Annotated in this window: 52 protein-coding genes and 1 tRNA gene (1 of these 53 only partly in view); 16 read left to right on the top strand and 37 right to left on the bottom strand. The window is 61.2% G+C overall.

The window, feature by feature from the left end:
* Window positions 1-163: 163 nt before the first annotated feature.
* The 17 genes from MUN80_RS20995 to MUN80_RS20915 form a co-directional block, all read right to left on the bottom strand.
* Window positions 164-637: a nuclear transport factor 2 family protein gene (locus tag MUN80_RS20995; protein ID WP_244715992.1), complete on the bottom strand. Its 474-nt coding sequence runs from the start codon at window positions 635-637 to the stop codon at window positions 164-166.
* Window positions 638-976: 339 nt separating this feature from the next.
* Window positions 977-2,620 (bottom strand): T9SS type A sorting domain-containing protein, encoded by a 1,644-nt coding sequence (locus tag MUN80_RS20990; RefSeq protein WP_244715990.1) that lies wholly within the window; start codon window positions 2,618-2,620, stop codon window positions 977-979.
* Window positions 2,621-2,752: 132 nt separating this feature from the next.
* On the bottom strand, window positions 2,753-4,426 hold the full coding sequence (locus MUN80_RS20985) for an SBBP repeat-containing protein (protein WP_244715989.1): 1,674 nt from the start codon (window positions 4,424-4,426) through the stop codon (window positions 2,753-2,755).
* A 107-nt stretch (window positions 4,427-4,533) separates the two neighbouring features.
* Window positions 4,534-5,262: a sterol desaturase family protein gene (locus MUN80_RS20980; RefSeq protein ID WP_244715988.1), complete on the bottom strand. Its 729-nt coding sequence runs from the start codon at window positions 5,260-5,262 to the stop codon at window positions 4,534-4,536.
* A gap of 395 nt (window positions 5,263-5,657) precedes the next feature.
* Window positions 5,658-7,352 carry a T9SS type A sorting domain-containing protein gene (locus MUN80_RS20975; RefSeq protein ID WP_244715987.1) on the bottom strand — a complete coding sequence of 565 codons (1,695 nt, stop codon included), beginning with the start codon at window positions 7,350-7,352 and terminating at the stop codon, window positions 5,658-5,660.
* Between the two features lie 130 nt (window positions 7,353-7,482).
* Entirely contained in the window at window positions 7,483-9,162 is a 1,680-nt protein-coding gene (locus MUN80_RS20970) for a T9SS type A sorting domain-containing protein (protein WP_244715986.1), read from the bottom strand.
* A 553-nt stretch (window positions 9,163-9,715) separates the two neighbouring features.
* Window positions 9,716-11,137, bottom strand: coding sequence for a D-alanyl-D-alanine carboxypeptidase (locus MUN80_RS20965; RefSeq protein ID WP_244715985.1), 1,422 nt, complete (start codon window positions 11,135-11,137; stop codon window positions 9,716-9,718).
* A 53-nt stretch (window positions 11,138-11,190) separates the two neighbouring features.
* Window positions 11,191-11,637, bottom strand: a complete 447-nt coding sequence (locus tag MUN80_RS20960) for a VOC family protein (RefSeq protein ID WP_244715984.1) — start codon at window positions 11,635-11,637, stop codon at window positions 11,191-11,193.
* A gap of 86 nt (window positions 11,638-11,723) precedes the next feature.
* Window positions 11,724-12,461 carry an SDR family oxidoreductase gene (locus MUN80_RS20955; RefSeq protein ID WP_244715983.1) on the bottom strand — a complete coding sequence of 246 codons (738 nt, stop codon included), beginning with the start codon at window positions 12,459-12,461 and terminating at the stop codon, window positions 11,724-11,726.
* An 80-nt stretch (window positions 12,462-12,541) separates the two neighbouring features.
* The gene (locus MUN80_RS20950; RefSeq protein ID WP_244715982.1) at window positions 12,542-13,441 is read right to left on the bottom strand and encodes a helix-turn-helix domain-containing protein; all 900 of its coding nucleotides are present in this window, start codon (window positions 13,439-13,441) and stop codon (window positions 12,542-12,544) included.
* 195 nt (window positions 13,442-13,636) lie between these two features.
* Window positions 13,637-14,677 (bottom strand): NAD(P)-dependent alcohol dehydrogenase, encoded by a 1,041-nt coding sequence (locus MUN80_RS20945; RefSeq protein WP_244715981.1) that lies wholly within the window; start codon window positions 14,675-14,677, stop codon window positions 13,637-13,639.
* Between the two features lie 99 nt (window positions 14,678-14,776).
* Window positions 14,777-15,478, bottom strand: a complete 702-nt coding sequence (locus MUN80_RS20940) for a dihydrofolate reductase family protein (RefSeq protein ID WP_244715980.1) — start codon at window positions 15,476-15,478, stop codon at window positions 14,777-14,779.
* 7 nt (window positions 15,479-15,485) lie between these two features.
* Window positions 15,486-16,448 (bottom strand): helix-turn-helix domain-containing protein, encoded by a 963-nt coding sequence (locus MUN80_RS20935; protein ID WP_244715979.1) that lies wholly within the window; start codon window positions 16,446-16,448, stop codon window positions 15,486-15,488.
* A gap of 74 nt (window positions 16,449-16,522) precedes the next feature.
* The gene (locus tag MUN80_RS20930) at window positions 16,523-17,017 is read right to left on the bottom strand and encodes a (R)-mandelonitrile lyase (RefSeq protein WP_244715978.1); all 495 of its coding nucleotides are present in this window, start codon (window positions 17,015-17,017) and stop codon (window positions 16,523-16,525) included.
* A gap of 56 nt (window positions 17,018-17,073) precedes the next feature.
* On the bottom strand, window positions 17,074-17,646 hold the full coding sequence (locus MUN80_RS20925) for a sugar O-acetyltransferase (protein ID WP_244715977.1): 573 nt from the start codon (window positions 17,644-17,646) through the stop codon (window positions 17,074-17,076).
* Between the two features lie 77 nt (window positions 17,647-17,723).
* Window positions 17,724-18,137: a putative quinol monooxygenase gene (locus tag MUN80_RS20920; protein ID WP_244715976.1), complete on the bottom strand. Its 414-nt coding sequence runs from the start codon at window positions 18,135-18,137 to the stop codon at window positions 17,724-17,726.
* 114 nt (window positions 18,138-18,251) lie between these two features.
* Window positions 18,252-18,665, bottom strand: coding sequence for a cupin domain-containing protein (locus MUN80_RS20915; protein ID WP_244715975.1), 414 nt, complete (start codon window positions 18,663-18,665; stop codon window positions 18,252-18,254).
* A gap of 216 nt (window positions 18,666-18,881) precedes the next feature.
* Here MUN80_RS20915 and MUN80_RS20910 point away from each other — a divergent pair, with 216 nt between their 5' ends.
* Both MUN80_RS20910 and MUN80_RS20905 read left to right on the top strand, forming a co-directional pair.
* A complete protein-coding gene (locus tag MUN80_RS20910; RefSeq protein ID WP_244715974.1) occupies window positions 18,882-19,652 on the top strand; it encodes a DUF2490 domain-containing protein in 771 nt (256 codons plus the stop codon).
* A 180-nt stretch (window positions 19,653-19,832) separates the two neighbouring features.
* A complete protein-coding gene (locus MUN80_RS20905; protein ID WP_244715973.1) occupies window positions 19,833-20,675 on the top strand; it encodes a sulfurtransferase in 843 nt (280 codons plus the stop codon).
* Window positions 20,676-20,751: 76 nt separating this feature from the next.
* Here the strand turns inward: MUN80_RS20905 and MUN80_RS20900 are convergent, their stop codons facing one another.
* Both MUN80_RS20900 and MUN80_RS20895 read right to left on the bottom strand, forming a co-directional pair.
* The gene (locus tag MUN80_RS20900; protein WP_244715972.1) at window positions 20,752-21,357 is read right to left on the bottom strand and encodes a TetR/AcrR family transcriptional regulator; all 606 of its coding nucleotides are present in this window, start codon (window positions 21,355-21,357) and stop codon (window positions 20,752-20,754) included.
* Between the two features lie 129 nt (window positions 21,358-21,486).
* Window positions 21,487-22,023 carry an MOSC domain-containing protein gene (locus MUN80_RS20895; RefSeq protein ID WP_244715971.1) on the bottom strand — a complete coding sequence of 179 codons (537 nt, stop codon included), beginning with the start codon at window positions 22,021-22,023 and terminating at the stop codon, window positions 21,487-21,489.
* A gap of 198 nt (window positions 22,024-22,221) precedes the next feature.
* Between MUN80_RS20895 and MUN80_RS20890 the strand changes: the two genes are divergently transcribed.
* Window positions 22,222-23,802: a hypothetical protein gene (locus MUN80_RS20890; protein ID WP_244715970.1), complete on the top strand. Its 1,581-nt coding sequence runs from the start codon at window positions 22,222-22,224 to the stop codon at window positions 23,800-23,802.
* A 97-nt stretch (window positions 23,803-23,899) separates the two neighbouring features.
* Here the strand turns inward: MUN80_RS20890 and MUN80_RS20885 are convergent, their stop codons facing one another.
* Window positions 23,900-24,616 (bottom strand): VIT1/CCC1 transporter family protein, encoded by a 717-nt coding sequence (locus MUN80_RS20885; protein ID WP_244715969.1) that lies wholly within the window; start codon window positions 24,614-24,616, stop codon window positions 23,900-23,902.
* A gap of 173 nt (window positions 24,617-24,789) precedes the next feature.
* On the opposite strand from MUN80_RS20885, the gene MUN80_RS20880 reads away from it, so the two are divergent.
* Together MUN80_RS20880 and MUN80_RS20875 are read left to right on the top strand one after the other, a co-directional pair.
* Entirely contained in the window at window positions 24,790-25,479 is a 690-nt protein-coding gene (locus MUN80_RS20880) for a Dps family protein (protein WP_244715968.1), read from the top strand.
* A gap of 317 nt (window positions 25,480-25,796) precedes the next feature.
* Window positions 25,797-25,878 (top strand) — tRNA-Leu (locus MUN80_RS20875).
* A 90-nt stretch (window positions 25,879-25,968) separates the two neighbouring features.
* Here MUN80_RS20875 and MUN80_RS20870 read toward each other — a convergent pair.
* The gene (locus tag MUN80_RS20870; RefSeq protein ID WP_244715967.1) at window positions 25,969-27,516 is read right to left on the bottom strand and encodes an NFACT RNA binding domain-containing protein; all 1,548 of its coding nucleotides are present in this window, start codon (window positions 27,514-27,516) and stop codon (window positions 25,969-25,971) included.
* A 147-nt stretch (window positions 27,517-27,663) separates the two neighbouring features.
* Between MUN80_RS20870 and MUN80_RS20865 the strand changes: the two genes are divergently transcribed.
* Entirely contained in the window at window positions 27,664-28,143 is a 480-nt protein-coding gene (locus MUN80_RS20865; protein WP_244715966.1) for a hypothetical protein, read from the top strand.
* A 126-nt stretch (window positions 28,144-28,269) separates the two neighbouring features.
* Here MUN80_RS20865 and MUN80_RS20860 read toward each other — a convergent pair whose 3' ends face one another.
* From MUN80_RS20860 to MUN80_RS20850, 3 genes are all read right to left on the bottom strand, one after another.
* Window positions 28,270-29,037 (bottom strand): MBL fold metallo-hydrolase, encoded by a 768-nt coding sequence (locus MUN80_RS20860; RefSeq protein ID WP_244715965.1) that lies wholly within the window; start codon window positions 29,035-29,037, stop codon window positions 28,270-28,272.
* A gap of 107 nt (window positions 29,038-29,144) precedes the next feature.
* Window positions 29,145-29,522, bottom strand: a complete 378-nt coding sequence (locus tag MUN80_RS20855) for a response regulator (protein WP_244715964.1) — start codon at window positions 29,520-29,522, stop codon at window positions 29,145-29,147.
* 60 nt (window positions 29,523-29,582) lie between these two features.
* Window positions 29,583-33,686, bottom strand: coding sequence for a PAS domain S-box protein (locus MUN80_RS20850; RefSeq protein ID WP_244715962.1), 4,104 nt, complete (start codon window positions 33,684-33,686; stop codon window positions 29,583-29,585).
* 146 nt (window positions 33,687-33,832) lie between these two features.
* On the opposite strand from MUN80_RS20850, the gene MUN80_RS20845 reads away from it, so the two are divergent.
* Window positions 33,833-34,966, top strand: coding sequence for a glycosyltransferase (locus MUN80_RS20845; protein WP_244715960.1), 1,134 nt, complete (start codon window positions 33,833-33,835; stop codon window positions 34,964-34,966).
* Window positions 34,963-35,865, top strand: a complete 903-nt coding sequence (miaA, locus tag MUN80_RS20840; protein ID WP_244715958.1) for a tRNA (adenosine(37)-N6)-dimethylallyltransferase MiaA — start codon at window positions 34,963-34,965, stop codon at window positions 35,863-35,865. Before MUN80_RS20845 ends, miaA begins: the two co-directional genes overlap by 4 nt.
* Before the next feature lie 249 nt (window positions 35,866-36,114).
* Here miaA and pfkA read toward each other — a convergent pair whose 3' ends face one another.
* Window positions 36,115-37,086: a 6-phosphofructokinase gene (gene pfkA / locus MUN80_RS20835; RefSeq protein ID WP_244715956.1), complete on the bottom strand. Its 972-nt coding sequence runs from the start codon at window positions 37,084-37,086 to the stop codon at window positions 36,115-36,117.
* A 251-nt stretch (window positions 37,087-37,337) separates the two neighbouring features.
* Here pfkA and MUN80_RS20830 point away from each other — a divergent pair, with 251 nt between their 5' ends.
* Window positions 37,338-37,796: a tellurite resistance TerB family protein gene (locus MUN80_RS20830; RefSeq protein ID WP_244715954.1), complete on the top strand. Its 459-nt coding sequence runs from the start codon at window positions 37,338-37,340 to the stop codon at window positions 37,794-37,796.
* 54 nt (window positions 37,797-37,850) lie between these two features.
* On the opposite strand, the gene MUN80_RS20825 is transcribed toward MUN80_RS20830, so the two are convergent.
* The 4 genes from MUN80_RS20825 to MUN80_RS20810 all read right to left on the bottom strand — a co-directional run bounded on the left by MUN80_RS20825 (window position 37,851) and on the right by MUN80_RS20810 (window position 40,781).
* Window positions 37,851-39,041 (bottom strand): aspartate aminotransferase family protein, encoded by a 1,191-nt coding sequence (locus MUN80_RS20825; protein ID WP_244715952.1) that lies wholly within the window; start codon window positions 39,039-39,041, stop codon window positions 37,851-37,853.
* 154 nt (window positions 39,042-39,195) lie between these two features.
* Complete coding sequence (locus tag MUN80_RS20820; RefSeq protein ID WP_244715950.1) at window positions 39,196-39,699, bottom strand: Spy/CpxP family protein refolding chaperone; 504 nt, start codon at window positions 39,697-39,699, stop codon at window positions 39,196-39,198.
* Between the two features lie 35 nt (window positions 39,700-39,734).
* Window positions 39,735-40,199: a hypothetical protein gene (locus tag MUN80_RS20815; protein ID WP_244715948.1), complete on the bottom strand. Its 465-nt coding sequence runs from the start codon at window positions 40,197-40,199 to the stop codon at window positions 39,735-39,737.
* Between the two features lie 30 nt (window positions 40,200-40,229).
* The gene (locus MUN80_RS20810) at window positions 40,230-40,781 is read right to left on the bottom strand and encodes an RNA polymerase sigma factor (protein WP_244715946.1); all 552 of its coding nucleotides are present in this window, start codon (window positions 40,779-40,781) and stop codon (window positions 40,230-40,232) included.
* Window positions 40,782-40,949: 168 nt separating this feature from the next.
* On the opposite strand from MUN80_RS20810, the gene MUN80_RS20805 reads away from it, so the two are divergent.
* From MUN80_RS20805 to MUN80_RS20795, 3 genes are all read left to right on the top strand, one after another.
* A complete protein-coding gene (locus MUN80_RS20805; protein ID WP_244715944.1) occupies window positions 40,950-41,456 on the top strand; it encodes a pirin family protein in 507 nt (168 codons plus the stop codon).
* An 8-nt stretch (window positions 41,457-41,464) separates the two neighbouring features.
* The gene (locus MUN80_RS20800; RefSeq protein WP_244715942.1) at window positions 41,465-41,812 is read left to right on the top strand and encodes a pirin-like C-terminal cupin domain-containing protein; all 348 of its coding nucleotides are present in this window, start codon (window positions 41,465-41,467) and stop codon (window positions 41,810-41,812) included.
* Between the two features lie 68 nt (window positions 41,813-41,880).
* Entirely contained in the window at window positions 41,881-42,573 is a 693-nt protein-coding gene (locus tag MUN80_RS20795) for a hypothetical protein (RefSeq protein WP_244715940.1), read from the top strand.
* A gap of 24 nt (window positions 42,574-42,597) precedes the next feature.
* Here MUN80_RS20795 and MUN80_RS20790 read toward each other — a convergent pair whose 3' ends face one another.
* Window positions 42,598-43,443: a DUF481 domain-containing protein gene (locus MUN80_RS20790; protein ID WP_244715939.1), complete on the bottom strand. Its 846-nt coding sequence runs from the start codon at window positions 43,441-43,443 to the stop codon at window positions 42,598-42,600.
* Between the two features lie 110 nt (window positions 43,444-43,553).
* Between MUN80_RS20790 and MUN80_RS20785 the strand changes: the two genes are divergently transcribed.
* The 4 genes from MUN80_RS20785 to MUN80_RS20770 all read left to right on the top strand — a co-directional run bounded on the left by MUN80_RS20785 (window position 43,554) and on the right by MUN80_RS20770 (window position 48,577).
* Window positions 43,554-44,162 carry a hypothetical protein gene (locus MUN80_RS20785; RefSeq protein WP_244715937.1) on the top strand — a complete coding sequence of 203 codons (609 nt, stop codon included), beginning with the start codon at window positions 43,554-43,556 and terminating at the stop codon, window positions 44,160-44,162.
* Window positions 44,163-44,292: 130 nt separating this feature from the next.
* Window positions 44,293-44,895: a hypothetical protein gene (locus MUN80_RS20780; RefSeq protein ID WP_244715936.1), complete on the top strand. Its 603-nt coding sequence runs from the start codon at window positions 44,293-44,295 to the stop codon at window positions 44,893-44,895.
* A 557-nt stretch (window positions 44,896-45,452) separates the two neighbouring features.
* The gene (locus tag MUN80_RS20775; RefSeq protein WP_244715934.1) at window positions 45,453-46,040 is read left to right on the top strand and encodes a hypothetical protein; all 588 of its coding nucleotides are present in this window, start codon (window positions 45,453-45,455) and stop codon (window positions 46,038-46,040) included.
* A gap of 128 nt (window positions 46,041-46,168) precedes the next feature.
* Window positions 46,169-48,577, top strand: coding sequence for an eCIS core domain-containing protein (locus MUN80_RS20770; protein WP_244715932.1), 2,409 nt, complete (start codon window positions 46,169-46,171; stop codon window positions 48,575-48,577).
* Window positions 48,578-48,720: 143 nt separating this feature from the next.
* Here MUN80_RS20770 and MUN80_RS20765 read toward each other — a convergent pair whose 3' ends face one another.
* From MUN80_RS20765 to MUN80_RS20735, 7 genes are all read right to left on the bottom strand, one after another.
* Window positions 48,721-49,680: a transketolase family protein gene (locus tag MUN80_RS20765; protein ID WP_244715930.1), complete on the bottom strand. Its 960-nt coding sequence runs from the start codon at window positions 49,678-49,680 to the stop codon at window positions 48,721-48,723.
* Between the two features lie 30 nt (window positions 49,681-49,710).
* Window positions 49,711-51,114, bottom strand: coding sequence for a vWA domain-containing protein (locus MUN80_RS20760; RefSeq protein WP_244715928.1), 1,404 nt, complete (start codon window positions 51,112-51,114; stop codon window positions 49,711-49,713).
* Between the two features lie 68 nt (window positions 51,115-51,182).
* Window positions 51,183-52,064: a transketolase gene (locus MUN80_RS20755; protein WP_244715927.1), complete on the bottom strand. Its 882-nt coding sequence runs from the start codon at window positions 52,062-52,064 to the stop codon at window positions 51,183-51,185.
* Between the two features lie 374 nt (window positions 52,065-52,438).
* The gene (gene bcp / locus MUN80_RS20750) at window positions 52,439-52,885 is read right to left on the bottom strand and encodes a thioredoxin-dependent thiol peroxidase (protein WP_244715925.1); all 447 of its coding nucleotides are present in this window, start codon (window positions 52,883-52,885) and stop codon (window positions 52,439-52,441) included.
* 20 nt (window positions 52,886-52,905) lie between these two features.
* A complete protein-coding gene (locus tag MUN80_RS20745; protein WP_244715923.1) occupies window positions 52,906-53,481 on the bottom strand; it encodes a lipocalin family protein in 576 nt (191 codons plus the stop codon).
* A gap of 119 nt (window positions 53,482-53,600) precedes the next feature.
* Window positions 53,601-55,595, bottom strand: coding sequence for a M23 family metallopeptidase (locus MUN80_RS20740; protein ID WP_244715921.1), 1,995 nt, complete (start codon window positions 55,593-55,595; stop codon window positions 53,601-53,603).
* Between the two features lie 6 nt (window positions 55,596-55,601).
* Window positions 55,602-55,969, bottom strand: partial view of a fumarylacetoacetate hydrolase family protein gene (locus tag MUN80_RS20735; protein WP_244715919.1) — the 3' portion only. Its footprint extends 247 nt past the window's final position; the window shows 368 of its 615 coding nt (coding positions 248-615); the start codon falls outside the window, past its right edge — the gene reads right to left on this strand; it ends in the stop codon at window positions 55,602-55,604.

The following is a 55,969-nucleotide window of genomic DNA, read 5'->3' as shown; positions in this document are numbered from 1 at the left end:
AGAGATGCTTCGGCAAGCTCAGCATGACGTTCTTTTTTATAAGGTTCCGCTTACACGGCGTAGCCTTCCTCGGTGTGACGGATGAGGCTCAGGGCGGCAGGGTAGCCGGCAGGCGCACCCGGTCGGAAGCCGGGTTGATTAGCTCCAGATTATAAGAGGGTAATTACGCCCCTGCTGCACCATTTTTCACTTGTTCAGCCGCCAGGCCGGGCAGTGTCAGATTACCGTCCTGGTATTTGAGCGTAAACTTTAGTTGGTCGACTTGCCACTCCGTGCCTAGGCGTAGCAGGTGGGCGGTGTATGTGCCCACTACGGTCCAGATATTTCCGCCACTGGGTTGCGGCAGGTAGTGAGTAGCCGTGCCGTAGCAGAAAGCAGTGGCTTCCTGCGCACTCAGCTCCTGCACCTCGAAGTTGCCGAGTTGGTGGTGGGTGTGCACGAAGCCGGGCAGCACGCCTTGCCACGCGGCCAGAATTTGGTCGGGCGTGAGCATCGTGGGCTGCCCCCCGGCCAGGGAAGTATAGTCGAGCAGCACCTGGCTGGCAAAGCTGCGCTTCACCCGGGCCCAGTCGCGTTCATCGGCGCCAACAAAAATATCCGTAACCGCTTTGGTAATTGTAAGATTGTTTTCCGTCATAAGTAAGAGGGTTGAGGGAATGTAAGGGCAACACAGAGGATGCCCAGCATAAGCTCCAGAGGAAGCTGCTTCCCCTGTGGCAAAGGCCACAATTATCCCTTTGATGGATTGAAAATAGTATTCACCGCGAATATTTACACAAAAGTGGCGATGTGCCAGCGCTTTGGCTGCCGCTTATTTAGGTAGGAGAGTAAGCGCCATCAGTACCTAGCGCAATGCGCCTTGTATTGGGTAAATTCGGTGTAGTGCGCCTGCTGTTGTGATATTAGGAGAATGCACAAAGGCCACTACCGGCAAGCAGTGGCCTTTATGCATTGGTGCTGCCGTGGCTCCTGGGTTTTACTCTACCACCACTTTACCCGCTACCTGCCGCCCCTTGGCATCGGTAGCGCGCAGGGTGTAGAGGCCTGGGGTAAGGCCCTGGACTGAAATCCGGGACGTGGCCGAAACTACTGTGGTACGAGCCACGCGGCCCAGCGCATCAGTAAGTTGCACCGGGGTGCCGGCGGGCAGGGCGGGCAGGGCGGGCAGGTGGAGCTGGTCGTGGGCCGGCGAGGGATAGAAGGCCAGGGACTGCCGGGCCGCGGTGGCGGAGCGGGTGACCAGCACGTTGCTGAGGCGGGCGATGAACGTGGCGTCGGTTGAACTGGTAACGACGAGGGGCTCGTTGCTCCAGGTGCTGAGGCCGTTGGCCCGGCCGAGCAGGTGCAGGCCGTTGTTGGCGTCGAGGCCGAGGTGCCAGCCGACGGTGCGGCCGTTGCCCTGGGGCGTCTCGGCCCAGCGGACGGTGCCGCTGGGGTCAAAGGCCACGACCATAGCTGTGTAGTCGTTGAGGGAGCCGCTGAGAACGAAGGAGCCGAAGCGGGCGGTGCGGTAGAACGCGCCGGTTAGATAGGCGTTGCCGTCCGCGTCGACGGTCAGGCCCCAGGTGTCGTCGTTGGAGGAGCTGCCACCGGACCCGGACCACAGGGTCTGGCCGGTCGGGGAGTACTTAACCAGGTAGGAGTCGCTGACGCCGCGGGTGGTGATGGTGGTTGCGCCGAACCGCATGGTCTGGGCGAAGGAGCCGCAGAGGTAGAGGTTGCCGGCCGCGTCGACGGCGGTACGGCTCATAGTCTCGTTGCCGGTGCTGCCGTACTGCCGCACCCATTGGGGCGTACCCTGGGCCGAATAGCGGATAGCGTAGCCATCGGCACGTCCGATGCTGGGGTAGGTGGTGCCGGCTACGCCCAGCGGCACATCGGAGGCCACGCAGAGGTAGGTTTCGCCGCCCACGCCCACGGCCAGCTGGGGCGCGTAGGTGGCGGTGAAGCCCGCAGGCACGTAGGTAAAGGCCGGCTGCAGCCACTGCACCGCCCCGGCAGAAGAGAGCCGCAGCAGGTAGGCCGAGTCGTCGAAGGCGGTGACCGTGGCGCTGCCCACGGTGAGGGTGCCCCGGTAGAGGCCGGTGACGTAGACCTGGCCGGCGCCGTCGACGCCAATGCTGCTGGCCGAGATGGTGGCGCTGCCTGCCACCTGGCAGCCCACCACCCAGGTGGCGGTGCCCTGCGGGGAATAGCGGGCTACGAAACCTTGGGTAAGGCCATTAACGGGCAGTACGACGCCGTTGCCGAAGTCGAGGGTGCCGCGGGTGGCGCCCACTACGTAGACATTGCCGGCCGCGTCGACAGCCACGTCCACGGCCCCGTCCTCGCTGGTAGAGCCTATCTGCCGCACCCAGGCCAGGGTGCCCGCCGGGGTATACTTGGCCAGGTACCCGTCGCCGCCGCCCCGGGAGGTAAGCGTCACGCCGTCGACCACGGTGGAGGCGTTAAAGTAGCCTGCTTCGTAGAAGTTGCCGGCCGCATCGACCACGGCGTGGGTCATGAACTGCGTGCCGCGGCCCAGGGCGCGCACGTCGGTCCAGGTGCGGGTGTTCTGGGCGTGAGCCGGTGCGGCAGCGGCGCTCAGCAGCAGAAGTAGGGAGGAATAAAGAAGCTTCATTGGTAGGAATGAATGGGATAAATGTCAGGCGGCGCACCAGGCTCAGGGCGGCTAAGGTAGCCAGCAGGGGCTCCACCTTCCCGGGCTTTACAGTGCTTGACGCAAGCGGCTATTCGGGCAGCGGTCTGGAGGCTACTCGACCATCACCTTACCGGTCAGCTGCTGACCCTGGGCAGTACTAGCGCGCAGGGTGTAGAGGCCGGGCTTCAGGCCTTGTACCGATACCTGGGCGGCGGCCGAGACGGTAGTAGTGCGGGCGACGCGGCCCAGGGCGTCAAGCAGCTGCACCGGGGTGCCCGCGGGCAGGGCGGGGAAGGAAAGGGTGTTCGTAGCCGGGTTAGGAGAGAAGCTCAGCGTTTGAAAACGGGCGGGCTGTGTGCTCAGAACCGAGCTGCTCAGGCGGGCAAAGATTCCTTCGCCACCCGGGGCCGTAGCTACGGCAATAGGGCCGAAGGAAGCCGTGCCCGTGGAGGAGGCGAAGACGAATACGTCGCCGCCGGCACTGAGACCCAGGTAAATGCCGCTTTCACTGGCGGGCCCACCGGCCTGCTGCACCCAGCGCACCTGGCCTTGGGGCGTGTACGAAGCCAGAACCAGGTCCTGCAAACCGGTACTGGTGAGGGTGGCCGTAGCGGCGGTATTAAAGGTGGCCGTGTTACTGAAATAGCCCGCCACATAAGCATTGCCGGCCGCATCCAGAGCTAGGCCACCAAAGGCGTCGGCTCCGGTTCCCCCGCCACGCTGGGCCCATTCCACGACGCCCTGGGGCGAGTACTTCGTCAGGGCCCCATCGGAGCCACCGGCGCTTACGAGCTGGGTGGTGTTAAACCGGGTAGTTCCCGAAAAGAGGGTAGTCAGATAGACGCTGCCCGTGGCATCCACGGCCAGCGCACTGCCAAAGTCATCGGCTGTGCCGCCTGCCTGTCGGGTCCAGAGCAGCTGGCCCTGCCGGTCGTATTTGGCTAGCAGCACATCCCGGCCGCCGCGGGTCGTGAAGGTCGTGCCACCCAGCACGGGGCTCTGGTAGAAGGTATTCAGCAGGTAGGTTTCGCCGGTGGGAGCTACGGCGATGCGCGGCGCGTAAAAGGCTCCCATAGCGTTGGGGTTGAAGGCGTAGCGAAAGGCCTCGGTCAGGGACTGCAGGGTGCCGGTAGCCCCGTTGAGCCGGGCCAGGAAAGCACCTCCCTCGGGGTCGGAAATAGTGACGCTGGTGGTGCCGATGGTGATTCCCCCGCTGATGGTTCCGGTTACGTACACGTTGCCGGCCGCATCCGTCGCGATACCGCTGCCATCGAGCAGGGAGGCGTTGGCGGGGGTACTTTGGGTGGCCCATTCGGGAGTGCCCTGGGGCGAGTAGCGCACCACAAACAGCCGTTTGCCGGCCGTGGTCGTGCTGGTCAGGCTGAGGTTGTTGCCCAGGGCGATGCTACTGGTAAAGCCGCCTGTGACGTAGGCGTTACCGGCCGCATCCAAGGCCACATCGAAGGCGTTGTCGCGCCCGGCGGCCCCAATCTGCCGCACCCAGGCCAGCGTGCCGGTGGGCGTGTACTTAGCCAGGTAGGCATCATAGTCTCCTTGGCTGGTAAGCGTCGTGCCGGCCACGGTCGTGGTACCCGAGAAAGTGCCGGCCTCATAGGTATTGCCGGCCGCATCCACGGCGGCGCCGCCCTGAAAGGCCGAGCCAACCCCCACGGCGCGGGCGCTAAGCCAAGCGGGAGGAGTGGTTTGGGAGTAAGCGCTACCAGTAACACACAAGCAAGCCAGCAGACTCAGGGACTGGCGAATGAAGGGGGTAGAAAGTGGCATAGAAAAACAAAAGAATTAGCCCGGGAGCGTAGGATGCGGAAGGGGGGTGAAAAATGGGGGCGAAAGGTAGAAGAACTCACCTCCCGTCAGAACGAGACGCACCCCCTTTACTTCGGGTCCGGCCCGGGGGCATAGGTGCCAAACAGCCGGTCCCAGAGCGACGTGTAGAAGCCGAAGTTGTGGGTGTCGTCCTGGTGGTGCTGAAAATGGAAGCCGGAGGAGCCCAGGTGGCGGAGCAGGGGATGGCGGGCCCAGGTGGCCGGAAACGGCTCCACGCCGCAGTGGCCCAGCGCCCCAAACAGCACGTTCACCACCAAATAGGCTATAATGGCCGTCAGGCTGGCCGGGTACACCGCCATGAGCAGCAGCCACAGCCCACCGAAGCCCAGGGTTTCGAGGGGGTGGAGCACAAACAGGTCGATAGGCTGGGGAGCGGTATAGTGGTGGTGCAGGCCGTGCACCCAGCGGTAGAGCACCGAGTGGTGAATGAGGTAGTGGAACACGTACATCAGCAGGTCCATACCGAGGAAGAGCACCAGAAAGTCGAGCAGCACGCGCCAGGAAACGTCTTCCCGAATCCGGATATAGCCGTATTGCCAAAGCAGAAAGCCCAGGAAGGTAATGCCGGTGTTCAGGAGCAGGGTGTAGGCGGCAAACCGGATTTCCTGGGAGCTGATCGGCTGGTATAAGGGGGCCAGCGACCGGGCCCGGCCAAACCCGGCCTGGAGCAGGTACCCAAAGCCCACGGCCAGGAGCAGCACCAACAGGTTTTCGACCAGGAAAAGCGGCAGCGCCACCTGCCAGCTCAGGGTTTTACAGAAATCAAGCAAGGACATAGGGTAGAGCAAAAAGAAAGCAACGGCACCGGCGAAAGTTACCGATTCTTACGCCTCTGCGGACCACAATCGTGCTGCTTGCCCCGTGGGGCAGCCTGGCCTGAGCTACAGGCGGGGCTGGTAAGCCAGCGGGCCGGTTATTCCACTAGTACGCGGCCCCTGTACTGCTGGCCTTTCGCATCGGTAGCGCGCAGCGTGTAAAGGCCGGGCGCGAGGCCCCGCACCGATACCAGGGCCGGGGCCGAAACGGTGATAGCGCAGGCGACGCGGCCCGGCAGGTAAGGTGAGGAGGTGAACCTTCGGGCCGCTGAGCCAAGATTCTCCAAATAGCAACGGCCGCCCCGGAATCCGGAGCGGCCGTTGGGATATACCAGGGTAGCCGAAACGTCTGGGCTTTACTCTACCACTACTTTGCCGGCAAACTGCTGGCCCTGAGCATCGATGGCGCGCAAGGTGTAGAGGCCCGGGGCGAGGCCGCGCACCGATACCTGGGCCGCGGCTGTAAGCGTCGTGGCGCGGGCGACGCGGCCCAGGGCGTCGAGCAGCTGCACCGGGGTGCCGGAGGGCATCCCCAACAGGCTTATCTGGCTATTAGCAGGGTTGGGAAAAGCGAGTAGGGATACTGTCTTTGCCGAGGAACGTATTGCCAGGGGAGAGCTGCTTAGCTGGGCCATAAATAGTTCGGGCGTTGTAGCAGCAGTGGTGAGCGAGGTAGTTCCGAAGGCACAGGTGCCGGTATAACGGCCTAGAACGCGCAGCGTACCGCTCCGGTCGATGCCGATGCCATACGCTCTATCATCTCCGGAGCCACCAGCTTGCTGTACCCACCGCAGTTGGCCCTGGGCCGAGTAGGAGGCTACTATAATGTCGCGGTTGCCGGCGCTGGTGATACTGGCGGTTCCCAACTGGGCTGTGCCGCTGAAGTTGCCAGTGACATATACGTTGCCGGCCGCGTCGAGGGTGGGGCTGCTGAAGGAGTCGGAGCCGGCGCCACCGATGCTGTGTAGCCACTGCAGCGCACCCTGTGGCGAGTACTTGAGCACAAAGCCATCAACGCTACCGGCACCGGGCAGGGTGGTGGTGCCGAACTGAGCCGGCCCAGTGAAGTAGCCACTCAAGTACAGATTGCCCTGGGCGTCGGTGGTACCGGATGAGGGAGTGTCATCACCGGCCCCTCCTAATTGCTGGACCCACTCAAAAGCGCTTTGGGGCGAGTAGTGAGCCACAAATATGTCATCACGGCCGCGGCTGGCAAAGGTGGTGCCACCGAACAGCAGCGGTTGGCTAAGTGACGAGATGAGCAGGTAAACCGCCCCACCTGGCTCTACGGCCATCTGGGGATAAGTAGAGGACACAGCGTTGTCCACAGAGAGCCTGTCGAAGGCTTTGACTACGCCCAAGGGCGTACCAGTAGCCCGGTCGAAGCGCACCAGGAAGGTAGCTGCGCCTATGATATTGTCGACTGCGGCAATGGAGTAAGAGCCAAACGTAATGCTCCTGGTGAAGTTTCCGGTCACGTACACCGTGCCCGCCGTGTCGAGGCCAATGCTACCGCCGCCGGCACTACTGCTTTGGGTATTGAGGCTCTGCTGGGCCCATTCGGGGGTGCCCTCAGGTGAGTAGCACACCACAAATACTTTAGAAGAGAAGTTGTAGGGGGCACCTACAAGGGTTAAGCCATTGCCTAGACTGATTGAACCGTAGAAAAGTCCGGTGATATACACCTTGCCAGCTGCGTCAACGGCTATATCAAGCCCATCTTCGTTGAAAGCTGTTCCTAGTTGGCGAACCCACAGCATCTGCCCGCTTGGGGAATACTTCGCCACGAAGGCGTCACTATAGCCTTGGCAGATAAGAGTCGTATTGCCAATTGTATGGTTCGAGCTAAAAGAGCCTACCTCATAGGTGTTGCCATCGGCATCGAAGGTGTACCCTCTTCCATTGCCGGGGTGGGGGCTCAAGGATACTGCGCCAGACCAGGCCGGTGGCTGGATCAGTGCCTGCGCCTGCGTTTGCAGGGTAAGTTTCAGGGCCAAGGCGATGAGCAGAGCCGTGGTGCGCAGAAAGGGTAGAGCGTAAAAACGGGGCATAGCGAAGGGAAAATAGTGGTGAAAAAACAAGCAACGAGGTAAGGATAATTTATGCTTACACGGCGTAGCTTTCCTCGGTGTGGTGGATGAGTTTCGGAGCGGGCAGGGCCGCGAGTGGCTACCACGGCCGTTATTCCACTATCACGCGGCCACTATACGGCTGACCCTGGCTGTCGGTAGCGCGTAGGGTATAGAGGCCGGGCAGCAGGCCCCGCACCGATACCTGGGCCGCGGCTGTAACCGTCGTGGCGCGGGCAACGCGGCCCAGGGCGTCGAGTAGCTCCACATGGCTACCCACGGGCAGGCCGGGCAGCTGAATCAGGTTGGAAGCCGGGTTGGGGTAGAAGCCCAGGGACTGGGGCTGGGTGGCCCGGGTGCCCAGTACGGCATTGCCCAGGCGCGCTACTACCGACCGGATGGTGCTCTGAGCGGGCAGGGTGGTGCTGCCGAACGTAGCTGCGTCGGTATGGCGCCCGAAAACGTAGATGTCGCCGCGGGCATCCAGGCCCAGATAAGAACCGGTTTCGGGGCCGGGGCCGCCGGCTTGCTGCACCCAGCGCACCGTACCCTGGGGCGAATAGGCCGCCACTACGATGTCGCTGCTGCCGCGGCTGGTAACCGTGGCCGAGCCAATCTGGGCCACGTCACTATACGTGCCTATCAGGTAAGGATTGCCGGCCGCATCGAGCTCTACACCCCCGGATACGTCGGCGCCGGGCCCCCCGCTGGGCTGGGCCCACAGCATGGCACCCTGGGGCGAGTATTTTACCAGGCAGGCATCGTAGCCGCTCGTGCCGAAGCCCGTCACCGTAGTGGTGCCGAAGGTGGCCGAGCCCGTGAAGTACGTAGCGACATACAGGTTGCCGGCGGCATCCACTACGCCCTGGCGCACCCGGTCGTCGTTGGGGCCGCCAATCTGCTGCACCCACTCGAAGGCGCCCTGGGCGTTGAACTTGGCCACCAGCACGTCGTTGCTGCCCCGACTGGTGAGGGTGGTAGAGCCCACTACGGGGCCCAGGGTAAACATATTCAGCAGGTAAGCCTCGCCCGTGGCACTTACCTCTACCCGGGGGTTAGAGAAGCTGCCAGAGCCCGTGGTGGGGTAGTAGAAGCCCGGCGCTAATGACTGTACCGCGCCGGTGGCCGCCGAGAAGCGGGCCAGGTACGTTCCGAAGCCCGATACGCTGCTCGGCAGCGTAATCGTGTTCGTACCGAAGGTGGCGCTGCCCGCGAAAAAGCCGGTGGCATACACATTACCGGCCGCGTCTAAGTCCAGTCCGCTGGCATTGACTTGCGAGGAAGAGGATAGGCTGGACTGCTGAGCCCACAGCGGCACTCCCGCCGAGGAGTAACGCACGATAAAGGCTTTCGAGTTTTGGGTAGGGGTGGTACTGCCTTGCAGGGTAATCGTGCTGCTCAGCGTTATGGCCCCCTCGGAGGTTCCGGAGATGTACACGTCGCCGGCGGCATCCACGGCCACATCCATGACCTGCTCGAGGCCCGGGGAACCAAGGTGGCGCACCCAGGCCAGCGTGCCGCTGGGAGTATACTTGGCCAGATAGGCATCGGTGAAGCCGGTGCTGGTCAGGGTGGTGCCGCCCACTACGGCCGCGTCGGTGAAGTTGCTGACCTCGTAGGTGTTGCCGCTGGCATCCACGGCAAAGCCCCGGTTGTCGTTGGTGAAGTTGGCCACTTCGTAGGCGCTGGTCCAGGCCGGGGCCGTTTGGGCCTGGGCTCCCAGGGCTAAGCCAGCGCAAGCCAGCACCAAGGCCGTCCGGCGCATGGGTAAAAAAGTAGTCGTTGATGACATAGGATTAGGTAAGGGGTAAGGGTAACAGAAAACCGTATGGTGATGAATGAAAAGAAGCCGTTAAATATAGACCAGCGCCGCGCAGAAATGCCGGTAAAAAAGCAACGACTGCGGCCGGCACAGGCAGGCGGCTGAGTCTGGCCCAACAGGGCCCAATGGCTGAGTGCCGCCGGTAGTAGCCGTGGTGAGAACTACATAAGGCGCTGGTAGCTACACCTGTGGCCGGCCACTCACGACCGAATAGAGATACAGAAGAGCTGCTGGCCGGGAAGGCGAAAAACCTGCAAGCAGGACTCCAACGCGGCAACAAGAGGAAAGTAGAGCTGTAGCCATTCTCAAAGGTGGAAATTTTGAGCCAAACCCAAACGGCCGCCCCGGATTCCGGGGCGGCCGTTTGGGTTAAAGCGGAAGGTTAGGTTACTCCACTGCCACTTTGCCCGCCACCGGCTGGCACCTGGCCTCGGTCGTGTGCAAGGAGTAGAGGCCGAACCATGGGCCACAGCCGAAACGGTAGTTTGGTAGGCGACGAGGCGCACGTTAAGGAAGCCCACCGCTACAGCCGCTGCCGCACCTGGCCCAGGATGCGCTGCATCTCATTGCGGGTGGCCTGGTCGTCGCCGGGGATGCCGTTGTTGAGAAAGCTCACGGCCAGCAAGCGGCCGCTGCGGGTACGCACGTAGCCTGCCAGGTTGCAGGTGTGGGTCAGCGTGCCGGTCTTGCCCCAGAACCAGGTGCCCTGGGCATCCTTGTAGCGCCGGTGCAGGGTGCCCTGCCCGCCGCCGCCCGCCAGCAGGCTGAGCAGGCGGGGCTCGGGTACTTCCTGGTGCAGCAGCACCAGCAGGGCGCTCAGCGAGCGGGGTGTGACCAGGTTGAGGCGCGACAGGCCCGAGCCATCGACCCAGGGCAGCTTGTCGGGCAGGGTCTGCAGGTAGTTGCGGCGGGCGTGGCGCAGCACGCGCCAGGCGCTGAGCGAGTCGCGGGGCGGACCCAGCTTGGTGGCGCACATGAGCAGGAGCTGCTCGGCCAGGAAATTGTCGCTCACCCGCAGCATGCGGCGGTAAAGCGAGTCGACCGGGAGGCCCGGCAGCGTCCGGATAGAGTCGAGGCCGGGGCGGGGCTGCCAGGCGGTGTGCACCACGGCCCGGCGCAGCGTGTCGCCGAGCAGGCGCAGCAGTAGGGTGCGGCTGGTGTGGTAGGGCACTTCATCCACCCACTTCTTGGGAGCCGGAAAGTACGTAAAGCGGTTGTCGAGCTGGGCCCGGCTTACGTGCTGGTCGGGGTTGTGGCCCAGCAGGTCGTCGGCCTCGGCCAGGCTGGTGAGCGGGGCAAAGGGGCGAGGCAGCACCCGCACCCGCTGGGGTGGCGTCGGGGCCTGCTTGCCAGCCGAGGCGCGGAGCGGGGCACTGGCGTAGAAGCGCACGGTGTTGCCGTAGAGCGGAAAGGCCGTGCGCTCGGGCTGGAAGTAGTAGTTGAAGTCGTCCCAGGCCCAACTGGGGCCGTAGGGGGGCGGGGTGGCAATGTCGCAATAAGCCAGCAGCCGCTCGGGGCGACGGACCAGGAAGGTGTAGGCCCGCCGCGAGGGCACGTCGCCGTGCAGGAAGGTTGGGTCGCCGGTGCCCTGGAAAAACAGGGTGTCGTGGCGGCTGAAGTAGCGCAGGCTGGGCAGCGAGTCGCCGAGCAGGCGCATACCGGTGTAGAAGGTAAAGAGCTTCATCACGCTGGCCGGGGTGAAGTAGCGGGCCTCGTTGAGGCCATACACGGCTTCACCCGTAGTGGCGTCGGTGATGCTCAACCCCACCTGGTGCTGGCGAAAAGCCGGGGCGGCCGTCAGCAGGGAGTCGAGCCAGGGCAGGGAGGCCGCGCCGGGCTTGAGGGTGTCGGGCGCGGCGGGCTTGGAACTCTGGGCGCAGGCCAGGGGCTGGGCCGAGCTCCAGACCAGGAGTAGCAGGAAGTAGACGGGTCGTAGTAGCAGCACAGCCTGCAAGTTAGGCAGTACAGCCGGCTACTACCGCTTTTTGCCGGAAACGCTTAGACGTTTTCGGCAAATTCCAGCACGTTGCCGTGCAGGTCGGCCACAAAGCCGCAGCGCTTGCCAATAGGCAGGACGGTGAACGGCTCCCGGACAACGCTGACGCCTTGGGCGCGCAGTGCGGCCAGCGTCTCATCCAGGTTTTCGACTTCGAAGCAGAGATGATGAAACCCCGACGATATGGGCTGGGCAGGAACATGGGCCGAGCCGGCTGCGGCATCGTGCAGCACTTCCAGCCAGAAGCTGTCGTCATTAGCCGGGGCCAGAAAAGCTAGTTGCAGCTCGCCCACGGTCCATTCCTTGAGCACTCGAAAGCCCAGCTTCTGGGTATACCACCGCAGGGTGCCCGCGTAGTCGGTTGTGCGCAGGCCGATGTGGCCGGCTTTAAGTTGGCCATGGGGGCCGGTCGGATTTTTCTTTGGCAGCAGGATACTCGTGTATTCCATGTTGTGGTTGGGTTGGTACAAGGGGCCTGAAAGAAACGGGCGGATAGCTACCCGCCCGTTTCCATGACCGAGCAAGTTTTGGTGGCCTACCAGGGGCTGATGCCGGTTTTGGGGGCGTTGTCGTCGCTGAAAAACTGACTGGTGGGGCCGTCGGGGCCGAGCAGGGCGGCTTTTACCACGCGGGCGGCGGCATCCTGCACGCTGCCCGGGCCACTGTGGTGGTTGAAGTCGGTGGCGGTGTAGCCCGGGTCCACGGCGTTGACTTTGAAGGGCGTCTCGCGCAGCTCGTAGGCCAGCATAATCGTGTAGGCGTTCAGGGCTGCTTTCGAGGGCCCGTAGGCCGCGCCCTTCACCGGGTAATACTTCCAGGTCGGGTCGTTGTGCAACGTCAACGAGCCCAGGCCCGAAGTCACGTTGACAATCCGCGGCGCGGCCGACTCGCGCAGCAAATCCAGAAAGGCCTGGGTGACTTCCATAACCCCGAAGACGTTGGTTTCGAATACGTCCCGGACCAGGCTGACGGCCGTGGTCAGCGTCGGCTGGGGCATGCCCCCGCTGATGCCGGCGTTGTTGATGAGCACGTCCAGAACGCGGGTTTTCTGGCCCAGCTCGGCGCGGGCGGCGGCAATGGAGGCCGGGTCGGTGACGTCAATCGGCAGGGCTTCTACCTCAGCCAAGCCTTCGGCCTTAAGCTGGTCGGCGGCCTGTTGGCCTTTCGCCTGGTCGCGGCTGCCCAGGTACACGTGGTAGCCGAGCTGGAGCAGTTGGCGGGCAGTTTCGAAGCCGATGCTTTTGTTGGCGCCGGTAATAAGAGCGGTTTTCATGGGGCTGGTAAATAGAGGACTAAATGAACAGCACAAAACTACCGGACCCCTCGGGCGCCGCTGGCACCCATTCTGCGGTATTAGTGGTACATTTTGCGGATGCTGCTGCGGTACTCGGCCGGCGTCACGCCTACTTCGCGCTTAAAGAAACGGTTGAAGTAGGATGCATCCGAAAACCCGAGGTCGAAGGCAATTTCCTTGAGGGCCAAGGGGGTGTAAAACAGCAGGCGGCGGGCTTCGAGTACCAGCCGCTCATGAATGTGCTTGATGGCGGGCCGCCCGCTCTGGGCCTTGACTACTTCGCTCAGGTGCCCGGCCGAAATATGCAGCTGCTCGGCGTAGGCGCTTACCTCGTGCAATTCGCGGAAGCTTTCCTCAATGCGGGCCCGGTACGTTTGGAGCAGCAGCTGGTCGGCCGACAGTTCGCCGCCGGTAAACTGCTCGGTGTAGAGCCGGCTCAGGTAGGTAAGCAGCACCGTGAGGTAGGCCGTGAGCATGCGGTGCTGCCACTCGCCGGGACGCTGGTATTCGGCCGAGAGCTTGGCCAGCATTTCTTCCACAAAGGTCCAATCGGCGTCGGAGAGCAGTAATTCGTGGCCGTTGTGCGGATTCAGAATCAGGGGCAATTCCCGCAGAGCGGCATTCTGCTGCAGGGTCAGAAACTCGTTGGTAAAGGTGAGGTAGGTGCCCCAAAACGGTGTGGGGGCCTCCTTGACCAGAATCTGGTGGGGGGCCGTAAAGTAAAGCGTGCGGTTTTTACGCTCGTAGGAGGTCATATCCACCCAGTGCCGGCCCTGGTTCTGCTTTACAAACACCAGCAGGTAATAGGCCTTGCGGTGCGGAATCAGCAAATCCTCCTCGTACACCAGCGCGCCCTCCGACTGGGTAATGGTGAAGGGCTGACTGCCTTTGGGCCCGGCTGCGCCGCTGTGCTCGGAGGTGTATATCGGGATAGGGGGCTTGCTGGGAAAGGAATACATACTCTGGGAGGGCTAATGTGGGGGCAACATACGAAGCCTGCACCAGCCCCTAACCACGCCCGGGCCGAATGGTTGGTGCGGCGGGCAGTTTAGCAGCGGGCCTGCAAGCTTGGGCGCAAAAAAGCCGGCCCCCGCTCACCGCCCGTAGTCAACGAGCAGCGGGGCAGGAGCCGGCTTTTATTTGATGCTACGGGTTTACAGGCTGGCGATGTCGATGACGAAGCGGTAGCGCACGTCGCCTTTCACCATGCGCTCATAGGCCTGGTTGATGTCCTGGATGTTGATGAGCTCAATATCGGACACAATGTTGTGCTCGGCGCAGAAGTCCAGCATCTCCTGGGTTTCGGCAATGCCGCCGATGGTCGAGCCCGACACGCTTTTGCGGCCCGGAATCAGGGCGAAGGCCGGAATTTCCAGGGGCTTGGGCGGAGCGCCCACCAGAATATGGGTGCCGTTGGTTTTGAGCAGCGACAGGTACAGCGGAATGTTGTGGTCGGCCGCTACCGTGTCCAGGATGTAGTCGAAAGACCCTTGCACGGCCTTGAGCTGCTCCTCGTCGGATGTCACCACAAAGTGGTGGGCACCCAGGGCTTTGGCGTCGGCTTCCTTGGTGGGCGAGGTGCTGAGTACGGTTACTTCGGCCCCAAAGGCCACGCCGAACTTGACGCCCATGTGGCCCAGGCCGCCCAGGCCCACTACGGCCAGCTTGTGGCCTTTACCTACGCCCCAGTACTTCAGGGGCGAGTAGGTGGTAATACCGGCGCAGAGCAGCGGGGCTACGGCCGCCAGATCGAGCTTGTCGGACACACTGACCACGAACTCCTCGCGCACCACGATGGTGTTGGAGTAGCCGCCGTAGGTTGGCACGCCGTCCCGGCCCAGGTTGTTGTAGGTCTGGGTGTTGCCTTCCACGCAGTACTGCTCCAGGCCGTCTTTGCAGTTGTAGCACACCTGGCAGGAGTCGACCATGCAGCCCACGCCGGCCAGGTCGCCCTGCTTGAATTTCTTCACATGGTCGCCGACTTGAACGATGCGGCCCACGATTTCGTGGCCGGGCACCATGGGGAAGATGCCGGGAAACCATTCGTTGCGGATCTGGTGCAAATCGGAGTGGCACACGCCGCAGAAGTGGATTTCAATCTGCACGTCGTGCGGGCCGACGTCGCGGCGCTCGAAGGTCCAGGGCGCGAGGTCAGTTTCGGGGCTTTGGGCCGCGTAGGCTTTCGTTTCAATCATGAGAAGGAGGTTTGGTTTGGTAGTAGGGAAATGAGTAGCGACAAAACTAGGAGCCTGGGAAAAGTGCTCAGGGTCCTAATCCTTTAGAGGGAAATTTACTTAGTGGTCGAAGCGGTACTTGAGCCAGACCACGTCATTATCGAGCTGCTCTACCTGGGTGAGGTGCAGGCGGGTGGCGGGGCCTTTGGTCAGGTACTCACTGACTTCAAAGGTCGTCGGCGACTTGGGTGTGCCATCGGCCAGGGGCAGCACCAGCAGGCTGAGCTCGTCGATGAGGCCGGCGTTGAGCAAGGACCCGTTCAGGTGGCCGCCGCCTTCGAGCATCAGCGTTTCGATGGGAAACAGGGCGGCCAGCTGCTCCAGAACGGAGGCAAAATCGACTTCCGTTTTCCCGGCAAACAAGTAGGAAATCTGCTTTTGCTGCAAGTAGTACAGGTAATCGTCGCTCACCTGCTCGGTCAGCACCTCGATGATATGGTCGCCGCCGGTTTCGTTCGTGTCCCAGCCCAGCTTGCCGTGGGCATCGACGGCAATGGCGAAGGAAGTAGCGGCTTTATTGCCGATAAACGGCTCCCGGGCAATAGGCTGGGGCGGGGCCTGGGGCGCGGGCTGCACGCCGCCCGAAAAGTCGCGCTCCATAGTGATGCGCCCGCACATCCAAGCCTGGCTGGTAAACGTGACGTGGTACTTCTCGAAGTAGCCGGCAAAGGTGTCGTAGATTTCCTGGTCCTGCCAGTTGCTCGACAGGATTTTGCCGTCCACCGACGACATCATGTGGCAAATTACGTGGGGTCTTTTCATAGCGGGCTTATACGGCCACGGCGGCCGTGCGGCGGAAGGTAAGCGGGGTGGTGGCGGTATGCTTTTTGAAAAAGCTGTTGAAGTACGTCGGGTACTCGAAGCCCAGGCTATAGGCAATGTCGGCCACGCTCCAGTCGGTGTGGGCCAGCAGCAGCTTGGCTTCGGTTACGAGCCGCTCGTTGATGTGGGCCGAGGTCGGTTTGCCAGTCACTTCCCGCACCATGGCGTTGAGGTGGTTGACGTGCACGGCCAGGCGGTCGGCGTAGTCGCCGGGGCTTTTCAGCACCGGCTCCCGCCCCTGAGCCGTCACGGGAAATTGCACCTCCAGCAGATTCATAAACAGCGAGGTAATCCGCTCGGCGGCATTGGCCGGCGCGTGCTGGGCCGAGGCCGGCTGCAGGCGGGCCGCCTCGTGGATGATGATGGAGAGCTGGTTGCGCAGCAAATCGTCGCGGTGGGCGTAGTCCGAGGCCAGGTCGCGCCGCATGCGGGTAAAGGCGTCGGTGAAGTAGCGCAGCTGCTCGGCATCGAGGAAGTACACTGGGTTGCCGTCCACTTTGTAGAGCACCGTGTCTTTGAGACTCACGCCCCGCATGGCCGAGTGCAGAAAGGCCTCGGAAAAGCAGCAGATGTGGCCCTGCTGCTCGGCTTGCCCAATGATATCCCAGGCGTAGGGAATCAGGCGGTTAGTAAACACCAGCGCGGGTCGGTCGATGACGAAGCTGCGGGTGGCGTAGTGCAACTCGTTGCTGCCTTCCTGCACCAGCACCACCTTGAACAGGTCGTGGCGGTTGAAGTTGCCCATGCCGCAGCGGGCTTCCTGCATAGTTACCAGGTCCACGTCGTGGACGGCCGGATACGTGGCGGTGGAAGGGGCAAGTCGGGCGTCGGGCATCAGGTAGCAGAGCGCCTTGGTGAGCCGACGCCGTTGGTGAGAGCCTATAACAGCGCCGCGGAGTTGGGGTTTCATTTCCGTCAAGAAGAAAATTGCGCCCGGCCCGCTACGAGTTGTCGTCGCCGTGTCTAGTGCTCCCGGCTGCTGCGCTACTTGTAGCTGTTATACTCCTGGTCAGTCACGGCCCGGCCCCAGCTGACGACACCCTTCTCGGTGTTGACATTGAGGGCAATGTGGCTCAGCGCCTGCTGGGGCGAGGCGCCGTGCCAGTGCTCCACACCCGGCTGGGCCTTCACTACGTCGCCCCGGCGCAGCAGCCGAATGGGCTGGCCCTTTTCCTGGTAGTAGCCCACCCCGTCGGTAACCATCAGAATCTGGCCGGCCGGGTGGGTGTGCCAGTTGGAGCGGGCCCCCGGTGTAAACGTGACGCTGCTGCTCACGCAATTAAAGGTGGGCTCGTCTTTGACCAAGGGGTAGACGTACACCTCGCCGGTAAAATTCTGGGCCGGAGCCCGCTCACCCTTCGGGAAAACCGGGGTTGGCACCGCACCCGTTTGGGCCGCCGGTTGCGGAGAGGTCTGGGCGTAGTTGGGGAGGATAATTCCAACGACTAGGGTGGCCGTGACCAAAGCAAGACGTTTCATGGCAAAAATCGAAAGGTGAGTTAAAGACACTCGGCTGCACCGGCCGCGGTCCGGCCTTACAGGTGCTTGACGACCCGCGCCGGCACGCCGGCCACGATAGTGTTAGGCGCCACGTCTTTGGTAACAACGGCGCCGGCGCCCACAATGGCGTTTTCGCCGATGGTGACGCCGGGCATCACCGTCACGTTGGCCCCAATCCAGGCGCCGTGCCTGAGCACGATGGGCAAGGAAATGGTGCTGCGCCGCTGCCCGGGCTCGGTGGGGTGGTTGGTGGTAATCAGGTTCACCTTGGGGCCCACCAGCACGTTGTCTTCCAGCGTGATGCCGCCCCGGTCCATGAAGGTGCAGGCGTGGTTGACGAAGACGTTCTTGCCAATGCGGATGTTGTGGCCGAAGTCGGTGTAGAAGGGCGGAATAAAGAAAAACGAGGCATCCACCGGCTTGTTGATCAGCTCACTAAACACGCGGTTGACCTGCTCGTTGCTTTCCACCGTCAGGGCGTTCAGCTCCGAGGTCAGCCGGATGGCCTTGCGGATGATGGCGTAAATCTGCGGGTAGTCCGGGTCGTCGAGGGAAATGACTTCGCCGGCCAGCTCCCGCTCAAAGATGCTTCGGGGTTGGGTTTCCATATACTAGTAGTAACATGTAGCGCTTGGCAAAAGCGGTTTAGAACACTCGTAAGCGCGGGTGGCTGGGTATAGAACAGCTACTGCTTTACTTGCACGGCCGGCACCAGCGGCACGGTCTCCACAAGTTCGAGCGACTTGACCATTTCCTTGGTGCCGTTCTTGTACTTGAGAAAGTGCGGCGTCAACAGGTGGGCCCGGTAGGCCTCGTTGCTGGCGTAGATTTCCAGAATCGTAATGCGGGTCGGGTTGGCTTTTTCCGACACGGCGTAAAGAGTCAGCACGCCGGGCTCAAGGCGCAGGAAATTCTCGATTTCCTCTTTCAGAGCGGCTTTATACCGCTCCAGCTGCGCCGGATGGATTTCGAGCTTCGCCAGCCGCACGAGCTGCCCGCTCGGCGGGGCCTGAGCAGCGGCGCGGCGGCCACTCAGCAAGGTCAGCAGCCCGGCGGTAAGCAGGAAAGCCAGGCGGCGGGAAAACACGTGCTTAGGCATGACAAGTAAGGTTACTGCGGTTGTGTTTCAGGTAAGTATGTCGAATTGCTCAGGCATTAGCCGCTCAGGCGTAGCTGGCCCTTGACCCGGCAGGTCGAGCACGGTTGGCATAGGTCAGGAGTGAGCTGCCTGGTATTCTTCGTCGGTAACCGGGGCGCCCCAGTCGGCCACGCCGTTGCTGGCGCCGGGGTTAATGGCCAGGTGGGTGAAGCGGCCGTTGGCCGTAGCCCCGTGCCAGTGTACCACGCCGGGCGCAATGCTGACCGCCTCGCCGGGGTGCAGCAGCCGGGCCGGCTGGCCTTGCTCCTGGTAGTAGCCCGAGCCGGCCGTCACGACCAGAATCTGGCCGCTGGGGTGGGAGTGCCAGTTGTTGCGGGCCCCGGCCTCGAAGGTTACGTCGCCCACGGTGCAGTCTGTCGGGTTGCCGGCCGAAACCAGCATCTTAACCCAGGCTACGCCGGTGAAATTGTCGGCTGGGGCTTGCGTAGCGCCCTGTGGTGCCGACGGCAGTTGTTCTTGGTGGCTCATAGCGTTGCTTTATGACTCGATGATACAAGCACTTACGTGGCACTGGATTACTCAGGCAAAGGTCCTGGCGGCCGGCGCGGAATAAAAAAACGATTCAAACGAGTTGCTATACAATCCAAAGAATGCCGCTCACCCGGCGACGTAATTGGGTGAAGCTGGGCTGCGCGGGTTTCCGTGTTCCGGTCTTACCTTCGTCGCCCATTTAGTTTTTGCCCGATGAACAAAGCTTTTGGCCTAGCAGCAGTCCTGGCGGGCCTGCTCAGCCACCACGCGGCTTCCGCCCAAACCCCCGGCACCTGGGGCAACTGGTTTATTGGCACCGTCGTGCTGCCGGGCAGCGTGGAGAAGAAATGGGGCGGCTACGTGGAAGCGCAGGCCCGCACCAATGGCCTGTTTCGGCAATATTTCTACAACGAGCTCAAGGGCGGGCTGAGCTACGACCTGGACAAGAATTTCACCGTGCTGCTGGGTGGGGGCCGCTACAGCACCTTCGATGAGCCCGGGCCCATTAACCTGGAAAAGCGCCTGTGGCAGCAGCTGGTTATCAACCAGTTTTTGGACCGCATCAAGCTCGAGCACCGCTATAGGGTGGAGCAGCGCTGGCTGACGTACCGCGCCGAAGACAGTACTGCGTTTCGGCAGCGCCTGCGCTACCGCCTCAACGCCTTTCTGCCCCTGTTTCACCACACCATCACCAACAAGACCCTGTTCTTGTCGGTCTACGACGAGATATTTCTGAATCCGAAGGGGCCGGTATTTGAGCGTAACCGCGCCTACGCCGGCCTGGGCTACCAGTTTACCAAGCAGCTCAACGTGCAGGTGGGCTGGCTGCGGCAGGCCAACTACAGCCAGCCCAGCGTAAAGCAGGGCCAGCTGCGGCCCTTGAGCGTGTCGCCGAAAAACAACCTGATCCTGACGGTGATTTTCCGGCTGGCCCACCGCGACTCGACGCCCTTGCCTGAGTCGGTGCCTTCCCAGCAAGATTAGGCCGAACTAAGTGCTGAGGTTGTTGGGCGTGAAGCAGTTGGTTTGTGCAGTAGTAGAAGCTTTGCGCCGGTAGATACTCGGGCCTGCTGAATGGCAAAGCAGAACAGTGGAAAATTGTGCCCGGGGCTTATCTTGCGCTCCAGCCTTTGCTTTTCTTCTCCCACCTCCGCGCTACCAGCCATGCAGCCCCTGATTTCCGCCTCAGAACTCTCGCACCGTCTTGCCACCGAGCCACTCGTGCTGCTCGATGCCCGCTCGGGCCCCGACGCCCGGGCCCGGTACCAGGCGGCCCACTTGCCTGGGGCCTTGTTCGTGGATCTGGAGCGGGATCTGGCCCACCCCACCGACAATGCTGCCCAGGGCGGGCGCCATCCGCTGCCTCCAGTCCGGGATTTTTCCCACCTGCTGGGCTGTCTGGGCATAAGCCCCGAAACGCCCGTGGTGGTGTACGATGATAAAAGCGGGGCCAACGCCGCGGCCCGCACCTGGTGGATGCTGCGGAGCGCTGGCCACGCGGCCGTGCAGGTCCTCGACGGCGGCCTTTCGGCGGCCCAGGCCGCCGGCCTGGCTCTGACCGATGCTGTGGAGCAGTCGAGTCCCGTATCACCTTACCCGCTGACTGGCTGGCAGCTGCCCCTGGCACCCACGGCCAAGGTGCAGGAAGCGTCCGAAACCGGCTCGGCCCTGATTATCGACGTGCGTGAAGCCCCGCGCTACCGCGGCGAAACCGAGCCCATCGACTTGGTGGCCGGTCATATTCCCGGGGCCCGCAATGTGCCCTTCGCCGGTAACCTTGATGCTGCGGGGCAGTATTTGCCCGCCGCTGAGCTGCGCCAGAAATACGAAGCTGTGCTGGACGGACGCCCCGCCGAGCAGGTTATCGTGCACTGCGGCTCAGGCGTCACGGCCTGCCACACCCTGCTGGCCTTCGACCAGGCCGGCCTACCTATTCCCCGCCTCTACGTGGGCTCCTGGAGCGAATGGTCCCGCAACGATTTCCCCCAGGCCACCGGGGAGGAATAAGCTAGTAGTTGCTGGTTGTTCGTTGTCAGTTGTTCGTTCGGGCTGACGCCTGCTCCTAACAACTTACAACTGACAACTACTTCCGTAAGCCGTTGAGCAGCAGCGTTAGGGTATACGTCATTTTTTCCTGTATTGGGGCATAGTCCACTTCCTGGGCAAAGCGGGTGCGGGAGCGTTGCACAGCCTCGTGCTTGATGCCGTCGGCTACGGCCAGCAGGGCATCGGCGGCCCGCTCGGGCTGCAGCTTCAAAAACTCCCGGTCTGTGACACCCTCCTGCAGGAGCTGGCTGAGAAAGGCTAGCTCCTGCTCGCGCACAGCCTGGTACACGTCGTCGAACATGGGCTCCAGGCGCTGCAAACTCTCGATGCTGAGCTGGTGCAGATTCAGCACCTGGCGGTAGTAATCGAGGCGACCGGTGAGGTAGGCCAGGATTTTATCGGCGGCCCGGGTCAGGGGCTGCACTTGATCCTGCAGGTCACTGAGGTAGCGCTCGGCCTCGCGCAGCACCACCTGGATGAAGAGGTCTTCCTTGTTTTTATAGTAATAGTACAGCGACGCTTTGTTGAGTCGAGCCGCATCGCCGATGTCCTGCAGAGTAGTCTTGTCGTAGCCGAAGCGGCTGAAGCACTGCGTTGCTGCCTGCAGAATCTGATTACGCTTGTCGTCCCGTTTGCCTGTCATGATATGACAAATGTAGCATAGGTATTCATACATTCAAACAATAGGTAAGATTGTTTGAAAATTTGAAAGGTAGAGTGCGTGCTTTCTGCAAGAAAATGATAATGCACTGTAGTGCAATAAGTTGGCGTGTTAGCTGGCAACCGGTGTTTCAGCGGGCAGTACCCGAACCGTGTCGCCCACGCGCAGGATTCCACCCTGAATGATGCGGGCCGTGAGGCCGCCGTGGCCCCGCATGGCGTTGTAGCCACCGGGCCCCAGCTCTTCCTCCATGCGGGAGCAGGGGTGGCACTCCCCGGTAATTTCCAGAATAACTTCCTCGCCCAGCTGCACGCGGCGGTTTTTCAGCGCCAGCAGGTTCAGGCCGCTGACCACCAGATTGCGCCGCAGTCGGCCGGGGTCCACGGGCTGCTCCCGACCCAGAAAGCCCGCCACGGCGTGCAGGTGCTCATGCTGAATCAAGGTTACCTGCCGCTTACCCCCGGTTTTCACCCGGGCATGGTCGCCCTGCAGGCGGGCATCGGTCAGCACCTCCACCTCAGACAAGCTCAGCAGCGGCTCGCGCCGTACTGGCCGGATGCCAATCCACTCGACGCGGCCCTGCTGGGGCAGGGTGGCCAGCATTTGCGCAATTTTCGATTTGTCGTCGCCGAAGAAGGGGAAGGCCATGGGAGGGAAGGATTGGGGAAAACACCTGGGGCTACGAAGGTAGAAACAAACCAGTACGTCTGGCCGCAGTCCAGTGCTGGACCAGAGCAGGGATTCTGAACAATAGAAGAACAAAATATAGCTATTGTCCTAAAATCAATGAGCTTTTGCTTAACTATGTGGCCTTTGTTTTAGCCCTTCACTTTCTGCAAGTTACTTATGAAGCAACCTCTACTCTTTATCTCCGCCTTGCTGCTGCTACTGGGGCTGTTGGCCACATCCAGCGCGCAGGCATCTCACATTCAGGCCGCCGAAATTTCCTACCTGCCCCTGGGTGGTAGCCAGTACAAAGTCTACTTTCGGGTGTACCGCGACTGTGGTGGGGCCTTGTTTAATTCCATTAACCCCCGGCTGGTGTATCGGACCACCGCCTGTAGCACCACGCCGGGCTCAGATCTGGCTATGACGCTGGTCAGCGGCTCTTATCACATCGGGAACGATTACTGCAGCACCGTTGGCGCTCCCTGCGGCTCAGGATTGCCGACCAATTATGAAACCGGTCTGTTCGAAACCACCATTACGCTGCCAGCCGGGCAGTGGACGCTCAGCGTGACGCTCAACGCCCGCCCTACACTTGGCAACGTGAATGCGGGCAGCGGGGATATATATACGGAAGCCACGCTCGACAACCGCAACGGTATTGTAAACGCCTCGCCGGTGTTTAGCAGCACATCCCAGGTTGTGTCGTTCGTGGGCTGGAACCTGCCGACTACCTTCAGTGAACAGGCCACGGACCCTGACGGCGACTCCCTGACGTACGAGCTGGTGGCGCCGCTGCTGGGCTGCTCCGAGCCGATAACCTACAAGTCGTTCGCCAGTGCCACCCTTGTGGACCCCGCGGACCCGACGTGCTATACGGCAGTCCCGGCCACCACGTATTCGCCCACGTTTCCGCTGATGTCGTTCAACGTGACCGGAGCCTGCCCGCTGCGGCAGATTCAGCCCTACTTTGATTTTAACCGCGCCAACGGGGCTATTACCATGCGTCCAGCGCTGTACAACTCCGCGGTGAACAGCCCCGATAACAAGAACGTGGTTGCTGTGAAAGTATCGGAATACCGCCGCAGCATTAATAGTCAGGGCCGGCAAGTGGTTACGCTGGTGGGTAGCATCCGCCGCGACATGCTGTTTACCGTCGTTGACTGCGGCAACAACCAGAACCCGGTTATTGCCCCGATTACGGTGAACAACAGCCCCGCAACCCAGCCCGTAACGGATGTTATTCCGGTGGTAGCCGGGCAATTGGTGAGCGTGCGTTTGCGCGGTACGGATGTCAATTCGGGCCAGGTTCTGACCATGTCCAGCAACGTGGAGCAAGTGTTGCCCAACTCCGAGTTTACGTCCGCGCCGCCCAGCGTGAGCCCCACAGTCCAGATTGACTGGATTCCGCCGCTGAGCCTGAGCCCCGGCCTCTACTACTGCACCGTAACTACCTCCGACAGCAACTGCCCCATCAAGGGCATACAAACTCAGACCCTGACCTTCCGCGTGAGCAGCCCCGCACTGGCCACCCAATCGGCCAAGGCGGCCATCGCCGTGGCGGCTGTGCCCACGCCGTTTCAAGCCCAGGTGAGCTTTACGTTGGCCCAGCCCGGGATACGGCCAGTGTTGGTATTCGACCAGTTGGGCCGTCAGGTTGCCACGCTGCAGAGTCTGCCTTCGGGCAGGTGCAGTGGCGCCCTGCGGCCAACGTTCCGGCTGGCCTATACTTGGCCCGCACCGCCGATGGCCGGCAGATAGCCCACCTGCTTCGCACCGACGCCGAGTAACGCATTACACCTCTTGAAAAAAGCCGGACCCTACTCAGGGTTCGGCTTTTTTGTGGTCAGCCCGCGGTTTACTCGCTAAACTGCCGGGCTACGAAGAAGGCAGCGCCGGCCGCCAGGGCCCCGATACCGGCCATTTTCAGGGCCCCGGTGATGGGCGGCTGCCCGGTGAGCCGGCTTTTCAAATAGCCAAATAGCAGCAGACACACCAGCGTAATCACAGCCGACCACAGTAGGCCCTCGGTGGGCGTGCTGGTCAGGAAATAGGCGCTCAGTGGAATCAGACCGCCTGCGGCATAGGCCAGACTAATAGTAGCAGCGCTTTTCGGGGCCTGGCGCGGGTCGGGCTTTTCCAGGCCCAGCTCGTACTTCATCATAAACTTGACCCACTGCCCGGGGTCGGCGGTGAGCTCCTGCACGGCCAATTCCCGGGTGGCTTCCGAGAGGCCAATTTCGGCCAGCAGGTCGCGCACTTCGGCCCGCTCCACATCGGGCAGCTCCTGTACTTCGCGGTACTCCCGGGCCAGTTCGGCCTCGTAGTGTTCCACCTCGGTGCGGCCCGCCAGGTAGCCGCCCAGTCCCATAGCAATGGAGCCAGCCACAATTTCAGCCAGCCCGGCCGTAATGACCAGCGCCGACGACTGCACGGCCCCGCTCAGGCCCGCGGCCAGGGCAAACGGTACGGTCAGGCCATCCGAGAGGCCAATCACAATGTCCTGCAGCATGGCCGAGCTGGTCAGGTGGTCTTCCGGATGCGGATGCGGGTGAGAATGAGCGGGCGGTGCCATAGTCCTCAATAACTGAAATAGCCAGATTCAGGGGGTGAAGTTAAGCCCGGATTCGGGTCTGGGGCTACGGTTGAGCCTGAACTGGGCCACAAAACCCGGAACCTAGCGCCGCATCCCGCGTAAAGCCTTGCAGTGGCCCCTCCGGCTGCCAATCATTTTCCGCTACTCTACCAATGGCTACCAAAGACACCATCACCAAAAAGCCCGCTGCTGCCAAAGCTGCCGCTGCCCCCAAAGCTTCTCCTACGGCCTCAACTGGTGCTGCCGCCAGCAACGGTAACGGCCAGGCTGTGCCCAGTGTGCAGCCCGTCCTCAACCAGCAGTTCAACGCCCCGGCTCCGCTTCAGAAGTACGGCACCGTGTCGCAGCGCCTGCCTATCGGGCTCGATGAAAAGACCCGCCAGGAAAGCGTAAACAACCTCAACCAGATGTTGGCCGACACCATTACGCTGCGTGACCTTTACAAAAAACACCACTGGCAGGTAGTAGGCCCTACCTTCTACCAGCTGCACCTGCTCTACGACAAGCATTATGAGGAGCAAAGCGTACTGGTCGATACCATTGCCGAACGCATCCAGATTCTAGGTGGCGTAGCAGTGGCTATGGCCCACGATGTGGCCGAACTGGCCAGCATTCCGCGCCCCCCGCGCGACCGGGAAGAAGCTCCCATCCAGGTGTCGCGATTGTTGGAAGCCCACCAGATCATTCTCAAGAACTGCCACGATTTTGCTAAGCAGGCTGATGACAGCGGCGACGACGGCACCAACGATTTGCTGGTAAGCGAAGTGCTACGCGCCAACGAAATGCAGGTGTGGTTCATCTCCGAGCACGTAGTCGATACGCCCCTGGCCCGCGCCGAGTAGGCTCACCGGCTCTGCCAAACAAAAGCCCGCTGTCCGTTCCGGATGGCGGGCTTTTAGTTTTGTAGCAGTCTGGAGAGAGCCCCAAAGACGGCTGTAGGGTTCCGGTAGAAAGAAAAAGTAAAATTTATTTCCAGTCTTTGTCCCTGAGTATTAGTTCATCAGCGGGGTGTTAAGGTGGTAAGAGGTTCTTTTTACCAGAAAAAACACTCGCCTACTTGCACCGTTTGGCCTAACCGGCTACTTTTGTCCCCACTTCGCCGCCTCAGCGAAGTCAGCAGCCCGGGGCTGCTGCAAGTGAGTACCGCTTTTTTTCCTCTGCGCACGTGGTGAAACTGGTAGACACGCCATCTTGAGGGGGTGGTGCCTTCGGGTGTGGGAGTTCGAATCTCCCCGCGCGCACAACGCCAACCGGCCGGTTCCTTTTCCAGGAGCCGGCCGGTTTTGCTTTTAGGGCTAATTTAGTCGCTGAAAACAGAGTGACTTGCCGACTTACACCCGCTCAAACGGATTGGCCGGCACAACCAGCACCACCCGTTCCCGCTCCACCACTACCTGCCCGGCCACCGCGCCCTTGCGCTTGCGCACAAACTTTTTGGGCGTCACGGTCACGGGGCAGAGCGAATCGTTTTTGCGGCGCGAGTACCAAGCCGCCAGCTGGGCCGCCCGCTCCACGACCGGCTCGGGCGTGGTGTGGCCGGCTTTCTGCTTGATGACCACGTGAGAGCCGGTTACGTCCTTGGCGTGCAGCCACAAGTCGTCCTTGTGGGCATAGCGCTGAGTAAGCAGGTCGTTATTTTGGGCGTTGCGGCCCACCAGAATGGTGTAACCGCTGTCGGTAAACACCTTGAAGGGAAGCTCGGCGGCTTCCTTAGCCTTGGTTTCGGGCTGCAGGTCGTGGGTTTTGCGCCAGGTGCGCAACGTGCGCAGGTCGGTAATGGCGGCCAGTTCCTCCAGGCGCTCCAGGCACCAGAGGGCTTCGGTTTCGCGCCGCTCGATGCGCTCCTGCAGCTGCTCGGTTTCAATCTTCTGGTTTTTGGCCTTGCGGTACAGGTTTTGGGCCGTGCGCTGGGGCGTTTCCGTCGTCTTGAGCTTGATGGTGCGCAGCTGGTTGTCCTGGTAAAAATCCACGACTTCCACCTGGGCGGCCCCGGCCGGAATATTGGTCAGGTTGGCCATAATCAGGTCGGCGGTTTGGCGGTAGCCGGCCGTGTGCTCCAGGGCGTAAAGGCGGGTACGGGCCTGGCTGGCGCTGATGGTAGCTTCCTCGGCCCGCTTTTCCAGTTCCTGCCGCACCTGCCGCAGCTCGTTTTCGTAGGCCCGGCGGCCCAGCGTTAGCGGCACAAACAAGCGCAGGGCCGCTACCGGGTTGGGAGCCAGGGTCTGCTCCACGTCGCCGACGGGCAGCAACGTCAGGCGGGTTTTGCCCTCAATGGCGGTCAGGTAAAAGTGGGGCGGGTTTTCGAGCCGGGCCACTACTTCCTGCACCAACTGCTGGCGAGTGGCTGCATCAGCTGCGTCGTAGCCGTGGGCGCGTAAGTAGCGTGGGGGCACGTCGCCCAGGGCCGGGTAGCTGCGCAGCGGGTTATGCGGGTCGGGGAGGGGCTCGGGGGCGGGGGCCAGGTCGGCATCAGCCAGGTAGCGCTGGTGAAACAGCTCGGCCGTGGCTTCGGGGGCGGCCCGGAATACGGCGTTGGGCCTCGGCCCGTAGAGCTTGAACTGTAGCGTCGCGCCGTCCCGAAAGTTGAGTTGGAGCACCCGGTCGTGGGGAAATACGCTGACATCGGCCACCTCCCGGCCCAGCAAGCCGGGCAACAGGTCTACCGAGTTGGTGCGGGCCCGGTGAAACGTTTCAGGCAGCGCCAGGGCCGTAAAACCGGCGGAGAGCTGAGTTTTGAACCAAAACTCGGCTTCGCCATTGGTCAGACCAATGACCAGCTCGTCTTTTTCTTGGGAAAAGCAGGTTACGACCCGAAAGCCAGCCAACTGCTGGGTAAGAGCCGGGGCCAGCTGGCGCAGAAAATAATAATTGTTGTGCATGATGGAAATAAAAACGGGCCTGGTGCCGCTACGCAAGGTAAAGCCAAATAGTACGAGGGCCACATGCAACCATTTGCCTGGGGCTTCGCTCACGCTACAGGGCCTGCGTGCGGGCCGCCGCTGCCACCTGTCACTATTGCCTGCATAATGAAATCAACAATACTCATATTGGCCTTGGCGCTGGGCCTTGGCGCCTGCCGGAAATCGACGGTCGTTCCCCAGGTCCCGGCCCCCGACTTTGCTGTCGACTTCGATAAGGACTTTGCTCTGCATTATCGTCAGCAGGCTTTTTTGCCCAGCACCAGCAGCCGGGAGCTTACCATTCAGCTCGAAGACCTGACTACCACGTACTGCCCTGAGGGTTTGCAGTGCATTGTGGGGCCGTCGGCCTGGCCCTTGCTGGCTATTACCGATGGGCAGGGCCAAACTCAGCAGTTGCGCCTCCCCGACGCGCCGCCGCGTTACCCCGGCGGCGCTTGGCTCGACACGACCAGCATCCGGGCCAACGGCTGCCGCTACCTGCTTACCTACACCGTGTGGGAGGTTGACAAACAGCCGGACAAAGGCAAGATGCCTGCTAAAGAGGATTGGGCGCTGTGGTTTAACGTGACAAAAGTCACCCAATAGCGTCGAAACCAGTAGCTCAAAGCCATCAGGGTGAAGCAGGAGCCAAAACCAAAACTGAGCCTATAACTCCGCCTCCGGCGCTGTTTGGGCTCAGTTTTCTGTGAAATTTGGCTATGCTCCTGGATACTACAGCTCCACCTGCAGCCCGTCGTAAGCCAAGCGGATAAAATCGGGTAGGGTAGCTTCCACTTCGCGGTGCTTGCCCAATTGGTGCCCGATGTGGGTGAGGTAGCCCACACGCGGGGCCAAATCCGTTAGAATACCCACGGCTTCGGACAGGGAAAAGTGGGAAATGTGCTGCTCGTGGCGCAGAGCATTCAGCACGATGATTTCCGAGCCCCGTACCCGCTCCAGCGACTCTTCCGACAGGTAGTTGGCGTCAGTGATGTAGGTAAAATTGCCGATACGGTAGCCCAGCACGGGCAGCTTGTAGTGCATGGCCCGGATGGGGTGCACTTCCACGCCTTCCACCACAAAGCTTTCTGTGTCGCTCAGAATCGGCATGGTCTGCACCTTGGGCACGCCTGGGTACTTGTGTTCGGCAAAAATGTATTCGTATTCGCGCTTGAGCTGCTCCAGTACCCGGGGCTCGGCGTACACGGGCATGTCCTGCTGCTGCTTGAAGTTATAGGCCCGGATGTCGTCCATGCCGGCCGTGTGGTCCTTATGCTCGTGGGTAAACATCAACGCATCCAGATGGTCGATGCGGGCCCGTAGCACTTGCTGGCGGAAGTCCGGTCCCGAGTCGATAATCAGGCTTTTGCCCTGGGTTTGCACGTGTACCGACACGCGCAGGCGCTTGTCGCGGTAGTCCACGGAAGTACACACTGGGCAGTGGCACCCAATCATAGGCACTCCCTGCGACGTTCCCGTACCGAGAAAAGTAACTTGCACTTTGGTATAAGGTTGAATAATGAATGTTGACGTATGAATTGGCCGTTCAACGAAAGCTAGTAGGGTTTCAATTCATACGTCAACATTCATCCTTCAGAATTTCTACTCTAGCCAACGTACTGCTTTACCACGCGCACCAGGGCGTCGAAGTCCAGAGGTTTGGGCAGGTAGTCGGTAACGCCGGCTTCGCGGAACTGCTCCATGGAGTAGTTGTTGGCGTTGCCGGTGATGGCAATAATCGGAATCTGGGCGATGCGCGGGTCAGCGTTGCGGCGGATTTCGCGGGTGCACTCCATGCCGTCCTTTACCGGGATGTTGATGTCCATCAGCACGCAGTCGATGGGCTGGGCCTCCACTTGCTTGATGACTTCCCCGCCGTTTTTGGCCGATACGATTTGGTATTTCTGGAGCTCCAGAATTTTTTTGGTCAGGTTCAAAATAACAGAGCTATCCTCTGCTATCAGGATGGTTTTGGAATCAGCCATGGGAAAGAAAGTTTGGATTCGGTAGGGGGGAAGAAAGGTCAGTAAGAAGTACTACGGGAATTACGAGCCCTGGGTAACAGCCTGGTACGAATGCGTGAAGGCCGTGAAGTGCCGCATGATAGTGTTAAAATCTCGTTCTACGTGGTCAAGTTGGCCCTTTTTTAGGTCATGTTCCAAGCTTTTCACGCATTCGGCCAGCTCATTGATGCCCAAAGTGAAGCCTGTGCCCTTTAATTGGTGCAAATGCGGCAGAATCTGCTCATACTGCTTCTGGGCTACTAATTCCTGGGCTTCGATCAGCAGCTGCCCGGCTTCCTGCTCAAAGTCGCTGTAGAGCTGGGCGGCAAATTCGGCCCCGCCCAGCTGCCGCAGCTGTTCCACCACTTCGGGGTCAATGAAGGTGGTTTCGGCTGTTTGGGCCGGCTCCGGATCAGGGGCGCCGTAGGAGACTTCGGGCTCGGTCACGGCGGGCGGCGTTTCGGGGGCGCCGGAGAGGTGCAGGGCCGCCATGCGCTCGGCCGCCCCGGTCCAGCGCAGCAGCACGGCGTAGAGGTCCTGCGACTTCACCGGCTTGGAGATGTAGTCGTCCATGCCCTGCTGCACAAACCGCTCGGCGTCCTCCTTCATCGAGTAGGCCGTCATGGCCACGATGGGTGGGCACTGCCGGCCCAGGCGCTGCCGGATTTCGTTCATGGCCGTAATGCCGTCCATTTCGGGCATCTGGATGTCCATAAAAATCAGCTCGTACTCACCCGTGGGCGCGGTGGCCTTGCTGATGGCCTCAAACCCGTCGTTGGCCACGTCGATCTGGCAGCCCAGCTTGTCGAGCAGGCGCACGGCCACTTTCTGGTTGATGGGGTTGTCGTCGACGAGTAGCACCCGCGGGGCCGTTTCCAGGCGCAGGATTTCGTGGCTCCGGTCGCGCGAGGCTACGCGTTCCTGCACGATTTCCTCTTCGTTGTAGGCCACTCGGCAGCGCATCGTAAACCAGAAGGTCGAGCCGTCGTCGGTGTTGGAAATCATCCCGATTTCGCCGCCCAGCAGCTCGGCCAGCTGCTTGCTGATGGCCAGACCCAGGCCCGTACCACCAAAGGCCTTGGTGGGCGTGGTGTCGAGCTGGGTGAAGTTGGTAAAGAGCAGCTTGGCGTTGGCCGGCGAGATGCCGATGCCAGAGTCCTGCACGGCAAAGCGCAGGGTATGCTCCACGCCGTCGGTCGACACCGACGAGACGATGATGCTGACCGTGCCCGCCGACGTAAACTTGATGGCGTTGGAGGTCAGGTTCGAGAGAATCTGCAACACCCGAGTTTCGTCGGTGATAATGAAGCGCGGGGTGTGGGGCGTGATGAAGTAGGTGAACTTGAGCTTTTTCTGGTTGGCGCGGTTGGCAAACAAGGAGTGAATCTTGTCCAAGGTGTAGTGCAGGTCGATGCCCGACTCGTTGAGCTGCAGCTTGCCGGCCTGAATCTTGGACAGGTCCAGAATGTCGTTCAGAATGGTCAGCAGCGCGTCGCTCGACTTGCGCAGCGTGTCCACGTACTCTTCCTGCTCTTCCGAGGCCACAGTTTGGTGCAGCAGGTCAATCATGCCGATAATGCCGTTCATGGGCGTACGTAGCTCGTGGCTCATGTTGGCCAGGAACTGCGTTTTAGCTTCCAGAGCGGTTTCGGCCTCCTCCTTGGCCAGGCGCAGATCGTCCTGCATCTGCTTGAACTCGGTGATGTCGCGCCCAATGCCTTCGGTGCCGGCCGGTCCGTCGCTCACCCGCCGTGCATTTACCAGCACGCTCACCGCGTGCCCGTCCTTGTGGCGCATGTCGATTTCGATGTTGCGCGCCTCGCCGTAGTGCAGAATGTTATTTAGCAGCTCGTCGCGCTGCTCGGGCCGCACGTAATAGTCCAGGATGGGCGTCCCAATAACTTCCTCGGGTTGGTAGCCCAGCATGTCGTGTACCGAGGGGCTGACCAGCGTGAGCACGCCCTCACCATCGGTGCGGTAGTACACGTCCTGGAACGACTCGAAGATGGCCCGGAACTTCTCTTCCTGGGCCGCCAGCTCCAGCTGAGAGCGTTTTTTCTCGGTGATGTCGTGGGCCATGCCCGAAATTTCCTCGAACGTGCCGTCGTCGAGGTAAATCGGGTTGAGGTAGATTTCCCGCCAGGTATCCTGGCCGCGGGAGTCGCGCAGGCGCACCTCGAAGCGCTGGGGCTGGCCCTGAAACGCCCGGCGGTAGTTCTCGATAAATGCTTCGCGGGCGTCTTCCTCCATCATGCCCAGGTCGGCCTGCCAGAGGTTCACGTTCAGCGACGGATACACCCCGTTGCGGCGCAGGAAATAGGCCGAGTAGTTGCGGTTGAATGACGTGAGGCGGGAGTGCATGTCCACGGACCACATCAGGTGGGAGCCGCTCTCGAAAATGGCGTTTAGGCGGGCGTTTTGCTTGTTGATCTGGACCTCATTGCGCTTGCGCTCAATGGCCAGCGCCACTTGGTTGGAAATGAAGTGCAGAATCTCAATATCGGCTGCGGCGTAGGCATCGGCCTTGTGGTAGTCCTGCACGGCAATGACGCCGATAATCCGCTCCCCAATGCTCAGCGGCGAGCACAGCATGACTTCCGGCATCAGCCCGAAGGCCGTAATGGTGCCGTTGGCAATGAGCTCCTGCAGCTCCGACTTGAGCATGAACATCGGCCGCCCGGTGCGGATGATGTACTCCGACACCCCCGACGAAAACGGCCGCGACACCAGCCCCTGCTCGCCCTGAATGTTCTGGTCGACGAAGTAGCTGAACTGCAGCTGGGTGCGTGCGTCGTCGCAGAGGGCAATGTAGAAGTTATTGGTTTCGATAATCTTGCTCAGCTCCCGGTGAATAGCCCCGTAGAGCGACTGTAAGTCCTTGGAGCTGATGGCCAGGTTGGCAATGCTGTAGTATACCTTCTGCAGGCGCTCGGCCTTGATGCGGTCGGTAATGTCGTGCAGGATGGCGCGGGTGCTTACCGGCTCATCGTCCTGCCAGGAACACGAAATCGAGCCAATGAGGTGAATCGGCTTGCCGGTTTTGGTCAGGAAAACGGTTTCGAGCTTGTTGACTTTCTCACCCTTATACAGGTTGCGCAGCTGGTAGAGCAGCTTAGCCTTGTAGTAGGGGTGCACCACGTCGCCAAGGGTCATCTGGGCCAAGTCTTCGTCGCTGAAGCCCAGTTTTTCCTTCCAGGCCTTGTTCACGAACAGAAAGCGGTTGTCGATGCTCAGGTTCTGAATCAGGTCGTGGGCATTGTCCAGAAAGTCCTGTAGGCGGTGGCGGTTGTCGGTCAGGGCCCGGGCCGCCACGTGACGGTCGGTGTAGTCGCGGCCCACCACAAACATGCCGGTAACCTGGCCCTCCAGATCGTGGCAAAACTCGGCGTGCCAGTACACCATGCGCGTCTGCCCGGATTTGGTCACAATGGCGCGCTCGTAGAAATCCTGCAGCTTCTCGGTTTCGATGCAGGCTAAGTACGCCTGGCGCAGCTTTTCGCGCTCGACCGGCAAAGAGAAGGTATCATGAAAATTGCGCCCCAGCACTTCCTCGCGGGTGTACTCGGTGTAGTGCAGAAAAAAGTCGTTGACGTCCTCGATAGTACCGTGCCGGTCGGCCCGCACGTAGCTCAGATTGGTGCGACTGAGCAAATCCCGCAGGTGGGCCTGCGACAAATCCAGGGCCTGCTGCCGGGGCATGGTGTCGTTCGGGAGCCGCGTTTCCACCCCGTCGCGCAGGGTCAGCTGCACCCGCGCTTCGCCGTCGGGAGTGGCCACACGGTGCAGGGTGGCCGTGGCCTCTACATACGTGCCATCGGCCCGGCGCCCCGTCCAGCGCGTGGCGCAGCGGGAGCCGGTGCGGGCTGCATCCTGCACCGCCGTGCGTAGCGCCTCTTTCGAGGACCAGGAGCCAGCGGTCGGCTGCGGGGCGGCGAAGGCCATCAGGCCGGTCGCCAGCAGCTCGGCGCGGGTAGTGCCTAGCAGGCGCAGAGCGGTTTGGTTACAATCGACCAGCCCGCCCTGCTCGTCGTAGAGCAGGATGGCGTCGTAGGCTTCCTCGAACAGGGCGCGGTAGAAGTCGGCGGCTGGGGCCGCTACGGTTCCCGGTGCTGCAGCGTCAGCCGGTGGTACAGGATTAGTCGACATCGGGTAGAGTAGGCGGTCGGCGGGGAAGCATGGTCTGCCCCTTTTGACCAGTACGCGAGTTTTAACTCCTTAAATTTGTCAAAAATATCCCAGATAGCGCGTTTCCGCGGCAGATTCCTGCGCGCTTCCCGCCGCTGCTTCCCCGTATGCGCACCCTTATCTTCACCGTTACCACCGATTTAAATTACGACCAGCGCATGCAGCGAATTTGCGGCAGCCTGGCCCGGCACGGCTACGACGTGCTGCTGGTGGGAAGGGAGTGGCCCACTTCCCGCCCCTTGACGCCGCAGCCCTACCGGCAACACCGATTACGTTGCTGGCAGAATAAAGGCAAACTGTTTTACCTCGAATTTAACCTGCGCCTACTGCTCTACCTGTTCGGGCAGCGAGCCGCGGCCTGGTGCGCCATCGACCTGGACACCGCTTTGCCGGTGTGGCTGCGGGCCCGGTTTGGCGGCCAGCCCTTCATCTACGATGCCCACGAGCTGTTTACGGAAGTGCCTGAAGTGGTAGCCCGGCCGGCCGTGCAGCGCCTGTGGCGGGCCGTGGAGCGCTTTATTGTGCCCCGCGCCACGTTGGCCTACACCGTGGGCCCAGCTTTGGCCCAGGTGTTTGAGCAGCGCTACGCCAAGCCTTTCAAGGTAGTGCGCAATATTAGCCGCCTCACGCCGGCTGAGCTGCCGCCCGCGCCCACCACGGCGCCCGCTGGCGGCTACATACTCTACCAGGGCGCGCTGAACGCCGGGCGCGGCCTGGAAGCCCTGCTCGACGCCATGCCCCAGGTGCCGGGCCGGCTGGTCATTTGCGGGGAAGGCGACTTGTCGCAGGCGCTGCGGGAGCGGGCCGCCGCCCTGGGCCTGCTCGATTCGGGGAAGGTTGACTTCCGCGGCTTCGTGTTGCCGGCCGAGCTGCGCGAAATTACCAGTCAGGCTACGGTGGGTATTATGCTGCTCGAAAACCAGGGCCTGAGCTACTACTACTCCCTGGCCAACAAGTTTTTCGACTACCTGCACGCCGGGATTCCGCAGCTCATCGTGGACTTTCCCGAGTACCGCCACCTCAACGAGCAATATGAAGTGGCCGAAGTGGTAGAGCTGACTCCGGCTTCCATTGCGGCGGCGCTGAACGGCTTGTTGCACCAGAACCCGGCCCGCTACTACGAACTGGCCCTGAACTGCCGCCGGGCCCGGCAGGAGTTTAACTGGCAGCGCGAGGAGCAGCACCTCGTAGCTCTCTACCAAGCCCTGTGGGCTTCCCAACCTGTTTCTGTTTCCGCATGAATCTGCTTCCCGGCCCGGCGCCGCAACATCCTACTTTGCTGGTTATTTCGGGCCCCACGGCCGTGGGCAAAACGGCCCTGTGCGTACAGCTGGCCCAATACTATCAAACCGACATTATTTCGGCCGACTCGCGCCAGTTTTTCCGGGAGCTGAGCATTGGCACGGCCAAGCCTACGCCGGCCGAAATGCAGGGCGTCACCCACCACTTCATCAACTCGCACAGCATTACTGAAGACTACAACGCCGGCCGTTTCGAAGCCGACTGCCTGGCCCTGCTCGACAAGCTGTTTGAGAAACACCGCGTGGTAATTCTGACCGGCGGCTCGGGCCTTTACCTGCAGGCCGTAACGGAAGGCCTGGACGAAATGCCCCTGGCCGACCTCACGGTGCGTGCCGCCCTGCAGCAGGAGCTGGCCGAGCACGGCCTGGCCCCGCTGGTGGCCGAGCTGGAGCGCCTCGACCCGGTCACTTACGCTCGCATCGACCGGCAAAACCACCAGCGCGTGGTGCGGGCCCTGGAAGTGACGCGCAGCACCGGGCAGCCGTTTTCCAGCTTCCACACCCCGAAAGTAGCCAAAGAGCGACCCTTTCAAACCGTGAAAATTGCCCTCAACCGGGACCGGGAAGAACTCTACCAGCGCATCGACCTGCGGGTAGACCAGATGCTGGAAGCGGGCCTGCTGGCCGAGGCCACTGGGCTGCTGCCATACCGCCACCACAACGCCCTGCAAACCGTGGGCTACCAGGAAATCTTTGGCTACCTCGACGGCCTCTACGACTGGCCCGAAGCCGTTCGCCTGCTCAAGCGCAACACCCGCCATTACGCCAAACGCCAACTCACCTGGCTCCGCCGCGACGCGGAATATCAATGGGTGCACCCGGAGGCGGTGAAACTGTGAATGAGTGGATGAGTGAATGAGCGAGTTAAAAACGGGGCCTTGGGTAGCCTCCGGCTGAAGTCATCCGTTCGCTGAAATGTGCTGAGTTTTCTAAAGCAGAAAGCCCTTTCCTGCTCGTGCGGGAAAGGGCTTCCTGGTAAAAGGTTGGGTCGTGCTGCGCAGAGGATGGATGGCTTCGTCTTGCCTCCTCGCAATGACAGGCGTTATTGAGTGTCAACTCACTATTTCACCACTTCACCATCTCACCGCTTACACCGAGAGAATCTCGACCATGCGCATGAAGGTCTGGTTGATGAGTTTTTTCTTGTGAATCGTGTCGGAGAAAGGGGTGTAAACCAGCTTGCGGTCCACGATGCCGGCCATGACGTTGCGCATGCCGTTCATGAGGCCTTCCACGGCGGCAATGCCAATCTGGGAGCCCAGCAGGCGGTCGGCGGCGGTGGGGGAGCCCCCGCGCTGCACGTGCCCGATGATGGTCACGCGGGTGTCGAGTTCGGGAATAGCTTCTTTGACCTGCTTGGCCACGGCGTGGGAGTTGCCTTCCTCGTCGCCCTCGGCTACCACGACGATAAACGAGGTTTTGGAGCGTTTCCAGCCCGCCTTTAGCGTGTCAATTACTGCCTCGGTCGACATCTGAGTTTCCGGAATCATCACGATTTCGGCCCCGCCCCCAATGGCGCAGGGAATGGCGATGTAGCCCGAGTCGCGGCCCATTACTTCGATAAAAAAGCAGCGGTCGTGTGAGTCGGCCGTGTCGCGGATTTTATCAATGGCCTCCAGCGCCGTGTTCACGGCCGTGTCGTAACCGATGGTGTAGTCGGTGCCGTAGAGGTCATTGTCGATGGTGCCGGGGGCGCCCACGGTCGGGATACCGAACTCCTGCTCGAAGATGGTGGCGCCGGTAAACGTGCCGTTGCCGCCGATGGCGACCAGGCCGTCGATGCCGTTGTTGACCAGCTGGTCGAAGGCCTGCTGCCGGCCTTCCTTAGTTTGGAATTTCTGGCTGCGGGCCGACTTGAGAATGGTGCCGCCCTTCTGCACGGTGTTGGCTACGGAGGCCGAGTCCAGCTTGACAAATTCGCCTTTAATCATGCCGCTGTAGCCGCGCATGATGCCATACACCTCAATGCCGTGGTACACGGCCGTGCGCACCACGGCCCGGATGCAGGCGTTCATACCCGGCGAGTCGCCGCCGCTGGTGAAAACTGCAATACGTTTCATCATAATTCAGGTAATCGGAACTGCCCAGTGCGGGCGGGGCAAAGGTGATAAATCCAAATTGAAAACAAAGCCTTTGGCGGGAGGAAAGGCAAAAAAACAGCGCAGATTATGGCCGGGGGCCGGCTGTTTTTTTTGTTGCTGCGTATTGCAACAAAGCCCCCTGACGAGTATCTTAACCGCCCTGCTGCTGCATTTGGGCAGCCTTGCCGGCCCCGTTCATTTCCTTCACCGTTCCTTAAGCAACGCCGTATATGTTTGGTTTTTTTGAAAACGAGCAAACCAAGAAAGTGAAGAGTCACCTCATGAACCTGGCGGCGCTGGCCAAAGCCGACGGCCACATTGATGAGCGGGAAATGAACTTCATCGTGGCGGTGGGCAAAAAGAACGGCATGCGGGCCGATGATGTACGTTCCATCGTGGCCAATTCGGGCTCGGTGAACCTGGTGCTGCCCGACAACGACTCAGAGCGGTTTGACCAGATTTTCGACCTGGTGGACATGATGCTGGCCGACGGCATCGTGGACGACCACGAAATGGACTTCTGTATCGGGATGGCCGAAAAGCTGGGCTTCCGCAAAGCCATTGTGGGCGTGCTGGTGCGCAAAATTTCCATCGGAGTGAAGGACGGTCTGCCCCGGGAGCAAATCAAAACCGAGTCGGAATCCTTCCTCAACTACAACGGTACCCATCCCAAAGGCAGCGGGCTGTAGGAATTTAGTTGTTAGTTCGTGCTGCCGTCTGCTCTAACAACGGACGACAACCAATTAACAACAACTGGCAATAGCGCGCAGCAAAGCCGCGCAGCCTTCTTCTATTTCGTCGACTGTAATAGTCAGGGGCGGGGCGATGCGCAGGGAATTGTCGCAGAACAGAAACCAATCGGTCAGGATGCCTTCGTGCTCCAGGGCATGGTCGATGATGGGTTTGAGCACCGCGAAGGAGTCGAATTCTACGGCCATTAGTAGGCCGTGGCCGCGCACCTGCCGAATGGCCGGGTGCTGCAGAAGCCGCCGAAACCGGGCGGCTTTTTCGTGCACGTCCGCCAGCAGGTTTTCTTCCTGAATAACCCGCAGCGTGGCCAGGGAAGCCGCGCACGACACCGGGTGGCCGCCAAAGGTGGTGCAGTGGCCCAGAATCGGGTTGGTCTTAAAGCCGGCCATAATCGGCTGGGACGAAATAAAGGCCCCGATGGGCATGCCGCCGCCCATGCCCTTGGCGCACACCAGAATATCGGGCTCTACGCCGAACTGCTCGAAGGCCCAGAACGAGCCGGTGCGCCCGAAGCCGCACTGAATCTCGTCGAGAATGAGCAGGGCCCCGACCTGCTGGCAACGCCGGCGCAGCGCGGGCAGGTACCCTGGCGCGGGCACACGTACCCCGGCCTCGCCCTGCACCGTTTCGACGACTACGGCGGCGGTGCGCTCAGTAATCATTTCCAGGTCGGCCAGCTCGTTGAAATGGATGTGACGTACGTCGGGCAGTAGGGGGCGGTAGCTGTTCTTGAAACCCTCGGAACCGGTAATAGACAAAGCGCCGTGGGTGGAGCCGTGGTAGGCGTTGTGGCAGGAAATCAGCTCGGTGCGGCCGGTGTAGCGCTTGGCCAGCTTCAGGGCCCCCTCAATGGCTTCGGCCCCGGAGTTGGTGAAGTAGACGCTGTCGAGGTGCTCGGGCAGGGTTTGGTGCAGGGCGTAGGCCAGCTCGGCCGGTGGGGCTTGCACCAGCTCACCGTAGACCATCAGGTGCAGGTACTTATCGAGCTGGTTTTGAATGGCCTGAATTACGCGCGGGTGGCGGTGGCCCACGTTGCTTACCCCAATACCCGAAATTAAGTCCAGAATGCGGCGGCCGGTGGTATCGTACATATACACGCCCTCAGCCCGCTCAATTTCGAGCAGAAGCGGAAAGTCGGACGTCTGGGCCTGGTGGCGCAAAAACAGCTGGCGCGGAGTAAGCATGGTAAGCGGAATGTCAATTTCGAGCGGCAAAGATACGCAGGGCGCGGGCTAGACGCCGGATGAAAGCCGCGCCACAGTAGCAGCTACAGAACAGCCAGAAACCAAAACAGGCTACCGAAGCAGCCTGTTTGATGCAATAAAGGGTGCGAGAAAACTACTTATCCTCGGGTGGCCCGGCGTACTGGCCCGCGCCGGGCGCCGGGCCCCCACGCCGGTCGGCCACGCGCTTAAGGACCTCCTTGGTGAAGTCGCGCTCGGCAAGGAAAAGCTTGCCTACCTGACGGATGGTCAGCACTTTCTGAAACTTGTCGAAGTACTCCTTTTCCAGGTTTACCTCGGTCTGGCGCAGAGCCAGGGCCTGGGTTAGATTGTCCTTGATTTGCTGGTCAGAGAGGCCGTCGGGGTTTTCGGTGCGCAGCTGCCGCATGCGGCGGGCCACGTCGCGGCGCTTATCCGAAAACTCGTTGTAGATAGGCCAGAAGCGCTGGGCCTGGTCCTGGGTCAGAGAAATCTTGTCGGTCAGGTAGGCAATCTTGGCGTTTTCCAGCTGGCTGAGTCGCCCACCTGAGCCCTGGTGACGGCCTCCCTGCGCCAGGCTCGAAGCGTGCAGGCCGACCAGCAGAAACACGGCCATTGCGCCGCGAAGAAGATATTTCATGGGAGAGAAGTGCAAAAGGAGCGGCAAAATAAGGGTTACAAATACGTGTCGTCGACGGGCTGGCCATCCAGGGCGTCCTGCAGCTCATCGGGCGAGGCCTGCAGGAAGCTGTCGGTGAGGGTGCGGTCGGGGGCGGTCGGCAGCTCGGCCAGGTCGGAAAGCGTGATGCGCGAATCGCTGGCTAGCAGATACTGGACCATTTCGGTGTGGGGCACGGCTTCCAGGGTGGCTACGGGTGCCGCAGCGGTAGGCCCGGCTGTAGGCTGACTCAGGAAAAAACTGGTTGTAAAGCCCCCCAGCACCACGGCTGAGGCCAGGACCGTGCGCAGCGGCAGCGGCAGGGCCGCCAGCCAACCCAGTACGACCGACTCGCGCGGGGCCCGAGGCTGCACCCGGGCCATTACCTGACGGGGCAGCCGCTCGAAGTAGTCGGCTGGCGGCGGGGCCAGGGGCTGGGCGGGCCGCCGCTTGTGGTCATCCAGACGAAAGGGTGTGTTCATATAGCTTAGATACAGCTCAGGCCGTGAGGTTTAATGGAGGTGGGATTCTTCGTTGACGTATTGCTCGATTTTCTTGACGGCGTGGTGGTAGGAAGCTTTCAGCGCCCCTACGCTCGTGCCCGTTATGTCGGCCATCTGCTCGTAGGTTATTTCGTCGTAGTACTTCATGTTGAACACCAGGCGCTGTTTGTCGGGCAGGCGCAGAATGGCTTTTTGCAGGCGCAGCTCAATTTCGTCGCCGGCCAGGCCGGGGTCGGCTTCCACTTTCTGGGTCAGCTCGGCGGCTACGTCGTGGAGGGGCAGGAAAAACTTGCGCCGCTTCGACGACAGGAAATTCAGGCACTCGTTGGTGGCAATGCGGTAAATCCAGGTGTAGAGGGAGGCATCCTGGCGGAAGTTGCCCAGGTGGTTCCACACCTTCACAAACACATCCTGGGTCAAATCGTCGGCATCGTCGTGGTCGATAACCATCTTGCGCACGTGCCAATAGATCTTCGACTGGTACTTGCGCACCAGCTGGTTGAAGGCTACGTTGCGGGCAGCAGGGTCGGCGAACTTGGCGAGGATTTCCTGGTCTTCCAAGCAGGGGAGCGGGTTAGGAGCGGCGGGGCTGTGCGGGGTTAGAGTAAAATATCTACGTTTGGTTTAGTTACGACCGAAAAAAAGTTAGCTGCCTAACCAGAACTGTAGCAACAGCTGGCCGCCCCGGCAAGGTGTCCTCACACTTCGTCTATAAAAGTACTTGTTCTGATGATCCTAAAACCCGTCCGTCGCCGTATCGTGGCCGAGCGCCTTGAGCAGGAACACCTGACGACCTACCAGCCGCTGCCCAGCCGCTTTGCCGAGCAGCTCGACCCGTTTCTGCTGCTGCACCACACTGGCCCGGAGGAGCTGGAGCCCCACGGCCGCGGGCTGCCGTTTGCGCCTCACCCGCACCGCGGCTTCGAAACCGTGACCTTCATCCTGGCCGGCGACGTGCGCCACCACGACTCCCGCGGCAACACGGGCGTCATCGGGGCCGGGGGCGTGCAGTGGATGACGGCGGGCCTGGGCATTGTGCACAGCGAAAATATTTCCCGGGAGCTGCGTGCCACGGGCGGTACCATCGAGTACGTGCAGCTCTGGATAAACCTGCCGGCCCGGCTCAAACGAACCCAGCCCCGCTACCAGGGCGTGTCCGCCGCTCAGATTCCGGTCGTAGCGCTGCCTAATGAGCACGGCACGGTGCGGGTAGTGGCCGGCCACTGGCAGGGGTAGCCGGGCCGGTGGAGTCCATTACGGGCATTGAGGCGGCCATTGTTGAGCTGGCAGGCGGTGGGCGCTTTACCCCGGAGGTCGCGCCGGGGCGCACCGTGCTGCTCTACGTGCTGCGCGGCAGTGCGACGGTGAACAGCCGCGGCGTTGGGAGCCGGACCCTGGTGGAATTCGACCCGGAGGGTACTGGCATCGACGTGCACGCCACCGAGGATACCACGCTGCTGTATTGTACCGGCCAGCCCTACCACGAGCCCCTGGCCTGGCAGGGGCCTTACGTAATGAACACCCAGACTGAAATCATGGAAGCCATGCGGGATTACCGGATGGGCAAGATGGGGATGCTGTTTGATGAGTAAGTTGCGGGCCGAAAGCCTGGCTGCCGCCGGTTGCCGAGTTCCTCTTTTCCATCCTCAATCCCTGCCCCGTGTTTCTTGCTCTGCGTCCGTTTGCCTTTTACAGCACTATTTGCAGCGTAGCACTCCTGGCGGCCTGCTCTACCAAGAAAGCCGATGACCAGCAAGCCAAAACCTCCGCCCCACCCGTGGCTGCCGCTGATTCCGTAGCGCCAGCCAATGCTGATTCGGCAGCTACTGCTTCCCGGCCGCAGCTGGCCGACTCGGCCAACCTCTCGCCCAAGTTCCTCAAGGGCCTGCGCGAGCTGGGGGGCGCGGAAGCTTACGCCGTGCGCGGTAAGTGGCTGGTTATGGGCAAAACGGACTCCGTGCAGTTTCCGCTCGATTTGCCCGCCGGCAAGCCCGTGACCTACACGGCCCGGCGGGGTGCCCAAACCCTGACGCTCACCCTAACGCGGCTAAGCTACACCAGTTTACGGTTTGTGGCCGACGCAGTGGGGGGCAGTAGTGGGCGGCAGCACGAGGAAGGCGTGGCCGACCTGAATCCAGGCTTTTTGCTGGCCGCTGAAGTACCCGAAGACTCGGAAAGCCAGGCTACCTACGGGGCCAACGAGTACCTGGGCGCCACCCCAACCCGCAACTTTTCCATTCTCGTCGGCATCGGCTCCGACGCCGACAAGGCCGAGTTGGGCGTGTTCGATGCCACCGGTCAGCCCTTGGCCCAGTGGCAGGGTGTGCCTACGCTGCGGCGGCCCACGCTCTAAGCGAGTCGAAAGCCGGGTGCCCAGCTATTTCGTGCTGAAGGCCACGCCCACCGTCACGTTGGTATTGTCGGTGGGCTTGCCTTCGAGCACCCGGCTTTCGAAGGTGTAGGTATAGGTGCTGGTAATGGCAAAGCGGGGGCTAAAGCGCAGGGCCAGCGTAGTAAGCTGGGTGGCCCGGTAGTCGGCCGCGTTCTGCAGGTTGGGCTGGTAGAGCGTGGTGGAGTTGAGCGAGAAAACCCGGTAGGAATACACGATTTTCAGGCGGGTGGAGCTGCGCGACACCAGCCGCTCGGTGCCGCCCTGAAAGTAGGTGGCTTCCCGGATAAAGAGGTTGCTCACCGCCACTTCCCGGCCCAGGGAGTCGGCGTAAAAGGCCCAGCCCGGCCCCAGTCCCAGCTGAAACCGGTTGTTGATACCCCGCAGGTTGCTGCGCTCATAGCTCCCGATGCCGTAAAAGCGGAACCGGCCTTTCCAGTAGTAGGGCGTCGCATTAAACATCCACTCCCGTTCCCGCAGCAGCTTTTCCTGCTTGCCAAACAGGAAGCTGCCCGTCACGGGAGCCCCGAAGTGCAGTCCTCGCAGCAGGGTAGCCGAGTGACTGGTCGAAAACAGGGTGCGGTTGACGCCCCCGGCCGAGTACTGGCCCGCCAGCTGCCCGCTGTAGCGGATGATGGTCGTGTCGGCCTTTTGGGCAGTAGCAGGCAGAAAAGTGCCCAGCACAAGGGCCGAGCTAAGCAGGATACGAATCAGCATGAAGTGCCAGGCCGGGCGGCCGTGGTGAGGGGCAAAGGTAGGCCCGCCGTGGAAAAACCAGGTAGCCTCGGTGGGGTTGTAGTGGCCTGGACTTGGAAACGGGCCGCTACCTGCCATGAGCCCCAACCCGGTAATTCCAGCCTAAGCCAGCCTACTGGCCCACTTTCGGTACCTTCCGCTCTACCTTATAGCAGGCACCGGAATTAACCCGGTTATATTACCCTGAAATGAATACTCTAGCAGTTACTATTTGCCTGAGTTTGCTGGTTAGCAGCTTGCTCTACCAACCCACGCAGAGCCGGACTCTTCCCGCGGCTGTTTTGCCCATTACCAGCTATGGGCCCAGATTCTCGCCGCAAGAAGCGTGCCCGCGGGGCGCGGCCAAGCCGGTGGTAAAAAAGGCCGTTTTCCCTAAAACTACCTTCCGGCTGCAGCCCGATAAGCGCACCGGTATCGAAACCGTGACCTGCCCCAACGGCGACCAGGTCATCATCCGTCACGAGGGCTGCGAGTACTACGCGTTGCGGTTTGAGTTCACGACGTCCCGCTTTGCCCCGCCCACCACGGCCCTGGAACCCTGGTTTCGGAACGCGGCCACGCTCATGACCGGCCTGCTCAGCGGCCTGGATGCTCCCCTCGACCTACGACAAGGCGTTCGGGCGCTGACGGCTCACATCGACCAAGACAAGAAAAACCAGTACCGCAACCTGGCCCTGGGACAGGCCATATCCTTTGGGGACGAAACGATGCCCAGTACCGTCAGCATAGATAGTCTGGCCAGGAGCGCCGGCAAGAATTCGGTGGTGGAAGTCACGTTTGCTATTGGTCCTTTGTAAGTGCACCGGCGTTTTTATGCTACTTTGGCGCCTGCCGGGCCCGGTAGCGGCATGGCCTATGCTGCGGCTGCCGGCTGCTCCGCCTTCCCAACCCGAGCTAGCAACTACTTCGTATTTCTCTATCCCAGGCATGTTTCTGCGCCATCTGCCCCAGACTCTGATTCTGCTGACGCCCGTCTTCTTCACTGCTTGCCAATCGGCGCCGGCCTCCGCGCCGCCCGCAGCCGCTGCGCCGGTAGCCGCCGTGAGAACGGTAGCTGCCCCAGCGCCCAGTGCCGTCACGGTAACGACGGACGCGGCGGAAGTCTCGGAGGAAACACCCGCCGATAGTGCAAGCCAGGAGTACGCCACCTACTTCGTGGTAGTGGCCGATACCAGCCGCTCGTATCCGGCCCTGCGCCGCCGCATGCTGGGATTGAGCCGGCAGTATGCCCTCGGCATTGATACCCTGGGCCGGTATTTCAACGTGCAGAAAAACCGCATTATCCTGCCCGAGAATGACGAGGACGAAATGTACGCCGGCGAGTATTACCCCCGCCGCTTTCCGTCCCACAGTCTGAGCCTGGAATACCTGAATGAATACCAGGAGCCGGCCGGCGCCCAAACCATGGCCCTGGTCACCGGCATTTACCAGCAGGAAGCTTCTGCCGACAGCGCCCTGGCCGTGCTGGGCCGAGCCGATGAAAAGGTCTTCAAGCTCAAGTCCCGCATCTACGTGGGCTGCATGCACTAGCCGGAACGCTGGTCTTACCTGAGGCTGCCGAATTGTTTTCACAACGGGTAGGGGCCTTCTGTGGGTCTTACGCCAGCCTACTGCTGCTCGGTCCGCGGTTCCCCCGCCCGTTAGAGGCCACGACCCATATTATAGCGCCAGAAGTGGGGCAAAAACCGCTAGGGTCAGGGTAACCCAAATGGCCCCAGCTGCGGGCAGCCGTCGGGTCCGTGGACCGGGTAGAACGCCTTTGGCAAAGATGAAAAGAGTCTGGCTGCAACACCGCGCGCTTGGCTGGATGAGGTAGCAGTCCGCCGGTGTTTTGCAGCAGGCATTGAACCTATGTTAGGAAGCTAGAATAATAGCCTACTAGCGGCTGACTCTAGGCAAGGTCGCCGGCCCAATCCCGAGCCGTTTGCACGCCCTGGCTCGGGATTGGGGCCGTTTGAGTAGAAGAGGATAGTACCTAGTATTACAATTAATCTATATTGCTTTTGATTAGATACTAGGAGGTAGCAGACTGGCTGCAAACCACTATAACCTCCCTCCGGTAAAGACCTTACTCAACGGCCGAACCTATGACTGAAAAGAGCTTTTCCAGGCTCAGCCTGTATTGCACGGCCCTCGTGACGGGGGCTGTTTGGGCGTTGTTGGCCTGGACTCATACCCACGGCGGCGTGCCGAGTCATCATTTCCTGGCGCAGAAGGACCTGCCCGCCATTTCCAATTGGTGGGGCGGGCTCTTGCTACCAGTGCTCACTTGGTTTCTGCTGTCCCGCATCCGAAAGCAGGCCTTTGGCACCAACGATGCGGATGCCGCCGCGCCCCGGACCATGCGGCGCCAACTAGCCGGGTTCGTGGGCGCCTTGCTGTTTGGGGTAGTAATAGCGGTACTATTTACGGCCGGCGAATCGGATACGGCCGGCAACGTGATGCTGGGCTTGTTCGTCGTGGCCTTTTTCGTCCCGATTTACCGGCCGGAGTGCCTGCTGGGCTTTGTGCTCAGCATGACCTATACCTTCGGAGCCGTGCTGCCAACCATAATCGGCACTGTATTAGGGCTGGTCGGGTTGGTGCTGCATGCCTACATCCGGCGGGCCCTGGTGTACGTCGGGTCACAGCTTATGCTGCGGCTGCCGGTAAGCAAGCCCCAATCCAACGGCTAAGCGTACGGCTGGCTGCAGCTCGGCGAAGCGGGAGGGTGGCTTATGCTAGCTAAATTATATTATAGTAATTTACCAACTGCCTCACGCTGAACAAACAACGGTATTATAGAAACCGATAGCTAGCAACTATGACTACGCACGCCGACCAAGCACCGGAAAAACAAAGCCTGCCCCGGACGGCCACTACTTCGACCCAGCCGACCAGCCGCCGGGCCGCGCCTACTCAGCTTCGGAGTAGGGAGTCCAGCGCCGCCGGGCCGCGCCAAACAGCCGATAGCACCAGCCCACTGCAAGCCCTGGCCGACGGCAGCCCCCAGGTGCAGCAGGCCGCCCAGCTGCAGGCCTCAGCCGATGCGTACGTGGCCCGCCAGCCCCTACAACGCAGAGAAAACCGGACAGGCCTGCCCGATGGGCTCAAGGCGGGGGTGGAAAGCCTCTCGGGCCACTCCCTGGACGAAGTACGGGTGCATTACAACTCCAGTAAGCCAGCTCAGTTACAGGCTTACGCCTATGCCCAGGGCTCGGACATTCACTTGGCCCCGGGCCAGGAGCAGCACTTGCCCCACGAGGCCTGGCACGTGGTGCAGCAGAAGCAGGGGCGGGTGCAGGCGACCCGCCAGCTGCAGGCCGGCGTGCCCGTCAACGACGAGACCGGCCTGGAACACGAGGCCGACGTGATGGGCGCCAAGGCCGCCGGGCTCGTGCAGCGCCAGGCCCTGGCCGACCTGATTTCCGGCTCTTCCGCGGCCGCGGCCGTAGTGCAGCGCGTAGAGGATATCGTGAGCCAGGTGGTCGTAACGGGCGGGGTCGTTACCAGCGCGTCGTTGCCCTCCCTGGAGCGTACGGAGGGCGTACTGGGCGGCATAGAAGGCAGTCATACCACGCCCTGGTCGGTACTGGTTGCTACCGTGCGCATGGCCGTGGAGGGCAAAACGCTGGCCAACGCCGTGGCCGCGCTGACCGGCCTGTTTACCGCCGCTGAAGCCCTGCCGGGAGTAAACCGGGTCGAGTTTATGATGGGCAATCAGCAGATTCATTACGCGCAGGCGCATACGAAAGTCACCCAAGCCCGCGTGGCCGCCAACCATGCGCCCACGCAAGACAACCTGCAGCGCTTTATGAGTGCCTACCTCGAATACCGCAATGTGATTCCCTTTTCGGCCGTCGATGTAGGGGGGCTGGCTAACTACAACAACGAAGCGCCGCGCCTGGAGTGCATCCGAAACTACAATACCGAAACTTCCCAGAGCTTGAAAGCGGCTATCCTGGAGCTGCTAGACCCCAAAACGGTGGCCAAGCTCGGCCAGGTGATTGACCACACCGAAGCGGCTTATGAGGAGGAGGGACTGGCTGATGACGATGAGCGGCCCCGCCAGGTAAACTCCGACGTGCCCGGTGCCGACTTTGCGGAGGAGATTGAGCCTCGCCTGGCCGATCTGATCATGCAGCATCTGCAAACGATGAAAGCCGGGTTTCCGGAGGCCTACTACAAAGCAAATATTACGCTGGCAGATATTCTGAACCGGTTTTTCCCGCAGCCCCACCTAGCAGCGGTATACCACAGTGATGAGGAAAACAGCAGCGACGATGATGCCCCGGCCCTGAACCGAGCCACGTTTAACCAGACGTTTGTGCTGCCCGGCCGAGGGGTTGTGCGTCCGCTACGCCCCGACATCGGCACGAATAACGCCGGGGGAGTGCAGCTGCGCATGAATGATAATGGCACCATTGGGCGCGCGCTTATCAATACGCAGGACCGGCCCGACGGGCTTTTCGGTACCGCCGACAAGAAGCACGCCACGGCCTGGGTCGTTTTTGTCAGCGGGGTCCGCAAGGCCGTCGTCGGTAAGACCCTGACCGCTGCCGTCACGGCCCTCAATACCCTCTATGATGCCGCTTACCGGCTGCCGGGCACCAGCAAAGCGTACCTGCTGCCACCGACCCGCCTTCCCCAGTGGCGGGATGCCATGGGCGCCGTCGACCAGGCCAAAGAAGCCGCCGATGCCGCCGCGACCATCAACAGCGTACAGACCTATATCCGCGCCTACCTGCGCTTCCGGAATTTTATCCCGCTTTCTGCCGCCGATATCCCCGGTGCAGGCCCCGGCGGCCATGCCGAAGCTACCGCAATAGGCATCGTCGAAACGCCCGATGCTCATGAGCCAGTGGTGGTGCGCGATGCCGTGTACGAACTGCTGGACCCTGGGGTGGTCTGGGCTTTCGCGCTAGGCCAGGGCCGGACCGCCCAGGGCTATGACCAGGAGGACGCTGAGGCGCTGAGTTCCACCCGTGAGTATACCGACCAAGGCGATTTGATCGACAAGGAGGTGCCGGGAGCCATGCTCAACATCAGCCGGGAAGCCCGCGCCGCACAAGTCATCAAACAGCACCTCGAAACTATTCGCGTCAATTTTCCCGACGCCTACGCCAGAGGTGACGTGAACAGCCAGGCCAGCATCGAAAACTTCCTGGCGGCAAAGCTTCCTTTACTCAATGAATCGGCCCGGCGAGTGGTTAGCAACAAAGTAAGGGCCTGAGTCAAGAACGAAGCGGAATTCTGCGGGAATCAGCCTTCTCCCACGCAAAACGGCCCCGGTTGCGCGATGCAGCCGGGGCCGTTAGTGTATATGGTTAGGCGGAAATTGCCTGCTTAAAATAAGCCGTTCTGGCGTTCTAGACCCTACTTCGCCTTGCGGGCCAGTACGCGCTCCACGGCGGCTACGATGTCGTTTTCCATCAGGCCGTATTTCTCCATGAGCTGGTCGGGGGTACCCGACTCGCCGAAGGAGTCGTTGACGGCTACCATTTCCAGGGGCAGGGGCTCCTCGCGGCTCAGCAGCTGGGCGATGCTGTCGCCGAGGCCGCCGTTCATCTGGTGCTCCTCGGCCGAGACGGCGCAGCGCGTCTTGCGCACCGACTCCAGGATGGCCTGGGCGTCGAGGGGCTTGATGGTGTGAATGTTGATGATTTCGGCGTCGATGCCTTTCTCAGCCAGCAGGTGGCCGGCCAGGATGGCTTTCCACACCAGGTGGCCGGTGGCGAAGATGCTCACGTCAGCGCCTTCGTTCAGCATCACCGCCTTACCGATTTCGAACTTCTGGTCGGCGGGGGTGAAGTTGGGCACCACGGGGCGGCCGAAGCGCAGGTACACGGGGCCTTCGTGCTCGGCAATGGCAATAGTAGCGGCCTTGGTCTGGTTGAAGTCGCAGGGGTTGATAACCGTCATGTGGGGCAGCATTTTCATCATGCCCAGGTCTTCCAGAATCTGGTGGGTAGCCCCGTCTTCGCCCAGCGTTACGCCGGCGTGCGAAGCGCAGATCTTCACGTTCTTATCCGAGTAGGCAATGCTCTGGCGGATCTGGTCGTAGACGCGGCCGGTGCTGAAGTTGGCAAACGTGCCGGTGAAGGGAATCTTGCCACCGATGGTGAGGCCGGCCGCAATGCCCATCATGTTGGCTTCGGCAATGCCCACCTGGAAAAACCGCTCGGGGAAGTCCTTCTTGAAGGCATCCATCTTGAGCGAGCCGGTCAGGTCGGCCGTGAGGGCTACCACGTTGGGGTTGCTTTTACCCAGCTCGTGCAAACCCACGCCAAAGCCGGAACGGGTGTCTTTTGATTCGGTGTAGGGGAAATCTTTCATGCTTGGTATGGGAAGTTTTTGAGTTCTATCTTACTTATTGAACATGCTCACCGAGCTGGTTTGACCCGAGCGGATGGTGAAATTGCGCACGTCGGTAAACTTGCTGCCGGTAGCCGTGGCCGTGCGAAACACCAGGCGGTAGGCACCCGGCTGCATGGGCAAATTGACTTTGCTGCTGCCTTCGGGCAAATTGTACACCCAGGTCTGCGACTCGTCGTTGTTGAGCCGGTAGATGCTGCCGTAGCCTTTCAGGTCCGTCACGATGTTGAGCGTGCCGGGCGCGTCGTAGGTTACCGTCGTTTCCTGGCCCTGCTTGACGGTGATGCGGCGCACGATGCGGGGCAGCGTCAGCAGCTCCACTTCGTAGTTGCCGGCCAGCAGCTTTTGCTTGGCGCCGAAGTTCAACCCAACTACCGTGGCCGCGCTGCCCTGGGCCCGCACCACCGCCTGCACCTTGCCGTAGGGGTTCGGCGAAATGCTCGGCGACTGCAAAGCCAAGACTCCCTGGGGCGTTTTGTAGGTCAGCACGTTAGCCTTGCCGGGCCGAATGGGCAGGTTTTGCTGCCGTACCGGGGGCACCGTGTTGATGACCAAGTCGTAGCTCTGCAGCGCGTCGATGTCGAGCACGTCGGGCTTGCCCTGCGCGTCGCGGTAGTGCACGTAGTTGTACTCCGGCGTTTCCGTGACGTTGTTCACGAAGGTCATGTTCACGTTGCTTTCCACGGGCTTGCCGGCCTCGTCGGTCAGATTCACGCTCACCGTGGTTTTGGTTAGCGTCTGGGAAATGACGTTGTCGAGGATGGTGCGGAAGGTCTTCACGTCGGCCGCGTTGTAGTACTGGCCCAGGCATTCGAGCTGTTTGCCAAAGTCCCGCTCGGCCCCAAGCCCGATAATAAACGGGCGCAGAAACACGTGCTTGCGCTGCAACGCCACCGAGGTAGCGCACGGGTCGCCCTTGCACGATTCCAGTCCGTCGGTTATCAGGATCAGCACGTTGCGGGAGCTGCGGTCCGTCGGAAAGTCATTGGCCGACTGCAGGATGGAGTAGGTAATCGGGGTGTTGCCCTGGGCTTTCAGCGTGGCGAGGCGGGCTTTGATGGCCTTGGCGTTTTTGGGCGCAAAGGCCACTTCCAGCTTTGAGTCCTCGCAGTTGTTTTCCAAGTTGGGGTGCTGATGCCCGTAGGCCCGCAAGGCCAGTTCCAGATTGGGGTAGGCGTTGAGCGAGTCCACCATCTTCGAAAGAAGGTTGCGGGCCACGTCCCAGCGGGGTTTTCCCTCCCAGGGCGCCATCATCGAGCCCGAGGCGTCGAGCACAAACAGAATGCGCGTCACCTTGGGCTTGTCTGGGGGCACGTTCTGGGCACGCAGGACGGTAGTCGTGAGCAGCAGGCCACTCACGACTACAATCCAGCGCAAAATGCCCAGGTGGCGCATACGGTTGGGTTTACCCTCTCATTCCTTGGTCTGAACCGCTAAGCCGCCGCGGCTGGCGAAGCAGTGATTTAGTAGTCGCCGGCTTCTTCTACCAGCAACTGCTGCAGGGCTTTTTCGAGTTGCTCGTCATTGGGAGCCGTGCCGTGCCACTTGTGGGTGCCCATCATGTAGTCGACGCCGTAGCCCATCTGGGTATCCATCAGGATCATCGTGGGCTGGCCCTGGCCGCTGAGCTTACCGGCTTCTTCCAACGTTGGAATGAGCTTTTCCAGGTCGTTGCCGTTGGTTTCGAGCACGCGCCAGCCGAAGGCTTCGAACTTAGCGCGCAGGTTGCCCAAATCCATAATTTCTTCCGTCGAGCCGTCAATCTGCTGGCCGTTGCGGTCCACGATGGCAATCAGGTTGTCGACTTTGTGGTGGGGGGCATACATGGCCGCTTCCCACACCTGGCCTTCTTCCAGCTCGCCGTCGCCCATCAGCACGTACACGAGGCGGTTGTCGCCGTTGAGTTTTTTGGCCTGAGCCGCGCCGATGGCTACGCTCATGCCCTGGCCCAAGGAGCCCGAGGCAATGCGGATGCCGGGCAGGTGCTCGTGGGTGGCGGGGTGGCCCTGCAAGCGCGAGTTGAGCTTACGGAAGGTAGCCAGCTCACTCACCGGGAAGTAGCCCGAACGAGCCAGCACCGAGTAGAACACGGGCGAAATGTGGCCGTTCGACAGGAAAAACAGGTCTTCGCCTTCGCCTTTCATGTTGAAGCTCGGGTCGTGCTTCATAATGCGGAAGTACAAGGCCACCAGCAAGTCGGTGCAGCCGAGCGAGCCGCCGGGGTGACCCGAATTGACGGCGTGTACCATGCGCACGATGTCGCGGCGCACCTGGGCCGCAATCTGCTTGAGCTCTGCCACGCTTTTCTGCTGGGTGGGGGAGGTCAGGGTATTTTCCTGGGACATAATAGGAGTAGGAGGGTTTACACTGGCAAAGGTAACGGTCTTGGCGAAGGCACCCAGCCCAAAAAGCAAGGCTTCTTACCGCAACCGATACTGATAGGTGTTATTAATGGGCTAATTCCTAATGTGCTCCTGTGCGAATGTGAGGGGAATGTGCTGAACTGCTAATACCGAACTCGTGTCCTTGCGAGGCCTGAGCTGCAGCAATTCGTCCTCTGAAATGAGCTAAGAGCTCTGAAGTGAAAAGCCCTTTCCCGTAACAACGAGAAAGGGCTTGCTGGTAAAAGGGTGCCAGTTACTAGCAGAGGACGGCTGGCTTCGCTCTGCTCGCAAAGGCATGAGCATTGGCACATTCCCCACATTCGCACAGGAGCACATTAAATCAGCTGGGCGGCGTGGTTCTTGGTGTCAACTTTCTCGATGACCTTTTCGATGATGCCTTCTTCATTGATCAGGAAGGTGTGACGCATGGTGCCCATGTACTTGCGGCCGTACATCGATTTTTCCTGCCATACCCCGTAGGCTTCCACGATTTTCTTGTCGGTGTCGACCAGCAGGGGGAAGGGCAGCTCGTACTTCATGACGAACTTTTGGTGCGACTTGGCGCTGTCGACGCTCACGCCGATAACCTGGACGTTTTTGGCGGTCAGCTCTTCTTGGTGGTCGCGCAGGTTGCAGGCCTGGGCCGTGCAGCCGGGCGTGTCGTCTTTGGGATAGAAGTAGAGGGCTACTTTTTTGCCGCGTAAGTCCTGGAGGCGAATGAGGTTGCCATCCTGGTCAAGGGCTTCGAAATCGGGGGCGGGGGTGCCGGGAGTAAGGGCCATAAGGCGAAGAATGAGGGCGGTTACGGTTTGTCAGCCATAGGCTGAGGCGTAAAAATCAGCTTTTCCGTCGGAAAACCCAGCGAATGAGCCAGGCCCACGAGCCGGTCGCGAATGGGGCGCTCCAGGTGAGGGGTGCGGCAGAGCAGCCACAGGTTCTGGCGGCTGGGCTCTCCCACCAGGGCGTAGCGGTACTCCGGGTCGTGGTCCAGAATCCAATAGTCGCCCTCAAAGGGCCAGAAAAAGCTGACCCGCAGCTTGGCATTGGTGGCGGCGTCCACGATGCGGGCGGTGCCTTTAGCCGTTTCGACCGGGCCGTTTACGTCTTCCTTGTGGCAGGTATTAAGCACACTGACTTTACCGTTGGGCAGCAGCTTGTACTCGGCCGTGACATGCTCGCAGCCTTTCTCAAAGCGGGTAGGCAGGCGGGCAATTTCGTACCACAGACCCATGTAGCGGTGCACATCCACGTGGGGCGACACCGGCAGCGGAGCGTAGAGCTTGCGCCGAATGTAGGAGTAGGCCGCTACGCCTGTGGCAATAGTAGCCACGGCGGCACCGAGGATGACGGGCTGGCGGCGTTTGGGAAGTTTGGCCATAGATAGGGAGTAGTAGCGCGAAGCTCCTGCTTCGCGTATCGTGAAACGAGTCAAGGTGCTTACGTAACAACCCGCTCAACGATACGCGAAGCAGGAGCTTGGCGCTACTCTCACCTTTTCTACAGATTAAAACTCAACACTTTTTCATTGCCGGCCTGGTCGGTGATGCGCAGCGTGGCCGGGCCGCGCAACGGTGGCCCTACCGTGTCATTAGGCTCGGTGAAGAGCGTGGAGTTCTTGTACTCGTAGCGCAGCAGCCGGAACCGCCCGCCCACCAGCAGCGTGTAGCTGGCCAGGCCCGAGAGGTTGTCGCCAACCTGGAAGGTAAGCCCACCGGCCCCCTTACGCACTAGCCGGGCCGAGGGCGGAATCGTGTCGGAGAAAATGCGGAACTGTCCAAACACCTTGGCCGGGAAGGTAATCTGGTTGCCGTTCCACTTGCCGCCCACATAGCTGCGGCCCCCGCGGGCATTGACCAGGTACACGGCCGAGTGCTCCTTGTCGGCTACCTCGGCCTGGGGCTTGAGCGTGATGCCCAACGGCAGATACAACGACTGCCGGGGATGGTGCACGGTCCAGGCGCCATCCTTGTAGCTGGTTTGCAGATACAAGGTGTCGAACAAGGTCTGGGCCCCGAAGCTCAGGTTCAGAAAGTTGTCGGCGAAGCCCTGCTCGGTGCCAGCCGGAATCAGGGCCTGCCGGTCGAAACGCTTGGTGATGTTGCCGAAGCGGATAGAGTCGGGCAGGCCGGCGCGCAGGTCGTAGAGGTAGACGTTCTGGCTCTGGGTGGTGTAACTGGGCTTGAGCTCCAGGCGGCGGGAGTCGCGCAGTAGCACGGCGTTGGCGCTTTGGCGGGCCGTGTCGGGGTCGGCGGCAATAACCTTGAGAATGTTGCGGGTTATTTCCCAGCGCAGTGCCGGCTTTTTCACGGCTACGCTGCGGGTTTTGGTGTACTCCGGCTTTTGCCCGCGCAGCACGAAGCGCAGCGGCGTGGTGTTGCCATAAGAGTCGCTCATCAGCACTTCCACGGCGTAAAGCTGCCCGTCTTCCACCCGCAGCTTGCCCTTGCCCGGCCCGGTGGTGTACATGGTCAGCTCATTGCCGTCGTCGACGAAAAGCTTCTGCAGGGTGCGGCCCTGGGTCATCATCCACTCATAGTCCACGTGCTGGTTGACGGTGCGCGTACCGCTGGGGAAAGGCACGTTGTCGACTACGTGGGAGTAGAGCGGCTGCCCGTTCACCTTGACTTCCACTTTCTGCAGGCCGTTTTTGTTCCAGGCGTTGTCGTACCGGTCGAAGGCCTGGAGCAGCACGCCTACCGTGCCGTAGGCATTGATGGTGTCGGGCCAGACGGTGGCTACGCCAGGGCCGACGCCCACCTTGGGCACGAATACAGCCTTGTCGAAGCGGCTTTGTACGCGGGCGTCAATGGTCAGGGGCTCCACGGCAAAGGCTTGCAGGGTGGGCGCCACGTGGTCCTGGATTTCGGTGAAGCCGCCCCACTGTAGGGGGTTAAGTTGGTTGTCGTGGGCGTCGCGCACTTCCCAGTGCAGGTGGGGGCCCGCCGAGCCGCCGGTGTTGCCCGACAAGGCCACCACTTCGCCCCGCTTTACCGGAAACTGCTCCTTGGTAAAAAACAACTCCAGCTCGTAGCTCTGCTTTTCGTACTGCTTCTCGCGCAGCGCCGCTGCTACCGGGCCCATAAACCGGTTCAGGTGCCCGTAGACCGTGGTGGTACCGTTGGGGTGGGTGATGTAGAGCACGTTGCCGTAGCCAAAGGCCGACTGCTTCATGCGCGACACGTACCCATCGGCCGAAGCGTACACCGGCAAATCGGTGCGGCCGTCGGTTTTGATGTCGAGGCCGCCGTGGAAGTGGTTGGGACGCAGCTCGCCCATGCTGGCAGCCAGAAAGTTGGGCTGGCCGGGCTTGATAGGAAACAGGTAATAGCCTGGCTCCACCGTGAGCTTGGGCGTGGTGCCTTGCTTGACTGCCGCGGGCTTAGGCAGCGAATCGGGTTCCTGCCCGGCCATGGGGGCGGGGCGCAGACCCATTGTGGTGAGCAGCGTCAGCAGTAAAATGGGGGCCTTCCCCCGGAAAGGTGTGTGCAGCACTCGACTCTATTTTACCGACAATTCCAACAACTTCTCGTCCTCCAGGTAGCCCGTCAGCTGGTCGCCAATCTTAACGGGGCCCACGCCACTGGGCGTGCCGGTAAAGATTAAGTCGCCCATTTTCAGGGTGATAAAGCGGGAAATGTAGGCAATCTGAGCCGCAAAGTTGTGCAGCATCATGCCCGAGTTGCCCTGCTGCTTAACCTCGCCGTTCACCTCCAGGCGGAAGTTGATGTTGGCCAGATCGGCAAAGTCGGAAACCGGCTTAAACGTGGGCGACAATGGGGCCGAGCCGTCGAAACCCTTGGCCAAGTCCCAGGGCAGGCCCTTGCTTTTGGCTTTGCTCTGCAGGTCGCGGGCCGTGAAGTCGATGC

Origin of the sequence: Hymenobacter cellulosivorans, from assembly GCF_022919135.1 — a bacterium.
Lineage (GTDB): Bacteria > Bacteroidota > Bacteroidia > Cytophagales > Hymenobacteraceae > Hymenobacter > Hymenobacter cellulosivorans.
Note: the sequence above shows the minus strand (reverse complement) of the source record. Positions and strands in the feature narration are given on the sequence as shown.

Bases quoted from the DNA above. Each gene is read 5' to 3' on its own strand.
- MUN80_RS20905 (WP_244715973.1), top strand. From the start codon at position 19,833: ATGCAGCCCCTGATTTCCGCCTCAGAACTCTCGCACCGTCTTGCCACC.
- pfkA (WP_244715956.1), bottom strand. From the start codon at position 37,086: ATGAAACGTATTGCAGTTTTCACCAGCGGCGGCGACTCGCCGGGTATG.
- MUN80_RS20760 (WP_244715928.1), bottom strand. From the start codon at position 51,114: ATGCGCCACCTGGGCATTTTGCGCTGGATTGTAGTCGTGAGTGGCCTG.
- MUN80_RS20775 (WP_244715934.1), top strand. From the start codon at position 45,453: ATGACTGAAAAGAGCTTTTCCAGGCTCAGCCTGTATTGCACGGCCCTC.
- MUN80_RS20970 (WP_244715986.1), bottom strand. From the start codon at position 9,162: ATGTCATCAACGACTACTTTTTTACCCATGCGCCGGACGGCCTTGGTG.
- MUN80_RS20825 (WP_244715952.1), bottom strand. From the start codon at position 39,041: ATGCTTACTCCGCGCCAGCTGTTTTTGCGCCACCAGGCCCAGACGTCC.
- MUN80_RS20900 (WP_244715972.1), bottom strand. From the start codon at position 21,357: ATGACAGGCAAACGGGACGACAAGCGTAATCAGATTCTGCAGGCAGCA.
- bcp (WP_244715925.1), bottom strand. From the start codon at position 52,885: ATGGCCCTTACTCCCGGCACCCCCGCCCCCGATTTCGAAGCCCTTGAC.
- MUN80_RS20755 (WP_244715927.1), bottom strand. From the start codon at position 52,064: ATGTCCCAGGAAAATACCCTGACCTCCCCCACCCAGCAGAAAAGCGTG.
- MUN80_RS20890 (WP_244715970.1), top strand. From the start codon at position 22,222: ATGAAGCAACCTCTACTCTTTATCTCCGCCTTGCTGCTGCTACTGGGG.
- MUN80_RS20745 (WP_244715923.1), bottom strand. From the start codon at position 53,481: ATGGCCAAACTTCCCAAACGCCGCCAGCCCGTCATCCTCGGTGCCGCC.
- MUN80_RS20925 (WP_244715977.1), bottom strand. From the start codon at position 17,646: ATGGAAACCCAACCCCGAAGCATCTTTGAGCGGGAGCTGGCCGGCGAA.
- MUN80_RS20820 (WP_244715950.1), bottom strand. From the start codon at position 39,699: ATGAAATATCTTCTTCGCGGCGCAATGGCCGTGTTTCTGCTGGTCGGC.
- MUN80_RS20785 (WP_244715937.1), top strand. From the start codon at position 43,554: ATGAATACTCTAGCAGTTACTATTTGCCTGAGTTTGCTGGTTAGCAGC.
- MUN80_RS20975 (WP_244715987.1), bottom strand. From the start codon at position 7,352: ATGCCCCGTTTTTACGCTCTACCCTTTCTGCGCACCACGGCTCTGCTC.
- MUN80_RS20790 (WP_244715939.1), bottom strand. From the start codon at position 43,443: ATGGCAGGTAGCGGCCCGTTTCCAAGTCCAGGCCACTACAACCCCACC.
- MUN80_RS20955 (WP_244715983.1), bottom strand. From the start codon at position 12,461: ATGAAAACCGCTCTTATTACCGGCGCCAACAAAAGCATCGGCTTCGAA.
- MUN80_RS20930 (WP_244715978.1), bottom strand. From the start codon at position 17,017: ATGAAACGTCTTGCTTTGGTCACGGCCACCCTAGTCGTTGGAATTATC.
- MUN80_RS20845 (WP_244715960.1), top strand. From the start codon at position 33,833: ATGCGCACCCTTATCTTCACCGTTACCACCGATTTAAATTACGACCAG.
- MUN80_RS20915 (WP_244715975.1), bottom strand. From the start codon at position 18,665: ATGAGCCACCAAGAACAACTGCCGTCGGCACCACAGGGCGCTACGCAA.
- MUN80_RS20870 (WP_244715967.1), bottom strand. From the start codon at position 27,516: ATGCACAACAATTATTATTTTCTGCGCCAGCTGGCCCCGGCTCTTACC.
- miaA (WP_244715958.1), top strand. From the start codon at position 34,963: ATGAATCTGCTTCCCGGCCCGGCGCCGCAACATCCTACTTTGCTGGTT.
- MUN80_RS20985 (WP_244715989.1), bottom strand. From the start codon at position 4,426: ATGCCACTTTCTACCCCCTTCATTCGCCAGTCCCTGAGTCTGCTGGCT.
- MUN80_RS20950 (WP_244715982.1), bottom strand. From the start codon at position 13,441: ATGTATTCCTTTCCCAGCAAGCCCCCTATCCCGATATACACCTCCGAG.
- MUN80_RS20980 (WP_244715988.1), bottom strand. From the start codon at position 5,262: ATGTCCTTGCTTGATTTCTGTAAAACCCTGAGCTGGCAGGTGGCGCTG.
- MUN80_RS20945 (WP_244715981.1), bottom strand. From the start codon at position 14,677: ATGATTGAAACGAAAGCCTACGCGGCCCAAAGCCCCGAAACTGACCTC.
- MUN80_RS20995 (WP_244715992.1), bottom strand. From the start codon at position 637: ATGACGGAAAACAATCTTACAATTACCAAAGCGGTTACGGATATTTTT.
- MUN80_RS20855 (WP_244715964.1), bottom strand. From the start codon at position 29,522: ATGGCTGATTCCAAAACCATCCTGATAGCAGAGGATAGCTCTGTTATT.
- MUN80_RS20830 (WP_244715954.1), top strand. From the start codon at position 37,338: ATGTTTGGTTTTTTTGAAAACGAGCAAACCAAGAAAGTGAAGAGTCAC.
- MUN80_RS20780 (WP_244715936.1), top strand. From the start codon at position 44,293: ATGTTTCTGCGCCATCTGCCCCAGACTCTGATTCTGCTGACGCCCGTC.
- MUN80_RS20865 (WP_244715966.1), top strand. From the start codon at position 27,664: ATGAAATCAACAATACTCATATTGGCCTTGGCGCTGGGCCTTGGCGCC.
- MUN80_RS20885 (WP_244715969.1), bottom strand. From the start codon at position 24,616: ATGGCACCGCCCGCTCATTCTCACCCGCATCCGCATCCGGAAGACCAC.
- MUN80_RS20815 (WP_244715948.1), bottom strand. From the start codon at position 40,199: ATGAACACACCCTTTCGTCTGGATGACCACAAGCGGCGGCCCGCCCAG.
- MUN80_RS20940 (WP_244715980.1), bottom strand. From the start codon at position 15,478: ATGAAAAGACCCCACGTAATTTGCCACATGATGTCGTCGGTGGACGGC.
- MUN80_RS20880 (WP_244715968.1), top strand. From the start codon at position 24,790: ATGGCTACCAAAGACACCATCACCAAAAAGCCCGCTGCTGCCAAAGCT.
- MUN80_RS20935 (WP_244715979.1), bottom strand. From the start codon at position 16,448: ATGAAACCCCAACTCCGCGGCGCTGTTATAGGCTCTCACCAACGGCGT.
- MUN80_RS20805 (WP_244715944.1), top strand. From the start codon at position 40,950: ATGATCCTAAAACCCGTCCGTCGCCGTATCGTGGCCGAGCGCCTTGAG.
- MUN80_RS20960 (WP_244715984.1), bottom strand. From the start codon at position 11,637: ATGGAATACACGAGTATCCTGCTGCCAAAGAAAAATCCGACCGGCCCC.
- MUN80_RS20850 (WP_244715962.1), bottom strand. From the start codon at position 33,686: ATGTCGACTAATCCTGTACCACCGGCTGACGCTGCAGCACCGGGAACC.
- MUN80_RS20910 (WP_244715974.1), top strand. From the start codon at position 18,882: ATGAACAAAGCTTTTGGCCTAGCAGCAGTCCTGGCGGGCCTGCTCAGC.
- MUN80_RS20990 (WP_244715990.1), bottom strand. From the start codon at position 2,620: ATGAAGCTTCTTTATTCCTCCCTACTTCTGCTGCTGAGCGCCGCTGCC.
- MUN80_RS20765 (WP_244715930.1), bottom strand. From the start codon at position 49,680: ATGAAAGATTTCCCCTACACCGAATCAAAAGACACCCGTTCCGGCTTT.
- MUN80_RS20770 (WP_244715932.1), top strand. From the start codon at position 46,169: ATGACTACGCACGCCGACCAAGCACCGGAAAAACAAAGCCTGCCCCGG.
- MUN80_RS20895 (WP_244715971.1), bottom strand. From the start codon at position 22,023: ATGGCCTTCCCCTTCTTCGGCGACGACAAATCGAAAATTGCGCAAATG.
- MUN80_RS20920 (WP_244715976.1), bottom strand. From the start codon at position 18,137: ATGCCTAAGCACGTGTTTTCCCGCCGCCTGGCTTTCCTGCTTACCGCC.